The 48,114-nt window shown below is 70.7% G+C and carries 39 protein-coding genes, 1 tRNA gene, 2 pseudogenes and 1 riboswitch; of the genes and pseudogenes, 24 read left to right on the top strand and 18 right to left on the bottom strand.

Annotation, left to right across the window (positions count from 1 at the left end):
* Positions 1-109 (bottom strand): annotated as a pseudogene (locus FPZ41_RS14825) (sugar ABC transporter ATP-binding protein); the annotation flags it as partial.
* 339 nt (positions 110-448) lie between these two features.
* A complete protein-coding gene (locus tag FPZ41_RS14820) occupies positions 449-1,855 on the bottom strand; it encodes an RNA-guided endonuclease InsQ/TnpB family protein (RefSeq protein ID WP_152862793.1) in 1,407 nt (468 codons plus the stop codon).
* A gap of 174 nt (positions 1,856-2,029) precedes the next feature.
* Here FPZ41_RS14820 and FPZ41_RS14815 point away from each other — a divergent pair.
* Both FPZ41_RS14815 and FPZ41_RS14810 read left to right on the top strand, forming a co-directional pair.
* Positions 2,030-2,108, top strand: a tRNA-Thr gene (locus tag FPZ41_RS14815).
* Positions 2,109-2,543: 435 nt separating this feature from the next.
* Complete coding sequence (locus FPZ41_RS14810; protein WP_322620241.1) at positions 2,544-3,923, top strand: BTAD domain-containing putative transcriptional regulator; 1,380 nt, start codon at positions 2,544-2,546, stop codon at positions 3,921-3,923.
* A gap of 48 nt (positions 3,924-3,971) precedes the next feature.
* Here FPZ41_RS14810 and FPZ41_RS48255 read toward each other — a convergent pair.
* Positions 3,972-4,121: pseudogene (locus FPZ41_RS48255) on the bottom strand (hypothetical protein); the annotation flags it as partial.
* Positions 4,122-4,519: 398 nt separating this feature from the next.
* Between FPZ41_RS48255 and FPZ41_RS14805 the strand changes: the two are divergent.
* Positions 4,520-5,173: a LuxR C-terminal-related transcriptional regulator gene (locus FPZ41_RS14805; protein WP_152862789.1), complete on the top strand. Its 654-nt coding sequence runs from the start codon at positions 4,520-4,522 to the stop codon at positions 5,171-5,173.
* A 29-nt stretch (positions 5,174-5,202) separates the two neighbouring features.
* Here the strand turns inward: FPZ41_RS14805 and FPZ41_RS49885 are convergent, their stop codons facing one another.
* Complete coding sequence (locus tag FPZ41_RS49885; protein WP_322620240.1) at positions 5,203-8,190, bottom strand: helix-turn-helix transcriptional regulator; 2,988 nt, start codon at positions 8,188-8,190, stop codon at positions 5,203-5,205.
* Between the two features lie 246 nt (positions 8,191-8,436).
* Between FPZ41_RS49885 and FPZ41_RS14795 the strand changes: the two genes are divergently transcribed.
* From FPZ41_RS14795 to FPZ41_RS14785, 3 genes are all read left to right on the top strand, one after another.
* Positions 8,437-11,472: an AAA family ATPase gene (locus tag FPZ41_RS14795; RefSeq protein WP_322620239.1), complete on the top strand. Its 3,036-nt coding sequence runs from the start codon at positions 8,437-8,439 to the stop codon at positions 11,470-11,472.
* A 325-nt stretch (positions 11,473-11,797) separates the two neighbouring features.
* The gene (locus FPZ41_RS14790; protein ID WP_152862785.1) at positions 11,798-12,505 is read left to right on the top strand and encodes an AAA family ATPase; all 708 of its coding nucleotides are present in this window, start codon (positions 11,798-11,800) and stop codon (positions 12,503-12,505) included.
* 203 nt (positions 12,506-12,708) lie between these two features.
* Positions 12,709-14,325 (top strand): FAD-binding oxidoreductase, encoded by a 1,617-nt coding sequence (locus tag FPZ41_RS14785; protein WP_152862783.1) that lies wholly within the window; start codon positions 12,709-12,711, stop codon positions 14,323-14,325.
* 15 nt (positions 14,326-14,340) lie between these two features.
* Here the strand turns inward: FPZ41_RS14785 and FPZ41_RS14780 are convergent, their stop codons facing one another.
* Complete coding sequence (locus tag FPZ41_RS14780; RefSeq protein ID WP_152862781.1) at positions 14,341-15,222, bottom strand: aminoglycoside phosphotransferase family protein; 882 nt, start codon at positions 15,220-15,222, stop codon at positions 14,341-14,343.
* A gap of 257 nt (positions 15,223-15,479) precedes the next feature.
* Here FPZ41_RS14780 and FPZ41_RS14775 point away from each other — a divergent pair, with 257 nt between their 5' ends.
* The 4 genes from FPZ41_RS14775 (at position 15,480) to FPZ41_RS14760 (ending at position 21,605) form a co-directional block, all read left to right on the top strand.
* The gene (locus FPZ41_RS14775; protein WP_152862779.1) at positions 15,480-16,022 is read left to right on the top strand and encodes a carbonic anhydrase; all 543 of its coding nucleotides are present in this window, start codon (positions 15,480-15,482) and stop codon (positions 16,020-16,022) included.
* A gap of 130 nt (positions 16,023-16,152) precedes the next feature.
* On the top strand, positions 16,153-17,583 hold the full coding sequence (locus tag FPZ41_RS14770; protein WP_152862777.1) for an NAD(P)/FAD-dependent oxidoreductase: 1,431 nt from the start codon (positions 16,153-16,155) through the stop codon (positions 17,581-17,583).
* Between the two features lie 199 nt (positions 17,584-17,782).
* Entirely contained in the window at positions 17,783-20,998 is a 3,216-nt protein-coding gene (locus FPZ41_RS14765) for an IPT/TIG domain-containing protein (RefSeq protein ID WP_322620238.1), read from the top strand.
* A 127-nt stretch (positions 20,999-21,125) separates the two neighbouring features.
* Positions 21,126-21,605 (top strand): GNAT family N-acetyltransferase, encoded by a 480-nt coding sequence (locus tag FPZ41_RS14760; RefSeq protein WP_152862773.1) that lies wholly within the window; start codon positions 21,126-21,128, stop codon positions 21,603-21,605.
* 97 nt (positions 21,606-21,702) lie between these two features.
* Here FPZ41_RS14760 and FPZ41_RS14755 read toward each other — a convergent pair whose 3' ends face one another.
* Both FPZ41_RS14755 and FPZ41_RS14750 read right to left on the bottom strand, forming a co-directional pair.
* Positions 21,703-22,125 (bottom strand): SgcJ/EcaC family oxidoreductase, encoded by a 423-nt coding sequence (locus FPZ41_RS14755; RefSeq protein ID WP_152862771.1) that lies wholly within the window; start codon positions 22,123-22,125, stop codon positions 21,703-21,705.
* Positions 22,126-22,143: 18 nt separating this feature from the next.
* Positions 22,144-23,325 (bottom strand): FAD-dependent oxidoreductase, encoded by a 1,182-nt coding sequence (locus tag FPZ41_RS14750; protein ID WP_152862769.1) that lies wholly within the window; start codon positions 23,323-23,325, stop codon positions 22,144-22,146.
* Between the two features lie 236 nt (positions 23,326-23,561).
* On the opposite strand from FPZ41_RS14750, the gene FPZ41_RS14745 reads away from it, so the two are divergent.
* Complete coding sequence (locus tag FPZ41_RS14745; RefSeq protein ID WP_407698785.1) at positions 23,562-24,227, top strand: pentapeptide repeat-containing protein; 666 nt, start codon at positions 23,562-23,564, stop codon at positions 24,225-24,227.
* 44 nt (positions 24,228-24,271) lie between these two features.
* Here the strand turns inward: FPZ41_RS14745 and FPZ41_RS14740 are convergent, their stop codons facing one another.
* The gene (locus FPZ41_RS14740) at positions 24,272-24,772 is read right to left on the bottom strand and encodes a hypothetical protein (RefSeq protein WP_322620237.1); all 501 of its coding nucleotides are present in this window, start codon (positions 24,770-24,772) and stop codon (positions 24,272-24,274) included.
* 36 nt (positions 24,773-24,808) lie between these two features.
* Here FPZ41_RS14740 and FPZ41_RS14735 point away from each other — a divergent pair, with 36 nt between their 5' ends.
* A complete protein-coding gene (locus FPZ41_RS14735; RefSeq protein ID WP_152862765.1) occupies positions 24,809-26,227 on the top strand; it encodes a M1 family metallopeptidase in 1,419 nt (472 codons plus the stop codon).
* 163 nt (positions 26,228-26,390) lie between these two features.
* Here FPZ41_RS14735 and FPZ41_RS14730 read toward each other — a convergent pair whose 3' ends face one another.
* On the bottom strand, positions 26,391-26,903 hold the full coding sequence (locus FPZ41_RS14730; RefSeq protein ID WP_152862763.1) for a GNAT family N-acetyltransferase: 513 nt from the start codon (positions 26,901-26,903) through the stop codon (positions 26,391-26,393).
* 25 nt (positions 26,904-26,928) lie between these two features.
* The gene (locus FPZ41_RS14725; protein ID WP_322620236.1) at positions 26,929-27,402 is read right to left on the bottom strand and encodes an ATP-binding protein; all 474 of its coding nucleotides are present in this window, start codon (positions 27,400-27,402) and stop codon (positions 26,929-26,931) included.
* A 187-nt stretch (positions 27,403-27,589) separates the two neighbouring features.
* Between FPZ41_RS14725 and FPZ41_RS14720 the strand changes: the two genes are divergently transcribed.
* Positions 27,590-28,441: a helix-turn-helix domain-containing protein gene (locus tag FPZ41_RS14720; RefSeq protein ID WP_152862761.1), complete on the top strand. Its 852-nt coding sequence runs from the start codon at positions 27,590-27,592 to the stop codon at positions 28,439-28,441.
* 16 nt (positions 28,442-28,457) lie between these two features.
* Positions 28,458-28,682: a DUF397 domain-containing protein gene (locus FPZ41_RS14715; RefSeq protein ID WP_322620235.1), complete on the top strand. Its 225-nt coding sequence runs from the start codon at positions 28,458-28,460 to the stop codon at positions 28,680-28,682.
* A gap of 79 nt (positions 28,683-28,761) precedes the next feature.
* Here the strand turns inward: FPZ41_RS14715 and FPZ41_RS14710 are convergent, their stop codons facing one another.
* The gene (locus FPZ41_RS14710) at positions 28,762-29,337 is read right to left on the bottom strand and encodes a TerD family protein (RefSeq protein WP_152862759.1); all 576 of its coding nucleotides are present in this window, start codon (positions 29,335-29,337) and stop codon (positions 28,762-28,764) included.
* A 211-nt stretch (positions 29,338-29,548) separates the two neighbouring features.
* Between FPZ41_RS14710 and arfB the strand changes: the two genes are divergently transcribed.
* Complete coding sequence (gene arfB, locus FPZ41_RS14705; RefSeq protein WP_152862757.1) at positions 29,549-29,986, top strand: alternative ribosome rescue aminoacyl-tRNA hydrolase ArfB; 438 nt, start codon at positions 29,549-29,551, stop codon at positions 29,984-29,986.
* A gap of 45 nt (positions 29,987-30,031) precedes the next feature.
* On the opposite strand, the gene FPZ41_RS14700 is transcribed toward arfB, so the two are convergent.
* The gene (locus FPZ41_RS14700; RefSeq protein ID WP_152862755.1) at positions 30,032-30,505 is read right to left on the bottom strand and encodes a GNAT family N-acetyltransferase; all 474 of its coding nucleotides are present in this window, start codon (positions 30,503-30,505) and stop codon (positions 30,032-30,034) included.
* Positions 30,506-30,597: 92 nt separating this feature from the next.
* Positions 30,598-31,164 (bottom strand): flavin reductase family protein, encoded by a 567-nt coding sequence (locus FPZ41_RS14695; RefSeq protein ID WP_322620234.1) that lies wholly within the window; start codon positions 31,162-31,164, stop codon positions 30,598-30,600.
* Positions 31,165-31,519: 355 nt separating this feature from the next.
* Here FPZ41_RS14695 and cdgB point away from each other — a divergent pair, with 355 nt between their 5' ends.
* Complete coding sequence (cdgB, locus tag FPZ41_RS14690) at positions 31,520-33,217, top strand: diguanylate cyclase CdgB (RefSeq protein WP_152862753.1); 1,698 nt, start codon at positions 31,520-31,522, stop codon at positions 33,215-33,217.
* A 196-nt stretch (positions 33,218-33,413) separates the two neighbouring features.
* Entirely contained in the window at positions 33,414-34,373 is a 960-nt protein-coding gene (locus FPZ41_RS14685; protein ID WP_152862751.1) for a CBM35 domain-containing protein, read from the top strand.
* Positions 34,374-34,444: 71 nt separating this feature from the next.
* Here the strand turns inward: FPZ41_RS14685 and FPZ41_RS14680 are convergent, their stop codons facing one another.
* The 3 genes from FPZ41_RS14680 to FPZ41_RS14670 all read right to left on the bottom strand — a co-directional run bounded on the left by FPZ41_RS14680 (position 34,445) and on the right by FPZ41_RS14670 (position 37,773).
* A complete protein-coding gene (locus FPZ41_RS14680; RefSeq protein ID WP_322620233.1) occupies positions 34,445-35,371 on the bottom strand; it encodes a 1-phosphofructokinase in 927 nt (308 codons plus the stop codon).
* Between the two features lie 129 nt (positions 35,372-35,500).
* Positions 35,501-36,796 (bottom strand): N-acetylglucosamine-6-phosphate deacetylase, encoded by a 1,296-nt coding sequence (nagA, locus tag FPZ41_RS14675; protein ID WP_152862747.1) that lies wholly within the window; start codon positions 36,794-36,796, stop codon positions 35,501-35,503.
* Positions 36,796-37,773, bottom strand: a complete 978-nt coding sequence (locus FPZ41_RS14670) for an ROK family protein (RefSeq protein WP_322620232.1) — start codon at positions 37,771-37,773, stop codon at positions 36,796-36,798. Before FPZ41_RS14670 ends, nagA begins: the two co-directional genes overlap by 1 nt.
* A 215-nt stretch (positions 37,774-37,988) precedes the next feature.
* Here FPZ41_RS14670 and FPZ41_RS14665 point away from each other — a divergent pair, with 215 nt between their 5' ends.
* From FPZ41_RS14665 to otsB, 3 genes are all read left to right on the top strand, one after another.
* On the top strand, positions 37,989-39,212 hold the full coding sequence (locus FPZ41_RS14665; RefSeq protein WP_152862743.1) for an extracellular solute-binding protein: 1,224 nt from the start codon (positions 37,989-37,991) through the stop codon (positions 39,210-39,212).
* A 55-nt stretch (positions 39,213-39,267) separates the two neighbouring features.
* The gene (locus tag FPZ41_RS14660) at positions 39,268-39,495 is read left to right on the top strand and encodes a DUF3263 domain-containing protein (protein ID WP_152862741.1); all 228 of its coding nucleotides are present in this window, start codon (positions 39,268-39,270) and stop codon (positions 39,493-39,495) included.
* Positions 39,496-39,557: 62 nt separating this feature from the next.
* Complete coding sequence (gene otsB / locus FPZ41_RS14655; protein WP_152862739.1) at positions 39,558-40,526, top strand: trehalose-phosphatase; 969 nt, start codon at positions 39,558-39,560, stop codon at positions 40,524-40,526.
* Positions 40,527-40,646: 120 nt separating this feature from the next.
* Here otsB and FPZ41_RS14650 read toward each other — a convergent pair whose 3' ends face one another.
* On the bottom strand, positions 40,647-42,059 hold the full coding sequence (locus tag FPZ41_RS14650; RefSeq protein ID WP_152862738.1) for an alpha,alpha-trehalose-phosphate synthase (UDP-forming): 1,413 nt from the start codon (positions 42,057-42,059) through the stop codon (positions 40,647-40,649).
* Between the two features lie 91 nt (positions 42,060-42,150).
* Positions 42,151-43,095 (bottom strand): glucosyl-3-phosphoglycerate synthase, encoded by a 945-nt coding sequence (locus tag FPZ41_RS14645; RefSeq protein WP_322620231.1) that lies wholly within the window; start codon positions 43,093-43,095, stop codon positions 42,151-42,153.
* Positions 43,096-43,309: 214 nt separating this feature from the next.
* Positions 43,310-43,490, top strand: a riboswitch (SAM riboswitch).
* Between the two features lie 18 nt (positions 43,491-43,508).
* Here FPZ41_RS14645 and thrC point away from each other — a divergent pair.
* The 4 genes from thrC (at position 43,509) to groL (ending at position 47,923) form a co-directional block, all read left to right on the top strand.
* On the top strand, positions 43,509-44,810 hold the full coding sequence (thrC, locus tag FPZ41_RS14640; RefSeq protein WP_152862736.1) for a threonine synthase: 1,302 nt from the start codon (positions 43,509-43,511) through the stop codon (positions 44,808-44,810).
* Between the two features lie 123 nt (positions 44,811-44,933).
* Entirely contained in the window at positions 44,934-45,209 is a 276-nt protein-coding gene (locus FPZ41_RS14635) for a MoaD/ThiS family protein (protein WP_152862734.1), read from the top strand.
* Positions 45,210-45,670: 461 nt separating this feature from the next.
* On the top strand, positions 45,671-45,874 hold the full coding sequence (locus FPZ41_RS14630; protein ID WP_009339379.1) for a cold-shock protein: 204 nt from the start codon (positions 45,671-45,673) through the stop codon (positions 45,872-45,874).
* A 426-nt stretch (positions 45,875-46,300) separates the two neighbouring features.
* Entirely contained in the window at positions 46,301-47,923 is a 1,623-nt protein-coding gene (gene groL / locus FPZ41_RS14625) for a chaperonin GroEL (protein WP_131571650.1), read from the top strand.
* The last annotated feature ends 191 nt before the right edge of the window (positions 47,924-48,114 follow it).

The following is a 48,114-nucleotide window of genomic DNA, read 5'->3' as shown; positions in this document are numbered from 1 at the left end:
CCAGGACGAGGAACTCTCCGTCCTCGATGTGGATGTCGAGCGCGTCTACGGCGGGCTTCTCGGTGCCCGGGTAGATCCGGGTCGCCTTGTCGAACGAGACAGTGGCCATGGGTCGCAGGCCCCCTTCTACCGGCAGGAACGTGCCGGACGATCCGTTGTGGAAGGTGGTGCCACTACGGGTGATTCCGTCGTGGTTGGTCCACGTGGGTGGACTGGATCAGGACGGTACCTGGCGTTCACCTGGTCTGTCAGTAGTCCGGTGGCTGTGAACTTCGGGGGAATTTTCGACGGGGCAGAGCCACGCACTTTTGGCCTTGACTGAGGCTTCCCGCTTCAGCGCCCACTGCCGACCACGCACAACCCTGAAGAGCTGTGCCTGACCGGTCTCACACGGACTCCACAGGCATTCCGGCCGACGGCCCGTCGGTCCGTACCGCACCGGCCGCTCCTACGCGGCCAGCAGACACTCCTCCAGCTCCGACGCCTTGATCACCGTCGGCGCCTTCTTCTCCGGCGGCAGTCCGGCCGCCACCAGCCAGTACAGCCGCATCCCCTCGTCGCGGAGATTCACGGCGGCGTTCACGTCGCGATCATGGACCACACCGCACTCGGCGCACGTCCACTCCCGAACCGAGACGTCCATCTTCGGCCCCTTGGCGTGACAGGCCGAGCACCGCCGGGTCGAGGGGAAGAAACGGTCGACGATCACCAGCGTCCGGCCGTACCAGTCGCACTTGTACCGAAGCTGCCGTAGCAACTCGCCCCACGCGGCATCGAAGATCGCCTCGTTCAGCTTCGCCTTCCGGCGCCTCCCCTTGCCGCGCGCCGCACGGAGCAGGGTCACGATGGACAGGTCCTCCACCACAAGCACTTGGTTCTCGCGCACCAGGCGGGTCGTGAACTGGTCCAGCATGTCCCTGCGTACGTCGCTGATGAGCGCGTAGAGGCGTGCGATCTTCTGTCTGACCTTCTGCCGGTTCTTCGATCCCCTCACCTTCTTGTGCAGCTCCCGCTGCAACCGCGCCAGCTTCTCCGCGTACCGCTTCAACAACCGCGGATGATCAAGCTTCGTCCCGTCGTCCAGCGTCACGAGCGACGCCAGACCCAGATCCAGCCCCACCGCCTTCGGCGCCCGCGAATCCGGCTCGAACGCGGCAGGCAACAGCGCTATGCGCTCCTCCACCAGCGTCGATACGAAGTACCGGCCGGCTCGATCCCGCGTCACCGACAACCGAACCGGGACCGTCCCGGCAGGCAGCGCCCTCGACCAGCGGACGTCCAGCGGACGCGCCTGCTTGGCCAGCGTGATCAGCCCCGTACCCGGCCGCTCCAGATCCTCGACCCACTTGAAACCCGTACGCACATACGTCGCCGTGTCCCGGGACCGCCCCTTCTTCTTCCGCTTCGGATACCTCGCCTCCCCCTTGAAGAACCGACCGTACGCCTGGTCGAGATGCCGCAACGACTGCTGCAGAACCGTCGACGACACCTCTCCCAGCCACGCCGTCTCCTCTGCCCGCTTCCAACCGGTCAGCGATCGGCATGTCTCCGCGAAGCCCACCTTCACGTGGTGCTGCTCCCAGGCCTTGGAACGCAGAGTCAGCCCTTCGTTGTAGACCCACCGACAGGCACCGAACGTCCGCCCCAGCTGCTCGGCCTGCTCCTCCGTCGGGTAGAAGCGGAACCGGTACAGACGGTGGAGGGTGTCGGGTTCCTTGACGTGCCCCTTCAGTGGAGTCGCCTTGCGTGTGTGGTGCTTGCGGCGGTTGCCGATGCCGAGCGCCTCGCGCTTGATGCGCTCGGCCTCCTCGCCCTTCACCGCTTTCGGCTTCGCCTTCTCCGCAGACTCCCCCATGATCCCTCCCCGACGATCCGATCTTCGGAACAGCACGTCAGACCGATCAACGAACGGGTGCACGGATGGTTACGCACAGTTTTTGGATCTCTTGAGCGGCGAACTTCGTGGCTTGGGGAAACGGGCTCTGTGTACAGTAGAGCCGCCTTCGCGTGCGGCGTTGTGGCGCGCGGTGCCTCCTTAGCTCAGTCCGGCCCAGAGCGGATCACTTGTAATGATCAGGTCGTCGGTTCGAATCCGACAGGGGGCTCCAACAGAGGGACAACCCGCCGTGAGCGGCGTGATCTCGTGGTTTCGGCCATGGTCGAGGTTCCGTGGCGGGCTGGTGCTGGTCGAGGGCAGATTCCGGCCCGGCTCGTCACAACGCGCACAGCACCGTCAGGCCGACGTTCCGGGTGCCGCTGCGAACAACAGGCGGACAACAATTGAGCAATCCGCCGTTGGTTGGCTGCTTTCGGGAGGGCTCGTAACGCCGGGCCGTCCGCCAGGACGATGCCTGGCTGCACGACATCCGCAGCCTCAGGCGGCCGGGCGAGTGCCTCGTCCCGCGTAGCGGCGGGTGCCGGTGTCCGCGTCTGCCTGGCGGCAGTTCCGGTGGTTCTGTGACCGTCCACTCGCGTATCTCGCATGCCCCCATGCGTGTGGTGAGGCCCTGCTTATGCGGTGCCGCCCAGGAGGGGCCCACCAGGTGAACTCACGTCTCGGACACGCGATGCGCTTCGGCGTGCTCGGCCCTGTCGAGGTGCTGCGCGGCGACACCTCGCTCGATCTGGGGCCCCGGCAGCGCCGGGTGCTGCTCGTGCGCCTGCTCATCGAGGACGGCCGCCCCGTCTCACTGGACAGTCTCTGTCGCGATCTGTGGCCGTCGGACCAGCCGGCGAGCGCGGTCTCCTCGGTGCGTGCCCACATCAGCCGACTGCGCGCGGTCCTCGATCCGGTACGGCAGGGCCGGTCCACCCTGCTGGCCAACGGCCCGGCCGGCCAAACCCTGAAGGTGCCTCGCGAAGCACGGGACACGGCACTCTTCGAGGACTCAGTGGGCAGGGCGCGTGCGGCGCTGAGGGCGGGTCAGCTTTCCGTTGCCCGGCAGGAGATCGACGTGGCGCTGGGGCTGTGGCGCGGCGAGCCTCTGGCCGAGGTTGCCGAGCACGCCTTCACGATGCGCGAGAGCGTGCGGCTCGGCGCCGCCCACCAGGACGCCAAGGAGTTGCAGACTGCGATCCTGATCCAGCTCGGAGAGGCGGAGCAGGCGATCGACGTCGCCGAGAGCCTTATCCTCACGGCCCCGCTCCGTGAGACGTGCTGGGCGCTGCTGATGCGTGCGCTGTACGCGACGGGACGGTCGGCCGAGGCCCTCCGGCAGTACGAGCGGTTTCGCGAGATGCTGGCCACGGAGCTCGGTCTGGACCCCAGCCCCGGGTTGAGGGACCTTCAGACCGCGATCCTGCGGCACGACGCTGTTGTGCTCGGCACGCCTCGCCCCTCCGACCCGGCTGTGTTTGGGTCCGTCGCGTCTGTGTCCGTTGCGTCTGTGTCCCTCGCTTCTCCTGCCGCGGTCCCCGGCCCTGCCTCTTCCCGCAGTCTTGCCGTCACGCCCTTCGTGGGCCGGGGCGGGGAGATGGCGCAGCTCACCGCTTTGCTGTCGGACGCGGCGGTGGGGTGCTCCCCGTGGGCCGTGGTCACTGGGGAGCGGGGTTCCGGGAAGACCCGGCTGCTGGAGGAGCTGTCCGTCCGCGCCGCGGCGGCCGGGTTCACCGTGGCCCGGACCAGGGCCGGCCAGGCGCTCGGCGGGAACCGCGGGATCTCCCGGACCGGCCCGGTCTTCCAGCTCCTGGACGCGCTGCGGCAGGACGGGTCCGACTCCAGTCGGGACGACGTCGCGCAGAAGGAGCCGCTCGGCACGCTGGTCCGTGAGCTCACGCAGGAACCGACGCTGTGCGTCATCGACGACCTGGACCAGGCCCGGCCGGGCTTCCACAGCCTGCTGCGGCAGCTCCTTGAACTCGTACCCGCCGGCGCCGGCGCCGTCTTCCCAGTCGTCCCGTGTGCCGTCGGGTTCGCCCCGTAGCTCCACCACATCGCCGCCGGCTGTGCGGCGATGGCCGTAACAGTTCGCCATGTCCGGCGAGAAGCCGAGCGCGGGCTGCGCGCCGTCCGCCGTGCCCCAGGACAGGTGCTCCGGCGTCACGCCCGCGCTGTCGGACACGTGCACCAGCAACCGTGATCCCGGCAACCACTCCGAGGAGTCCCACGCGCGCCACCACATACGAAACGCGAACACGGACGCATCGTCCGACACCTGCCGCACCTGTCCTCCTCAGCGACCACGGCGCGGGAGACGTATGCCCGACGCCGTCCAATGGAGCGGCCGTAGCCGCCTGTTCACCCCCCGCCTCTCCACTCGCGCCGCGCCACATCCAGGGACAACTGCCGCGGCAGGCACCTGGCGGACGCCTGGGAGGGCCGTCGATTCCGCAGGTCAGGGCGCGCTTCTCAGGTGTGGCGGCCAGGGGTTGAGCCCGGTGCGGGGAGCGCGGCGTACTGCTCGTGCCAGGTTTCCCTGTGCTTAAGGGAGGGAGGGCCGCACGACGGCTGCGTACCAGCCGTGCATGGCAGCATCAGGGCATCGAGCTTGTGGACGACCGTATTCGCGATGGGGTGCGTATGCCTCAGCAAACACTTCAGCAGGCACCTACCGGCACCGTACGTGTGGCGATCAACGCACCCGACTACCTCACCCGCGCCGGACTGGTCAGCTGTCTCCAGCACGACCGTCGTCTCAGCGAAGTGCGGCCGGGGGAGCACCAGAAGGCCGACACCGTCGTGGTGGCCGTGGACGTCGCCGACGGGTCCACGCTGGATCTGCTGGCCGGCCTCCGCGAGGGGTCCCGCGGTCGCTTCGTGATGGTGGTCGGGAGGCAGTGGCGGGCCGATGTCTCCGCGGCGGTCGGCCGGGGGGTCCGTGCGGTGCTGTGGCGCAACTCCTTGACACCGGAGGCCTTCGTGGGCGCCCTGCTCACCGTCGCGGCCGGCGGTACGAGCCTTCCGCCCGCCCTCCGGTCCACACTGGTGGAACATGTCCGGTCCACCCGGAGGGACGTCCTCCCCGCGCGACCTCCGAGTGCGTCCGGAGTGAGCCCTCGTGAGCTGGACGTGCTCCGCCTGATCGCCGAGGGCGAGGAACTCTCGGCGATCGCGGTGAAGCTCTCGTACTCCGAACGCACCATCAAGTACATCCTCTACGGCGTGATGAACCGCTTACAGCTGCGCAATCGTCCGCATGCCGTCTCCTATGCGATACGCGCCGGTCTCATCTGATGCCGTCCCGGGCCAATGGGGCGAGGGGATCAGCCGCCGGACCTGGTGTCCGTGCCCGCCGGGTCCCCGGGCAGCAGCCCGAGCCGTGCCAGGTTCCCGTCCAGCCAGGCCGCGGCAAGCTCCGCCCGCGAGCGGCAGCCGGTGCGCTGGAACAGCCGCGTCAGGCGTTGCTCCACGGTCTTCTCGCTGCAGGCGAGTCCCACGGCGATCTGCCGGTTGGTCGCGCCGTCGCTCACCATGCGTACCAGCCTGACGTCCTGTTCGTTCAGGTCCTCCCTGGCGGGACGGAGCCTCGGCATGGCGATGTCTCTCCGCTGTGCGGCACGCATGAGCTCGGTGCGGAAGGGGCGCCCGATTCCGAGCCTGTGCATCTCGCGTGCCGCCTCGTTCAGCCACGGCCGGGGATCGTCGGCGGTGTCCGTCAGGCACTGGCAGCAGTACACGCTCAGGTGAACGTCGCCCCGGCGCTTCAGCAACAGGTAGGCGGTCAGTGCGCTGTCCGCGTCGCGGTGCGCCGTGCCCCGTCCGATGAGCACCGCCTCATGGGTCATGGGGGAGGCCACCTCGTCGTGCAGCGCCTCCAGTTCCTCCAGAGCCTGACGCACCGTCTGTGGTGCGTTCTCCTGGGCGGCGAACCACAGGATCCGCAGCAGCACCCGCTCCACACCGGCGAGCAGGCCGGCCTTCCGCGCCTGTCGTACGTCGTGCCACGCCCCCTCCAGCGCCTCCTCCGTCCGGCCCGACCAGTAGCGGGCGCCCAGCCGTGCCCGTGCCACCAGAGGATGGGTGACGGTGTCGGGTATCCGCTCCAGCCAGGCGCGGGCGCGTACGACGTCCCCGCGCATGCAGTGGATTTCCGCGGCCAGCGCCCGCGCCGGCTGGGCGGCGCCCGCCGTACCGTCGGACCGGCTCCGCACCTCGATGTGACGGGCGGCTGCCAGTGCGGCGTCCCAGTCCCCCGTCAGATAGTCACGCACCATGGCCCGGTACCGGGTGGCGACACTGTCCCCGGCCGCGCCCCTGGCCGTGACGTACCGGTCACCGAGGACGGCGGCGAGAGCGCCGGCCAGGTCTCCGTAGGCGGCGGCGTCGCGCAGCCGGTCCAGGGCGGGTTCGTTCGTCGCGTCGGGTGGCAGGTTCCGCCGTGCCGCCTGCAGTTCGGCATGGCTGCCCACCGCGGCGGTCACCAGGCGTAACTCGGCGGGTGAGGGCAAGGGGCCGGAGCGGTGCCCTGGAGCGGTCGCGTCGGCCCACTCGTCGACGGCGACCGACTCCGGGGCGGGGTGCGCGGCCGATCCCGGTGGGTGTGCGGCCGATTCTGGCGGGTGTGCGGCCGATTCCGGTGGGGACGTGACCGGTCCGATGCCGTAGAGACCGGCTACTGCCGCCAGTCCGGCCGCCGCGGGCAGCCGTTCCAGTGCCTCGCGGTAGCGGGGGTCGGCGTCGTCGGCGTACGGGGAACGGTGTTCGTGAAGTGCCGCCAGAACCCATGCGCCGGCGACGGTTTCCAGGCCGTCGGTGTTCTGGGCCTTCCGGGTGTTCTCGGCGTCCGGCACGTCCGCCGCGTCCAGCGCGTCCACCGCATCCAGGCAGGCGAGCAGCGGCTCTCCGATCGCCAGGAGGCCGGAGTGGTCGCCGTGCCGCAGGCTCAGGCTGCTCGCCTCGTGGAGCACGCCCGGCGTCCGCTCGTCCTGCGGCGCCAGCCGGCGAAGCGCCGAGGAGTAGGCGCGGACCGACAGGGGCCAGTCGGCCCGGGCGTCCTCGCGGGCCGCGGCCAGCAGCAGCGGCACCGCGAGCCCGTCGTCCAGCCGCCGGCCGGCGGCGGCGACCTGATCGGCCAGCCAGGGGTAACCGCTGCCCGCGGCCTTGGCACCCAGCCGGTCCGTCACCGGGGTGACGAGCCGCGCGTACACCCCCCGCACGTCGCGCCGGGTGGGCAGTGTCCGCAGGGCCGCCCCGAGCGCCGGGACGGCGAACGACAGGCGTCCGTCGTGGTCCGCGGCCGTCAGTACCCGGTCCGCGACCAGCCGGTCCAGCTTGCGCTCGGCGGCCCGGACGTCGGCCGGCGGCTGCAGCCTGAGCACGTCTTCGAACCGTATGTCGGCCTGGTCGGTCACATGGGCGAAGACGATCGCCGCCTCGACGATCTCCGGGTCCGGAGGGGCGTCGGGCCAGGCGATCCGGACCAGTTCGGCCGGCTCCGTGGTCAACCGCAGCCGCCTCTCCGGAACCGTCAGGCACAACTGGCCGTCGAGTTCCAGCAGGTCGTGCTCATCGAGGGAGTCGAGCACCGACAGCACTGCCCGGGGATTGCCCTCCAGTGGGCCCAGCCCACGCGACACGGCGTCCGCCAGGCCGGGTTCGGCGGGGTGGCCGAACCGTCCGGCGATGTGCGTGGTGACGAGCGCGGCGATGTCGGCCGGCTGCAAGGGCGGGAGTACGAGCACTTGGTCGGCCGCGGCCGTCAGTTGCGAGCGGGCGGCGTCCGCCGCGTACCCCGGCCGGCCGGTCATCACCACCGGTACGCCCCGTGGGCGGAACATACGCAGCAGCAGCCCGACATCCTCGGCGATGCGCCGCGGCATGCGCTCGACGCCGTCGACGAGCAGCGCGAAGGGGGACTGGCGGGCCGCCTCCGTCAGTGCCTCGCCGATGGTGGCCGGTCCGGACAGCGGGGCCTCCGCGCCGTCCCGTTCGGTGGCACGCAGCTGTGCTCGGCGGGCAGCGGTGAGACGCAGCGGGCCGCTGTCGGGGTTCTTGACGGCCAGGCCGCGGCCCGCCCCGGCGGCGAGAATCACGTCAGCGGTGTCCTCGGCGCCTTCCCAGCCGAGCCGCAGAACCCTGGTGCCCTCCTGGACCGCCCTACGCCGCGCCTGCTCCACTACAGCGGTCTTGCCCGTCCCGGCGCCGGCGGTGACCAGCAGGACACGCGCCGAGGCACCGGTGGCGGACAGGGTCTCCACCACTGTGCGGACTTCGCCGTCCCTGCCGATGACAGGTCCATGGGGCTGCTGCACGACGACTCCTTGCTCGCCTCGTTCCCTCCTCCGGCTGTGAGACGGCTCTCCGCGCGTCCCCGTTCACCCTGGATGCGAACGGCCTTCCCACAACAGGGAGTTCGCGTCCGAACGCGTCGGCGTTCACCTCATGGCGACGGCGGTCATAATGTCAGCGCACCAAGGGAGTCCCAGGTGCGGGGGCAGCCGGAGACGGCCGTGCTCACCGCCCGCCGGGGCACGTCATCGAAAAGGACGCACTGCACAGTGGCTGCGCGGTCGGGCAACACCGAACTGGTCCGCGGTGGTACGGCCGCACGTGTGGACCGGACCAACGACTCCCTGCTCGGCCGCGGGCGCGAGTCGGACGAGATCCGTGGCTTACTGAGCGACCCCGACGGCCCGCGTCTGGTGCTCGTGCGGGGCGAACGGGGAGTGGGGCGCAGTACGTTCGTCCAGTCCGTCGGTGAGCGGCTGCGCGAGCAGGGGACCACCGTGCTTGCCGTGGCGTGTGTTCCGGCCGACGGTGAACGGCCGCTGCTGCTGGCGCTGCGGCTGGTCATGGCGCTGGAGGAGCACCGGGCCGCCGCGGAACGGCAACGGTCGGCGGGACAACAGGCCGCGCGGGCGCTGGCCGCCGCCGACAAGCGCGATCAGGTGGCGATGGACGAGTTGCTGCGCGCGGCGCTCGACTGGTCCGGGCCCGCTGACCGGTCCGGGCCTGTTGACCGGTCCGGGCCCGTGGTCGTGCTGGTCGACGACGCCCAGCACGCCGATCCCGCATCCCTGTCCGTGCTCCGTGGGATCGACTTCCCGCGGCTCGCGCCCGACGTCCGGCTGGTGGTGTCGTCGGCGCGGCATGTCGTGGAGGACGGGGCGCCGGGCCGCGACGGTCCGGACGGGGCCGTGGAACGGCTGGCCGGCGTCGAAGGGTCCCGTACGGTGGTGCTGCGCCGCCTGGGACCGGAGGACACCACCGCGCTGGTGGCGCGGCGGTTGCAGGCGACGCCCGACGCCGCCCTGGCCCGGCTGGTGCACGAGCTCACCCGTGGGGTCCCGGGGGCGGTCGACGCTCTGCTCACCGGCTGGACACGGCGGGGCGAGATCCGGGTCGCCGACGGCCATGCCTTCGTGGGCGCGCGGACGCCGATCCCGGTGCTGCCGGACGGCGACCGGTTCGTCACGGCTCTGGACGCGCTGGGCGAGCCGTGCCGCGCGGTGGCCGCGGCGCTGAGCATTCTGTGGCCGCTGGGCCGACCGGCCCTGGAACTGATCGCGGAGTGGACCGAGTTGGGCGCCGACGCTGTCGGCGACGGCGTCCGCGGTCTGGTCGAGGTGGGGATCGTCGACGAACTGCCAGGGCCTGTTGCGGGAGTTTCGCAACTGCCCCTGGGCCCGGACGGCTCCGCCGTACGGGGCTGGACGTTCCGCCTTCCGCTGACGGCACACACCGTCCGGGAACGGCTGACGCCGATGGAACGCAGACGGCTGTCCGCCATCGCGGTCGAGGTGCTCTGGGCGCATACGGACGCGGAGCATACGGACGCGGAGCATACGGACGCCGAGCATACGGACGCCGAGCACGCCGGGCAGACGACGGGTCCGGCGGCGGCCGTGCTCGACGAGGCGGACGCGCGGACGTACCTCGCGGACCGGATCGTGGACATGGGCACCCTGGTCGACCGTGAACGCGCGGTGGCCGAGTTGATGGCGGCCGCCGAGCGGGTGCGGCCCGGTACGGAGGGCCGGGGCACGCTCCGGTGGTTCCGGGCCGCCACCCGCCTCATTGAGCAGCCCGCCGCCCGCGATGCGGCCCTGCAGCGGTACGCGACCGCCGCCTACATGGCGGCCGACTACCAGACCGTGCGGACCATAACGGAAACGTTGCTGCGCAACCCGGGGCAAGGGCTGACCACGTCCGCCCTGCAGGAGGCCGCCCTCCAGTTCGTGGCGGTGACGACCAACCAGCTGGACTGGCCGATGGTGTCCAGGCTGGCGACGGCGCGCTGGTGGGACGAGCTGCCGGTGCCCGCCCTGGCCAAGGTGAGCGGCCAGGCCCTGGCCCTCTGCCAGCTGACGAGGTGGCAGGAAGCACGGGAGCTGCTCTCACGGACGGAAGCGGTGTGGAACGTCGGCCCGCGCGTCGGTGGGACGCCCCGGACCTTCAGCGCCGTGGCGGAACTGGTGCTGGGCCGACCGGAGCCGTTCCGGCGCGAACTGGCCACGCCGCCCGTGCCGGAACTGCCTCCCGGCAAGGTGTACGCGCTTGCCCTGGCCCTGTTCGACGAGCTGGCCGCCGGCTATGACGTGCACGCGGCGGAAACCCTGCTGGGGTCCCGTGGGCTGACCGTGGAGATGCTGCCCCCACTCAGTCAGTTCCTCTGGTGCCACCTCACCGGCCGGTGGGACGAGGCGCTGGAGTCGGCCCGCCGATTGCTGGCGAACGACCAGATCCAGACCCCCGCGTCGGACAGTTTTCTCCTTCCCGCGCGGACCGCGGCCATCCTCCTTGCCCGGGGCCGTACCACCAGTGCCCTGCGCGTGATGGAGAGCATGCGCGGCCCGGAAGAGGCTCCGCCGTCGTACTCCATGAGGGCCGCCGAGGCAGAGGTGTTCAGGACCCTCGGCGACCTGGACCGCGCCGAGAGGACGCTGCGCCGCGGGCTGGACAGGGCTCACGAGCACGCCCACGTCTACGGCACGGAAGAGCTGTGGGCGCTGCTCGCCGAGGTGACGGCCGAGGCGGGACGCACCGCCGAGGCGGTGACCTGCCTGGAACACCTGGGCCGGATCGCCGACCGGATGGGGAGCGACAGGACACGGCTGCGGCACCTGCTGGCCTCGGCCAGGGTCCTGTGGCAGGACGACCCCGACACCGCCCGCGCGAACCTGCGCGAGGCGGTGGACCTGGCCCGCTCCCGCGGCCTGCCGTGGGAGACCGCGACCACCCTGATGGCGGCCGCCGACGCGGGCGCGGGCCCGGCCACGCTGCTGCACGAGGCGTACGAACTGTTCGGCGAGACCGGCGCGACGCTGTGGCGCTTTCACACCAGGACCGCGATGCGCGAAGCCGGACTCACCGTTCCCGGCCGCAAGCAGGCCACCGCCGAGAACGAGCACCTGCTGGCCACCCTGATCGCCGAAGGGCTCTCCAACCGCCGGATCGCCACCGTGCTGCGGCTCAGTGAGGACGCCGTCGCCAACCGTCTGACCAGGCTGTTCGCCCGCACCGGAATGCGGTCCCGCACCGAAGTCGTCACCGCGGTGCTCACCGGCTCGGGCCGAGCCGGCGGGGCCCGCTGACGCACTTGACGGTTCGCGCCAGGTTTCCTTGACGGGCGAACGGCCGATGAAAGAACCGCAGCACGTACGCAGGGGCGAACCGGGTGTGGCGATCCACGTACCGGGCCCGTACGCGGTGCGTCACGGACTGGCCGGCGACGGGCCCGCGTTATGCCACGGGGCCGGTGACAGACGAGCGACGACACGTCGCTTCCCCGGCACCCGGGTCGTCTGATCCGCCGCAGGACCGGAACGGGGCTCGGTGCCTGCGAGCGGCCACATAGGGCGCCGTTGAATGACACGAGGAACTCCCCGTCCTCGATCTCGGCCATGGAAGACTCACCACATGATCGTCGAACGCGCGTACGCACATGTGGACTCGTACGACGAAGGGACGTGGCCGTGGTCCCTGCCCTGTGTGCGCGGGCTCCTCAAGGACGGGCTGCGCTTCACCGCGCCGGTGACGTTTCTCGTCGGTGAGAACGGCTCGGGCAAGTCGACGCTGGTCGAGGCTCTGGCGGAGGGCTTCGGGCTGGACCCCTGGGGCGGTTCGCACGACTGGCGCTACGCCAGCCGCCGCCGTAAGTCGATGCTGGGCGAACGCATCCGCTTCGACGCCGCACCCCGCGGACGGCGCATGCTCAGCAGCTGGTCGGCCCGCAAGGGGTTCTTCCTGCGCGCGGAGACGGCGATGGACGCGCTGGACCGGGAGGGGTACGAGCCCGACTCGGTCAGCCACGGTGAGGGATTTCTCGCCGCGTTCCGGGGGGCCTTCCTGGAGCCCGGCCTGTACGTGATGGACGAGCCGGAGGCGGCGCTGTCCTTCTCCTCCTGCCTGGAACTCCTCGGGCACGTCCACCACTTGGCCGAGAACGGCGGCCAGGTCGTCTGCGCCACCCACTCCCCGCTGCTGACCGCGCTGCCGGGCGCCGACATCGTCGAGGTCGGGGAGCACGGCCTGCGCCGGGTGGAGTGGCAGGAGCTCGCCCTCGTCGACCACTGGCGCCGCTACCTCGACAACCCACAGGCCTATCTGCGGCACATCCTCGGCTGAGGGCCGGGACATGCGAGAGGGAATGCGAGAGGGAATGCGAGAGGACATACAAGGGGGCTGAGTGCACCCTCGTGCCACCGGCCAGCCGGATTCCCGGCACGCCCGGAGCTTCCTAGCGTCGGTGCTGTCAGTGCAGTGCTGTCAGAACTGTCGGCATCCGCGGCACACCGCACGGCCGCGCACCGCAGGAGGGAAGCGAGACCATGCCCGAACACACCCGACGACGTACCGTCCTGCGCGCCGCAGCCGTCGGCGCCGCCGCCGCGGCCGGGACCTCGGCAGGCGCTCTGCCCGCCCAGGCCGCCGCCCAGCCCTTACCGTCCGAGCAGTCCGAGCAGTCCGAGGCCGTCGCCGAGACGGGCGCCGGGCCCGACATCGTCCTCGACCCGAGCGACCCCCGTTACCCCGCCCTCGCCGCCCGCGGCTACAACCGGCGGTTCACCGGCCGCCCCCGGCGCATCCACCTCCCCACCACGACCGGCCAGGTGGTGCACGCCGTCCAGGAGGCCGTACGCCGGCGCGAGCACGTCGTGGCGCGCAGCGGCGGACACGGCTTCGAGGACTTCGTCGAAAACGAAGGCGTCCGTGTCGTCGTGGACCTGTCCCGGATGACGGCCGTCCGCTACGACGACGCTCGCGAGGCGTTCATGGTCGAGGCGGGCAGCAGCCTCGGCGCGGCGTACCGGGCGCTGTTCGTCGGCTGGGGCGTGACGCTGCCCGCCGGCTGGTGCCCCGAGGTGGGCCTGGGCGGCCATGTCCCGGGCGGCGGGTACGGCACGCTGTGCCGGCTGCACGGGTTGTCCGTGGACAAGCTGTACGCCGTCGAGGTGGTCGTCGTGGACCGGGCGGGCCGCGCCCGTGCGGTGGTGGCCACACGGGAGGAGGACGATCCGAACCGGGACCTGTGGTGGGCCCACACCGGCGGTGGGGCCGGCAGCTTCGGCATCGTCACCCGCTTCTGGTTCCGTGACCTGCCCGAGCCGCCCGCCTCCGTACTGTCCTTCCGCGTCGAGTGGCCCTGGAAGGGCCTCGGCCGCGACGAGTTCACCCGCTTCGTCGGCAACTACGGCACCTGGGTCGAGCACAACTCGGCCGCCGGGGCGCACGGCACCCGTCTGTACAGCGAATTGGTCCTGTTCCGGGAGATCGCCGGCAACCACCTCCTCATCGGGCAGGTCGCGGACACCGGTCGGGCCGCCCGCCGCCTCCTCGACGACCTGCTCACCGCGCTCGGCCGGGGCGTCAAGGCGCAGCCCTTCGTCCAGACGCACACACTGTCGTGGCTGACCGCGGCGTCCGTCATCGGCAGCCCGGACGACCCGGGCCCGGTCTACCGGCTGGCGGTGAAGTCGGCCTACGCGAAACGGGGGCTGACGGAGTCCCAGATCCACGCGGTGCACCACCACCTCACCCGGACCGACTACGACCACCCCGCCGGAATCGTCAGCCTCAACACCTACGGCGGCCAGGTCAACGCCGTGCCCACGGACGCGACAGCGGTCGCCCACCGCGACTCCGTGCTCAAGCTCATGTTCCTCAACGGCTGGGAGGGGGCCGACGACGACGAGCGCCACCGCGGCTTCCTCCGCGAGCTCTACCGGGACGTGTACGCGGACACCGGCGGTGTCCCCGCCCGCACCGGCGCCTTCATCAACTACGCCGACGCCGATCTCGCCGACCCGCGCCACAACACCTCCGGCACGCCCTGGCACGTGCTCTACCACGGCGACCACTACCCGGCCCTCCAGCGGGCGAAGGACCGCTGGGACCCGCGGAACGTCTTCCACCACCGACTGTCCGTACGCCCCACCGGGCACTGAGGCCCGCTCGCCCGCTCAGGTGTCGCGCAGCCTCCGGCCGATCTCCAGCTGCTGGGGGTCCAGGCCCCGGCCGTCCTCGATGTCCCACAGGCAGTTCTGCAGGACGCGGCCCAGGGTCCAGGCGCGGGCGCGTGCGCGGTCCAGGGAGAGGACGTCGGTCATCGCGTCGAAGCGCCAGGCGAGCTCGTCGGGGTCGAAGCGGTTGTCGAGGGCGGGCCAGAGGTCGAAGCCCGGATCGCCGGCGAGGGGCTTGGGATCGATGGCGAGCCAGGGGGCGCGCTCGGAGGCGAGCACGTTCTCGTCGTGGAGGTCCCAGTGCAGGAGCCGGTCGCCGGGCTCGTCGAGGACCTCCCGTAGGGCGGCGGCGCAGTCGGCGAGGAGGCGGCGGGCGGCGGGGTCCGCGACCCGTTCCAGGGCCTTCGGCGTCTCGTCGACCATGGCCGCCGCGATGTCGGCGAGCCGGCGCATGCCCTCGGGCGCCGGGAAGGAGGTCAGGTGGGCCAGCAGCCGGGCGATGACCAGGACCGCCTCGCGGGTGTCCGGCACGTGGGAGAGCATCCGGGTCTGGTCGAGCCGTTCGAGGAGCATCGTGCCGGTGGCGTCGTCGTGGCCGAGGAGCCGTACGGCCCCGTCGCCGTCCCACACCCGCAGCGCGAGCGGCTCGCCCACGCTCTCCTCGTCCAGCAGCTGGAGCTTGAGGACGGCCGGGGTGCCGTCCCGGCGGACCACCGGCAGAACCAGGGCTGCCATGCCGTACATCGACGGGCCGTCGATCCGCAGCTCCCAGCGGTCGAGGAAGTCGGCCGCCAGCCGGGGCAGACCGGCGATGAACGCGCGCCCCGCCTCCCCGTTGAACTCGCTCTGGGACGCTGCCAGCTTCTCAGGGACCTCGATCATCCAGCCGACCCTACTGTCCTGAACCGCGTTCGCTCGCGGTGGACCTTCAGGCCGGCGACGCTCGGCTCGTCCTCGCCGGGCGGGCCCGCCTGGCGCGTGATCCCCTCGTGGGCGATGGTGGCACCCAGGACGGCTTGCTGCCGCCCGCCCGCGGTTCATGGCCGAACGGGGCCGGCTCGCGCATCGCGGACACCGACGCCGCACACGCGGTGCCGGTCTCACAGCCCCAGGCTGCCACGCCTCCTGAAGGAACCGCCATGTCGAACTTCACCCCGTACCTGGAGCGCAACCAGGCCTTCGCCGCCTCCGGTGCCCAGGCCGACGTCCCTCAGCTCCCGTTCATCCCCTTCAACCAGCTGTACCTGATCACCTGCATCGATCCGCGCGTGGAGCCGGCGGCTGTGCTGGGCGCCCGGCTCGGGGAAGCGATCGTGGCACGTAACGTCGGCGGCCGGGTGACGCCGGCGGTCATCAAGGACCTCGCCTGGATCGTGCACCTGCACGAGAACAAGGCCCCCGACGCGGACTGGTTCGAGATCGCCGTCATCCACCACACCGACTGCGGCTCGGCGCTGTTCGCCGACGACGATCTGCGCGCGGGCTACGCCGCCCGCGGCGGCTGGGACGAACAGACCTCCTTGGAGATGGCCGTGCTGGAGCCGTCCAGGACGGTCCAGAAGGACACCGCCAAGCTGCGCTCGGCACCCGAGCTCGTGCCGGGCATCGGCGGCATCAAGATCGGCGGCTACGTCTACGACCTCGGGACCGGGAGGATCACCACCGTCGTGCAGCCCGGCTGAGCAGCACACGGTCGGCCCCGGCAGCTCCGGCTCACCGCCCCCGTGACCCGTCCGAATGCCCTCCCGCCCACGCAGAACCACGAAATCCGTAGGAGACACCCGCCACCCGTACGGGTTAACGTCCCAGCTCATGAGCAGCAGATCAGGCACGGGTGTCCCCGGCGGCCCCGGTGGTGTCGTCAACGGTGGCGTCTCCTTCTGGTACGCGGACGACGGACTCCCCGAGCGCCGCGCGCCCCTGCCCGGGGACGCGACCGCCGACGTCGTGATCGTCGGCGGCGGCTTCACCGGGCTGTGGACGGCGTACTACCTCAAGAAGGCGGCCCCTTTCCTCCGTATCACCGTGCTGGAACGGAAGTTCTGCGGCTACGGTGCCTCCGGCCGCAACGGTGGCTGGCTCTACAACGGCATCGCGGGTCGCGACCGGTACGCGAAGCTGCACGGACATGAGGCCGCCGTACGGCTCCAGCGCGCGATGAACGACACGGTCGACGAGGTCGTCAGGGTCGCGGCGGAAGAGGACATCGACGCCGGCATCCACAAGGGCGGCGTCCTCGAAGTGGCGTGCACGCCCGCCCAGTTGGCCCGGCTGAAGGCCTTCCACGAGACGGAGCTGTCGTACGGCGAGACGGACCGCGAGCTGTACGGCGCCCGGGAGGCGGCGGAGCGGATACGCGTCGCGGACGCCGTCGGCGCGTCCTGGACGCCGCACGGCGCACGGCTGCAGCCGGTGCGACTGGTCAAGGGGCTGGTGGCCGCGGTGGAGGCCCTCGGGGTGACCGTCCACGAGTCGACCCCGGTCACCGAGATCCGCCCCAAGCACGCGGTCACCCCGTACGGCACGGTCCGCGCCCCCTACGTACTGCGCTGCACCGAGGGCTTCACGGCCGCGCTGAAGGGCGAGCGGCGCACCTGGCTGCCCATGAACTCCTCGATGATCGTGACCGAGCCGCTCACCGAGGCGCAGTGGGAGAGCGTCGGCTGGGCGGGCCGCGAGACGCTCGGCGACATGGCGCACGCCTACATGTACGCCCAGCGCACCGCCGACGACCGCATCGCCCTCGGCGGTCGCGGGGTGCCGTACCGTTTCGGCTCGCGCACCGACAACGACGGCCGGACGCAGGCGGAGACGATCGCGGAGCTGTACGAGATCCTGGTCCGCTTCTTCCCGTCACTCACCGGCGTGCGGGTGGACCACGCATGGTCGGGCGTGCTCGGTGTACCGCGCGACTGGTGCGCCACGGTGACCCTCGACCGCTCCACCGGCCTCGGCTGGGCGGGCGGTTACGTCGGCTCGGGCGTGGCGACCGCGAACCTGGCCGCACGCACCCTGCGCGACCTGGTCCAGCAGGACTCCGGTCAGGCGGGGGCGACGGATCTGACGTCGCTGCCGTGGGTCGGGCACCGGGTCCGCAAGTGGGAGCCGGAACCCTTCCGCTGGCTGGGCGTCCACGGCCTGTACGCCGCGTACCGCGCCGCCGACCACCGTGAACGGACCATGCCGGGCGCCGAGTCGTCCCGCCTGGCCCGACTGGCGGACCGGGTGACGGGACGCCACTGAGGTCCGCCGGCCTCCTTCGCGGCCGGGGCGACAGCCTCACCGTGACGTACGCGTGCATACGCCTTCAACGGCCCTTCCCCGCACATCCAAAAGCACCTGTGGCGTGTCATACCTGTGTGCGACCATCGCTCACCGACCATTGATCCGGGGGGACTTCATGTTTCATCCCTGTCCAGGTGCGAGACGCACGCGGCCCACGGTGCCGCTCCTGGCGTTCACCCTGCTCGCCGCACTGCTCACGTCGCTGCCGGCGACGGCGGGGATCGCACGCGCCGCGGCACCGTCCGCCGCACCCGCCGCCGATGCGGACGACTGCGCGCCGCTCGCCCTCGCGCCGTTCGGTGACCCCGGCGACGCCGTCGGCAAGGCCACCGTTCCGCCCGACGGCAGCGCCTGCTTCACCGTCACGGCCACCGAGCCCGGCCGCCATCTCGTGTCGCTGGACGACAGCAGCAACGAGGCGTACACGCAGATGCTCGCCGAGGACGGCACCCAGGTCGACTGCCACGACCAGGACTTCGCCGGCGGCGGCTGGTGCGACGTGCCCGCGGCCGGCACGTACACCGTCCAGGTCGTCAACAACGGCTGGGAGGACGCGAGCACGGCCGTGACCGTCGTTCCGCTCGGCTCCACGCGCGGCTGCGCCGAGCCCACGGGCACAAGCTGGGACCAGCCGACGGTGAGCCGGACCTCCGTGAGCCGCACCGAGGTGGACTGCCTGCCGTTCGAGGGCAGGCCGGGCGAGCGCGTCCATCTCACCCAGGGCACCAAGGTGTACGGCGACATGATCGCCTGGATCACCGACGAGACCGGCACGCGGATCTGCCCGCGCTTCCCCGAGGACGGCGAGGACAGCTGTGTGCTGCCCGGTGACGGCCCTTACCGGGTGCTGTCGCGGGTCTCGTCCGTGGAGAACGGCTTCCCCGCCGAGTACACGGTCAAGGTCCGCCGCCTGAACGCCCCGCAGGGCTGCCGCACCTCCTCCGTGCGGCCGTACGGGCCGCTGGAGAAGCAGGACTTCGCCACCAACCCCTGCTTCACGTTCCCCGTCACCGGAGCGGGGGAGTACGTCGCCCACGCTGTGTCCGAGAGCGACACCACGAGCCCGGTCCGCGTCTACGACTCCGCCGGTCTGACCGTCTGCCGGGGCTCCGGCCTCTGCCGGCTGCCCGAGACGGGCACGTACACCGCGGTCGTCGACGACGACTACGCCTTCCGTGACTCGCGCGACGACCTGGTCGTCCTCGACCGTGCCTCCGACGCGGGGTGCGTGCCGATCGGGACGGGTCTGTACCGAGGTGAGCTGCGCACGGCGGGACAGTACGACTGTCTGCGGCTGTCCGTCCCCAAGGACGCCACGATCGCCGGGCTGATCCCCCTCGGCACCCCTGGCGTCGACGCCGACGTGGAGGTCCTCGACAAGGACGGCACCACGCAGTGCGGCGAGGAGACCCTCGCCCAGGGGAACTGCGCCCTCACCGGGACGGCCCCCTACCGCACCCTCGTCCACGCCGACGACAACGACGACCCCACCGGGCCGTACAGCATCGCGTTCCACCGTACGGACGCGGCGAACGACTGCCCCGTCCTGCCCGCAGGCAGCTTCGCCGACGACGGGGCGAAGGCCACGCTGACCACCGGTGACGGTGTCTTCTCGCACTGCCTGAACATCCCGGCCGACGCCCACACGGAGAAGGAGATCCTCCAGCTGACCGCCACCTCCGGCGCCGTCGCGGCGAAGTTCTCCGTGGTCGACTCCACCGGCAAGCTGGTCTGCGACCGCTCCGCCGGCACCAACGTCTGGGTGCTGTGCGACCTCACCCCTGGCAAGGCGCACACCGTGCTCGTCACCGGCCGGGACCAGGCCGCCGCGTACACGCTGACCCGCAGGGACGTCACCGCGTCCGCCGCCTCGGCGGGCTGCACCAGGACCGCCGCGGCCAACGTCGGCGGCCCGTCCGTCCCGGGCACGTACGGCGCGGCGGGCACTCTCCGCTGCCACCAGATCACCACCGACGCCGCCACCGACGTCCTGCACGTCGACGTCCGCGACCCCCAGGGCACCGCCAACATCGCCGTCCTGGACGGTGACGGCGACACGGAGTGTTCCTTCCGCAACCGCTCCTGCGCGGTCACCGGATTCACCACCCACCAGGTTCTCGTGCAGGTCCCGGCCACGCTCAAGCCGGCCCCCGAGTACCACCTGGACGCCCTGCGCATCGCGACCGCCGACGGACCGGCCGCCGAGTGCGCCGAGGTGCCCTCGGTCGCCTACGGGTACGGGCCGATCACGGGCACCCTGAACGAGTCGCACACCGCGGTCTGCGCGGCCCTGCCCACGGCCGGCTTCGACCGCTTCGACACCGAGATCAAGGACACCACCGGCGCCACCACCACGGCGGTGCCCGCGCTCTACAACACGTCGTCGTGGGCCAACGGCTGCACGCGCTACCTCCCGGAGGAGTACGACTGCGCCGTACTCGGCTCGTCGTCCGCGAGCACCCCGACCGTGTTCGTGCTCGGCCTGCCGGAGAAGGCGTCCACCACCGCCTACAGCGCCAGGCTCGTCTGCGCGTCCGTGCCGTGCGGCACCGACGACGTCGGCGTCACCTCGGTCAGCCCCACAACGGGCGTCAGCGGCAGCAAGGTCACGCTCACCGTCACCGGCACCGCGCTGCCCGCCGACGCCCAGGTCCGGCTGGCCCGGAGCGGCACGACCCTCACCGCGAAGACGGAGTCGGTGTCCGAGGACCACCGGACGCTGAAGGCGACCCTCGACCTGGCCGGCGTACCCGCGGGCACCTGGAGCGTCAGCGTGATCGCCGGCGGCTGGGAGTACCAGCGCGGTACGTTCACCGTGACCCCGGCGCAGCTGAAGAACACCACAGCGCCCGAGGTGACGGGCACCACCGCCGTCGGGGACAAGGTCACGGCGGCGCCCGGCAGTTGGTCGGCGACCCCGTCGTCGTACACCTACCAGTGGAACGCCGACGGACTTGTGATCACGGACGCGACAGCCGCGACGTACCGGATCCCGGCGTCGCTGCTCGGCAAGAAGCTGACCGTGACCGTCGCCGCCGCCAAGGAGGGCTGGGACGGCGGCACGGCGACGTCGCCCCCGGTGACCGTGGCCAACGGCGCCGCGCCCAGGGCGACCGAGGTGCCCGCGATCAGCGGGACGGCGAAGGTCGGCAGGACACTGAAGGCGAGCAAGGGCACGTGGAGCCCCGCCCCGACCTCGTACTCCTACCAGTGGTACGCGGGCGGTACGGCGATCCGGGCCGCCACGACGTCCTCGCTGGTCCTGAAGGGTGCCCAGCTCGGCAAGAAGATCACTGTCAAGGTGACGGCCCACCGCACCGGCCACCACGACGGATCGGCGGTGAGCAGGCCGACGAGGGCGGTCACCCGCTGAGTCCCCGTTGACTCACCCGCCGATCGCGGACAGCACCCCGGTGGCCCCCGCCCACACACGGGCGGGGGCCACCGTGCGCCGTGCCCGGCCCCTCAGCCCCACGGCACCCGTGTGTGACACTGCGGCCATGATTCGCACCGCGACCCCCGCCGACATCCCCGTCATCCATGCCATGGTCCGTGAACTCGCCGCGTACGAGAAGGCGCTGGACGAGGCGCGGGCGAGCGAGGCGCAGCTCGCGGAGGCGTTGTTCGGGGAGCGGACCGCCGCGTTCGCGCACATCGCGGAGGACGACGCCACAGGAGAGCCGGTGGGCTTCGCGCTGTGGTTCCTGAACTTCTCGACCTGGCGGGGTGTCCACGGGATCCATCTGGAGGACCTGTACGTACGGCCGGGGGCCCGGGGCGGCGGGCACGGCAAGGCGCTGCTCACCGAGCTCGCGCGGATCTGCGTGGAGCGCGGCTACGAGCGGCTGGAGTGGTCCGTGCTGGACTGGAACGAGCCGTCCATCACCTTCTACCGTGCGCTCGGGGCGCGGCCACAGGACGAGTGGACCGTGTACCGGCTGACGGACGATGCCCTGCGCGCGCTCGGCTCACACGGCTGAGGCAACCGCCCGACCGCCGCGAACGGACCATGCCCGGCACCGGATCGTCACGCCTCGCACGGCTGGCGGACCGGGTGACGGGGCGCCATGCGCGACGTCACGGAGATCCATCAGAAGGGCCCTGGCCCTGTTCGACGTGCACTGCCGTGTTCTGTCCTGCGTGCAGCAGCCACCGCCCGTCATCGTGCTTGGTCATGACGTAGAGCGGAGCGCCTTCTGCGTCGCCCTCTGCGGAGTGGTAGACCTGCCGAACCTTGACGGCAGCCACGTCGGGCCTCAGGAACTGCGTGTGTACTGCCTCGTACGTGACCTCACCGTCCCAGCTCGCGGCGGGCAGCACGGCGCGCGTGAACTCGGCGATCGCGTCGAGGCCGAGGAGGACCTTGCCGTGGCCGGTGGTCCAGAGAGCATCGTGATGGAACAGCGCGAGGAAGCCCTCGACGTCTTTGGCGCGCTGTGTGCGCTCGACGGTGGCCACGACCTGTTCGATGGCTTTGATGTCTGAGGTTTCGGTGTTCATGCGGAACACTCTGGAACCTCAAGCATGCTTGAGGTCAACCCCCTGCAGTCCGGAGGACCGCCGGCCGAGGGCCAGGGACACGGCGGCCAGCGCGCTGTTGAACGACACCTCCGACAGCACACCGGGCGCCGCCACCTGGTCGCCCGCGAGGTAGACGCCGTCGCCGCGGTCGACGGCGGGCCGGTCGCGCCAGGTGGTGCCGGGCAGGTCGACCGCGCCCGTACGGCCGTTCGCGGTGGCCTCGCGCCGCCAGGTGACCCGCTCGCGCCAGCCCTCGAAGCCGAGGTCCAGCAGATGCTCGGCGCGGGCGACGCCGGCGGGGCGGGACTCGCGCGGCCCGATCGGGATCTGACCCTGGATCAACTGCTCTCCCGCCGGGGCGAGGGTGCGGTCCTGGGCGGTGAAACGCTCCAGCCAGCCCGGTGCGTCCAGATCGGACACGGCGAAGGCGTCACCGCGACGGCCGCGGACGGCAACGTCGACGAGCGCGGTACGACCGCTGGGCCAGGTCAGCGAGTCGTCCCCGAGGAGACGCCGGGCGGCGTCGAGGGAGGTGGCGACGACGACCGGCCCCCGGCCCTCGGGAACCGTCTCGACCCGTGCGAGGGTCTCCACTCGGACCCCCAGATTCCAGGCCCTCGCGGCCATCCGGTCCACGACGCTCGCCCAGCCGCCGCGCGGGTACTGCGCCTCCGGGGGCAGCTTCGTGGCCCGGCGGAGCCGCTCCTGCACGAAGGCGGCGGACAACGAGCCGGGATCGTGGTGGAAGATCGCGACGGCGGAGTAGTGGGCCGCGGCCCGTGCGGCCTCCTCGCCCGCCTGCTCGGTGGCCCAGCTCATGAAGTCCACGTCGACGGGCGCCGAGTGGGCCGTACGCCGCCGCAGGAGCTTGAGCATCGCGAACGGCGGCGTACGACGCAGCACACCCTTGTGGTGCAGCCTGAGCCGGGCGCCCTCCAGGGGCGGGATCGGGGCGAGGGGGCCGACGAGGTCGCGCTGCCTGAGCCAGGTCCAGTGCGGACCGCCGTTGTAGAGCGCGTGCGGACCCTCGTTCGTCCGGTACGGGCCCTCGGCGGTCCGCGCCCGGCCGCCGAGCGTGTGATGGGCCTCGTACACGGTGACCTTGGCGCCCGCCTCGGCGGCGGTGATGGCGGCGGTGAGTCCGGCGAAGCCGCCACCGACGACGGTGATGCGGTGCATGACTGGGGTCTCCCTACTGCTCCGGTTCCGGTTTCTCGGGTCACCCCTACGACACGTTGAGGGCGCCGGAATGTGACATCACGGCGGCGATTCCGGAGAAACCGCAGGTCAGACGGATTGTCAGTGGAGGGGTGCAGGATGGGGGCATGGCGAGGAAAGCGACGGGCGGGACCGGTAGGACCGGAGGGACGGGCAGGACCCGCGGGACAGGCGGGGCCGGTTCCGGCGGGACCGGGGTGAGAGGTGCACGGCGGCCGGAGGTGCGGTTGCCGCCGCTGGAGCCGTACGGCGGCGCGGGGCTCGAGCCGGACGGGGACTACGACGGGCTGGAGTTCACGGAGGAGGACTTCGTCGCCCAGGACGGCGCGGGAGCCCGCTTCATGGACTGCGCGCTGAGGGGCTGCGCCCTGGACGAGACGCGGCTGCACCACGCCCGCGTCCTGGACTCCGTCCTCACCGGCATACGCGGTGTGGGCACCGACCTCGCCGAGTCCACCCTGCGGGACGTGGAGCTGGTCGACGCACGGCTCGGCGGCGTGCAGTTGCACGGCTCCGTCCTGGAGCGGGTCGTCATCCGCGGCGGCAAGATCGACTACCTCAACCTGCGCAAGGCCCGCCTCAAGGACGTGGTCTTCGAGGACTGCGTCCTCGTGGAGCCGGACTTCGGGGGCGCCCGGCTGGAGCGGGTCGAGTTCGTGGACTGCGCGCTGAAGGGGGTGGACTTCAACGCGGCGGTCCTCACGGATGTGGATCTGAGGGCCGCGGCCCAGCTGGAGATCGCGCGGGGGGTGGACCGGTTGGCGGGGGCGGTGATCAGTCCGGGGCAGTTGCTGGATCTGGCGCCGGTGCTGGCGGCGGAGATGGGGATCAGGGTGGTACCCACCAGCCCGTCCGACGCTTGAGGGCGGGGACGTTCACAGCCCCTCACTCAGTGGACCTGGGGAAATCAGCGAACCCTGGGGAAACGGGCCTCCAACGTCCAGATCACCGAGTTCTCCCGAAGCCCTTCATGGAGATCCGTGAGGTCGGCGATCAGATCGTGCAGGAAATCCCTGGCCTCACGGCGCAGCTCGGCGTGGGAGAACGTGAGGGGCGGCTCGGCGGCCGGCAGCCAGTCCGCCTCGATGTCCACCCACCCGAAGCGGCGCTCGAAACGCATCCGGTCCGTGGACTCGGTGAAGTCGAGCTCGGCCCGCTGGGGCCGCGCGGCCCGGCTGCCGTGCGGGTCCTTGTCGATCCGCTCGACGATGTCGCACAGCGCCCACGCGAAGTCGAGCACCGGCACCCATCCCCAGGCTGTGGACAGCTCCCGGTCCTCCTTCGTGTCCGCCAGATAAACGTCCCCGCAGAACAGGTCGTGCCGCAGCGCGTACACATCCGCGCGCCGGTAGTCGGTCTGCGGCGGGTCGGGGAAGCGGGTGGAGAGGGCGTAGCCGATGTCGAGCACGAAGCGATGGTGTCATGTCCCCATAGGATCGGCGCCATGTCCCGATCCGCGCCGGTTGTTCCCGCCGCCCTGCTCGCCCTCGCGCTCACCCTGTCCGGGTGCACCGGAGGCGGCGACGGAGCGAAGGGCACCCCCGGTTCCTCCGGCCTGCGGGACCCGTACTTCCCGAAGATGGGCAACGGCGGGTACGACGTCACGCACTACGGCCTGACCCTCGACTACGACCCCGACGACAACCACCTGCGGGGCAGGGCCGTCATCACGGCACGGGCGAAGCAGGACCTCAGCGCGTTCGACCTCGACCTGAAAGGGCTGAGCGTCAAGGGCGTCACCGTCGAGGGCGAGAAGGCCCGCTGGAACCGGGCGGGGCAGGAACTGACCGTGCGTCCGAAGGGAGACCTCGACAAGGGCGAGACGTTCCGGACGACCGTGCGCTACGAGGGCTCCCCGGAGACGATCACCGATGCGGACGGCGCCGAGGAGGGCTGGCTGCGCACGGGCGACGGCGCGGTCGCGCTGGGCGAACCGACGGGCTCGATGGCCTGGTTCCCCGGCAACCACCACCCCTCCGACAAGGCGTCGTACGACCTCGCGGTCACCGTCCCCAAGGGCCTGCAGGCCGTCTCCAACGGGGAGTTGAAGGGCGCGCCGACCACGAAGGACGGCGCCACGACGTTCACCTGGCACACCGCCGAACCGATGGCGAGCTATCTGGCCACGGTCGCGATCGGCAGATACGACATCCGGCGCTCCACGACGCCCGACGACCTGCCCGTGTACGTCGCCGTCGACCCCTCCCAGACCAAGGCGAGCCGCAAGGTCCTCGCCCGCATCCCGGAGGTCATGACGTGGGCGCAGCGCACCTTCGGGCCGTACCCCTTCTCCTCCACCGGAGCGATCGTCGACCGCCCGGACGACGCCCAGTACGCGCTGGAGACCCAGAACCGCCCCTTCTTCCCCGGCGCCCCCGAGACCGAGCTCCTTGTCCACGAACTGGCCCACCAGTGGTACGGCGACTCCGTGACCCCCAGGACCTGGCGGGACATGTGGCTCAACGAGGGCTTCGCCACCTACGCCGAGTGGCTGTGGCAGGAGGAGCACGGCGGGGAGACGGCCCAGCAGATCTTCGACGCGCTGTACGACGGCGACTACTACCAGGACCGCACCGACGACGAGGCCATCTGGGCCTTCCCGCCCGCCAAGCCCTCCGGCGCGGCACACATCTCCGACAGCCCGGTCTACGAGCGCGGCGCCATGGTCCTCCACAAGATCCGCCAGAAGACCGGCGACAAAACGTTCCGCACCCTCCTCCGCGGCTGGGCCACCAAGCACCGCCACGGCAACGCGGACACCGGCGAGTTCACGGCGTACGTCGAGCAACAGGTCCCCGACAAGGACTTCAGCGGGATCTGGAAGGAGTGGCTGTACGGGGACGGGAAGCCGGGCAAGCCTTGAGGGGTGCCGCGGCTTCCCAGGGCTCCTGGAGTACGGAGCGCACGCTGCGGGCGAATCCACAGGTGACAGGGCACCTGCGCGTGGAGTGCGACAGTTTTCCGGAAAGTGTCGCACTCCACGCAGCACGTACCCGGTGGCGCGGGGCCGGGGGGCCGGCCCGCTCTCACAACTGTTTGCGCAACACGGTGCAGGGACGCCCTCGTTGCCGGTCCTTCCGATGCCCGATGACCTCGTAGCCGAGGGCCTGCCAGAAGGTGAGGGCGCGGGGGTTGTCGTCGAGTACGGCGAGGCGTAGGGCGGCGCGCCCCCGTACCCGGAAGCGCTCCTCGACGAGTCCGGCCACCTCCCGCCCGTACCCCTTGCGCTGCTCGCCCGCGTCGATGAGGAGGAGTCCGAGCCAGGGGTCCGGGTCGGCCGGGTCGGGGTGCCGGGCGAGGGCGATCGCCACGCCGACCAGCCGCCCCGCGCCGCGCGCCAGCAGCACCTCCGTGTCCGGGTTCGCCAATTCCTCGGCCAGGGCCCCCGCCACCTGCTCCGGACGGATGTCGTCCGGGTCCGGGAATTCGCCGCTGAGGGCGTGGAAGTCGCGGTTGGAGGCGTACAGGGCGGTGAGCTCGGTCAGGAGCGGGTCCGGGATGTCGTGGTCGGCGGTGAGGAGGAGGGGATCGAGGCGCATGGGCGGCAGGCTAGCCACCGGCGGTTCAGTGATCGCGGAGCTCGAACCAGACATGTTTGCCGACGCGGCCGGGTGCGTACGCCCCTCCGACTCCCCACCCCTGTGCCAAGGCGCGGACGAGAAGCAGCCCGCGCCCGCCTTCGTCGTCGTAGGTGCCGTAGGTCTCGCGCGCGACCTCGGGCGGCACCAGCAACCCTGCCGGGCTGTCGTCGTAGACAGCCACGCGGACGCCGTCGGCCGTAACCGCGGTCTCCAGTCGGACGGTTGGCGTTTTGGTGTGCCGTACGGCATTGGTCACCACCTCCGACACGAGCGTGCGGGCGGTGTCGGCGACGCGCGGGTCGTGGCCGTTCGTGCTGAGGAGCATTGCGACGGTTTCGCGGCAGATTCTCGGGCTGAGAGGCGAGTTGGGGGTGGTGAGGTGGTAGGTCTGCGGGGTGATCGGTGAGTTGGTCATGTCCTTCGGCTCCCGGAGTTCGTTGACGTTGCTGCGCGGCACGCCACCGTGGCTGGGCACTGGGGGTGACTGCACTGCGGGTTCACTGGCGGAGCCGCGCGCTGATGAGTACGACCCTAGGGCACATCTATGTGACGGCACATGGATGTGCCGCAAAGCTCACCCGTGTGAGTGGACCGGCTGTCCGTGTGCGCGGCAGACTTGGAGCGCCCGACCAGAAGAGGAATGGATGCCCCCCAGGAGCAATCCCACCGTGCGCCAGGCCCGGCTCGGCGCTGAGCTGCGCAAGCTGCGCGAGGCGGCGGGGATGGCGGCCCGCGAAGCGGGAGCGTTCCTCGGCGGCAACCAGGCGCAGATCAGCCATATCGAAGCGGGCCGTTGGGGCGTCAGCGCGGAGCGCGTGCGACGGCTGGCGACGCTGTACTCGGCCTCAGACGCGCGGCTCGTCGACGCGTTGTGCGCGATGGCCGATGAGCGGGTGAAGGGGTGGTGGGAGGATTACCAGGGGGTGCTTGCTCCTGGCTTCCTGCACCTCGCGGAACTGGAGCACCACGCAACGTACTTGCGGAGCCTCAACGTGGTGAACGTGCCGGGCATCCTCCAGACCGAGGAGTACATCCGTGCAATCCACCGCAGTTACAGACCGGTGCTTCCCGCTGAGGACGTGGATGCGCGGGTCGTGTTCCGGCTGAGGCGGCGAAGCATCTTCGAACGGGACGCTCCGCCGCGTTTCCGCGCCATCATCCATGAGGCGGCACTGCGTATGCGCTTCGGTGGCCGCAAGATCGCCAAGGAGCAACTGGACTATGTACTGGAAGCCTCGGAGCGGCCAACGGTGACGGTGCGGGTTCTGCCCTTCACCTGTGAGGAGTTCATCGAGGCGACAGATGCTCCGCTGTACGCCGGGGGCGTCGTGCCGCAACTCGACACCGTACAGTTGGACAGTCCCATGGGGAGCTTCTTCCTGGGAGACGAAGCCAAACTGAACCGGTACAGGCAACTGCTCGACATCGCTGAGCGGATGACCTTGAACGAGTCGGAATCCCGACGGCTCATCCATCACATCGCGCGCGAACTCTGAGAGGTTTCGAGTGCCCGTGCAGTGGCAGAAGTCGTCCTTCTCAGGTGTGGAGGGCGGGAACTGCGTCGAGGTCGCCCTCGCGCAGCCCCGCCTGCTCCTCCGTGAGGGCGACAGCCCGGGCAAGGTGCTCGCCATGGCCCCCAGGGGGCTGTTGGCCCTGATACGCCACATCAAGTCCGAGCGGCAGCGAGATGCGTGCGCGTGCACCCTCGACAATCCCACCTCGCGCGGAGAGGGCTGAGAACGCTGCGGGTCCCGGCCTGAGGTGTACCGGCCGGGACCCGTCAACCGTCAACTGGCGTGCAGACGGCAGGTGTTCGTCAGACGTTCACACCGAAGTCCTGGGCGATGCCCACCAGGCCCGAGGCGTAGCCCTGGCCGACCGCGCGGAACTTCCACTCCGCGCCGTTGCGGTACAGCTCGCCGAAGACCATCGCCGTCTCCGTGGCCGCGTCCTCCGACAGGTCGTAGCGGGCGATCTCGGCGCCGCCGGCCTGGTTGACGATGCGGATGTAGGCGTTGCGCACCTGGCCGAAGTTCTGCGAGCGGGTCTCGGCGTCGTAGATGGAGACCGGGAAGACGATCTTGTCGACGTCGGCCGGGAGGGCCGCCAGGTTGACGTTGATCGCCTCGTCGTCGCCCGCGCCTTCACCCGTGCGGTTGTCGCCCGTGTGGACGATGGACTGGTCCGGGGTCTGCTTGTTGTTGAAGAAGACGAAGTGGCCGTCCGAGTAGACCTTGCCCTGCTGGTTGACCGCGATCGCCGAGGCGTCGAGGTCGAAGTCGGTGCCCGTGGTGCTGCGGACGTCCCAGCCGAGGCCCACGGTGACGGCGGTCAGGCCCGGAGCCTCCTTGGTGAGCGAGACGTTGCCACCCTTGGACAGGCTTACAGCCATTGTTGGGAGTCCCTTCCCTTGTTGCGTACGGGCTTCGTACCGGCACGAAGCTACAGCTACCCCTATGAACGCGGTGAGGGGTGCCGAAGGTTCCGCCCCTCTTTACTTTCTTTACCTGCGGTCCGGGCAGCCGTAGCCCAGTCGGACGTACGGCCATACATCCCCGAACATCCCCGAAAAGCGCGTGACGTGGGCCGACACGCGCGGGACCATGGACCACATGTCCGGTCCCTATCTCATCCGCGGCTCCGTCTCGCTCCCCGAGGCCGAGCTCATGTGGCGTTTCTCGCGGTCGAGCGGGCCCGGTGGCCAGCATGTGAACACCAGTGACTCGCAGGTGGAGTTGCGGTTCGACCTCGCGAGGACCGAAGCCCTGCCCGAGGTGTGGAAGCAGCGGGCCCTCGCCAAGCTGGCAGGGCGGCTCGTGGACGGCGTGGTGACCGTCCGCGCCTCCGAGCACCGCTCGCAGTGGCGCAACCGGGAGGCGGCGGCCGTCCGGCTGGCCGCGCTCCTCGCCGAGGCCACGGCGCCCCCGCCGAAGCCACGCAGGCCGACCCGCATACCCCGCGGCATCAACGAGCGCCGCCTCCGCGAGAAGAAGCAGCGCTCCGACACCAAGCGGGGGAGGACCGGGCGCGACTGGGGGTGACGCCGCCCGTCGGGACCCCGATCGGCGCCTCGGGGAATCGGCGACCTACGACAGCTCCTGCAACCCGACCGTCTCGCCCTCGACCGTCTCCCCGTTGGGGCGGAAGCCGAGCCGCAGGTAGAAGTTCTCGGGGCCGTTCGGCCCGGGATGCCAGGTGACGTACAACTCGGTGCCGCCCCGGCGGCGGATCTCGTCGGCCACGGAGCGGACGGCGAACCGGCCGTAGCCCCGGCCCTGTTCCCCGGCCGCGATGTTCAGCCGCCACAGGCCGGAGCGGAAGAGGGTGCCGTCCGCCCCCCAGTCGATGTCGAAGAAGGCCATGAGGAATCCGACGGGCCGGTCACCGTCGACGATCAGACGTGGCCAGGCGACGCCGGCGGGGTGGACGTACGCCTCGGCCAGGGACTTCAGCACCGGGGAGACCGCGAATTCCTGTTCCGGGCGGACCCGTATGCCGGTCGCGGCCTCGAAATTCCCGGGGGTGATCTCTTCGAGGCGGAGTGCGGACGTCGTCGTCATGCGCGCACCCTAGGGCGGCGGATCACCGAGGGGCGAGCGAATTCCCTCCTCACACCGGCTTTCCGGTGCCCCCACGCCGCCGGCTTCCGGCCTCAGTCCAACTGCCGGTACCGCCCCCGGAAGTACGCCAGCGGCCCCCCGTCCGCGCCCCGGACCGACGCCGTCAGGACGCGGCCGATCACGAGGGTGTGGTCGCCGGCCGTGACGCGCTGTTCGGTGCGGCACTCCAGGGTCGCGAGGGCACCGTCCACGAGGAGTGCCCCGGAGGCCTCGCCGCGGACGTGTGGGATGTCCGCGAAGAGGAGGCGGTCGCTGACGCGGCCCTTCATGGCGAAGCGGCCCGCGATCTGGCGCTGGTTCTCGGCGAGTACGGAGACGGCCCACAGCGGCTGCTCGGCGAGCAGGTCGTCCATCCGGGAGCCCTCGCGGAGACTGACCATGACGAGGGGCGGGTCCAGGGACACGGACATGAACGAGGTCGCCGTCATGCCGACGTCCTCGCCGCGCGGCCCCTCGGGGTCCAGCGGAGGCTCGTGGGCGGTCACCAGGACCACTCCTGCGGCCAGCCGGGACAGGGCGGCACGGAACTCGTCATCGGTCACCCCCTCAGCATGCCCGGCGGGGGTGGATACGGTCGGGGCAGGAGAGGTGTTCAGCACACTTGGACGCTAGCTTCGGCCGGGTGCAAGCCGCATCCGACCAGAGTCCGGAGCGGGTCCTAGGACCTCGGGCGGAGAGCGCCGAGAGGCTTCGGTTCCCGTGCGAACACATCCGGTCACAGCCCCCACACAGAGCCCTGCGTTGTGTTCAGCCGGCGGATGGCGAAAATGCAGAACCTCCACTCAATTGTTCACGTTTTGCTGTGACTTGAGTCACAGGTGCCCTTTTTTGTTGACCCTGTGTACCGAGTGGGCAGCGCGCTGTGATTCAGTGGCTGAGAGCTTACGAGTAGTACGCCGACCAGCACGCCGATGACAACCCTGGAGTTGCTGCGAGACCTCGGGGGGAGGGCGAATGGAGACCGACACCGACTCGGAGCCGTACGTCCGGCTGAGGACTCTGCGGCAGTTGCATCAGGTCATGGCGGACATGAACACCGCACGCAGCCTGGCCGACACGCTGCAGACCGTCGCCGACGGCATCGTCAACGGACTCGGCTACGAGCTGTCGTGCGTCAACCTCGTGCGCCCCGACGGGGACCTCGTCGTCGCCGCGCTCGCGGGCAACTCCGCGGCGGAGGCCCTCATCACCGGCCGCGTCGGCTCCCGCGACTCCTGGGAGCGTCGGCTTGGCATGGGTGAGGCCTGGGGCGACCTGCGGTTCATACCGCACACGGAGGGCTGGGTACTCGACGACGACGATGTGCCCCAGTGGTTCACCGACGGCCCCGCGCCCCGCTTCGAGGACGAGTGGCACCCCGCCGACCGCCTCTTCGCGCCGATGTACACCCCGGGTGCCTCAGGCACCTCGGGCACATCGTGCGGCGAGCTGCTCGGTGTGATCTCCGTGGACCGGCCGCGCAACGGGCGCCGCCCTGGCGCCTGGGGGCGCGAGGCGCTCCAGATGTACGCCTTCCAGGCCGCCATCGCGATCGCCAACGCCCGGCTGCGGGCCAACATGCAGCGCGCGCTGGTCAGGCTCGAGCGGGAGCAGCAGGCCCTGCGCGCCAGTGAGGAATCGTTCCGGCAGGCCTTCGAGTACGCCCCGTCCGGCATGGCCATCGCCGAGATGGGCGGCGAGGAGCAGGGCCGGATCCTCAGGACCAACGACGCGCTGTGCCGGCTGCTCGGCCGCCGCGCCTCCGCGATGCGCCGCTACGCCTTCGCCGACCTCGTCCACCCCGAGGACATCGGCACGCTCCTGCGGACCTCCGCCGAGGGCGGACGCGCGGAGCTGCGGCTCGGGCGCCGTGACGGGACGTACGTCTGGGTGTCCCTGCGCAACTCCGTGGTCGCCGACGCCGCCGACGGGCCCCGCTTCCTGCTCACCCACGTCGAGGACATCGAGGAGCGCAAGCGCCGCGAGCTCCAGCTCGCCCACCGTGCCTCGCACGACTCGCTCACCGGCCTGCCGAACTCCGCCGAGCTGCGCTCCCGTCTGTCCGCCCGCCTCTGCCGGCGCTCGCAGTCGCTGCCCGCCGGCGCGGCCGACTCGATGGACGCGGCGTTCGAGCGGTACGACCAGTTCATCGAGGGACACCCGGCGTTCGACGCGAACGGTCACGGGTACGCGTTCGGTGCCGGGCCGGGGACGTACGACACCTTCGACCACCATGTGCACGTCGTCGCCCCCGAGGGCGAGCACGACGACGGCACCAAGGGGCTCGCGGTGCTCTTCTGCGACCTCGACGGGTTCAAGTCCATCAACGACCGCTTCGGGCACAACGCGGGCGACGCCGTCCTCATCGAGGTGGCCCGGCGCCTCGGCGGCGCCGTGCGCGACGGGGACACGGTCGCCCGCCTCGGCGGCGACGAGTTCGTGGTCCTCGCCGACGGACTCGGCCGGGCCGACGCCCAGGACCTCGCCGTACGGCTGCGCAACGAGATCATCCAGCCGATCCGCGTCGACGGCCGCGCCATGCGGGTCGGTGCCAGCTTCGGCATCGGCTGGGCCCACTGCGGCATGACGGCCGACGAGGTGCTGAAGTCGGCCGACGAGCGGATGTACATCGAGAAACGGTCTCGTCCCAGACAGCACCGGCGTGCGGGGTGAATCACCGGTGTACTCCACGTGCACTCCAGGTGCACGGCCCTCTTCCCGCAGGTCAGCACCGTGATTCGGGTGAAGACGGACGGTGTGATCGGCGTGATGATCCAACCGGAGTCACCCGTTTGGGCCACCTGGAGCGGGTAGGCTCGCCACTCACACACGTACCGAATCTGTACCGCACCGCTGAGGAGATCTTGGGATGACGCCCGGCAACAACGGCGCGAGCACGCCCGAGGACGACGACCCGTTCGGCTATCTGTACGCCGACGGTCAGGCCCGGGGCGCCCAGCCGCCGTCGGGGGGCTACGGCTACCCCAACGCCGTCAACAGGGTGCGGGCGGTCGGTGAGCGTCAGTACGGGCAGCAGGCCGCCCAGGCCCCGCAGCAGCCCGGCCAGACGGCCGCGTACGGCCAGGTGCCGCAACAGGCCGGCTACGGCCAGCCGAACGCGCACTACCAGGCACCCGAGACCACCCCGGGCGGCGCGCCCACGACCCGTCAGGCCGCGCACGGCGGTGGCGGTGGCGGCCGGGGCCGCGGACCCAACACCAAGGGCCTCCTCATCGGCGCGATCGCCGTGGTCGCCGCCGTCGTGATCGGCATCAGCGTGGCCATGCTGGGCGACGACAGCGAGAACACCGGTGGCGACACCGGAGCGTCCTCCGCCCCGTCGGCCGACGGGAGCGCCGAGCCCAGCCAGTCGTCCTCCCGGCAGGCCGACGACAACGCCGACGAGGCCGAGCTGCCGAAGATAGACGCGAAGGCGCTGCTGCTCGGCGGCGGCGCCACCACCGCGTCGGACATCTCCGGCGCGAAGGCGGACGGCGGCGTGTACGTGACCGGCTTCAACGTGCCCGGCGCGTCCGTGACGTGGAACGTGAACGGCATCCCGAAGAAGGCCCAGTACCGCCTGTACGTCAACTACGGCGTACCCGGCAAGGACGCCGACGCCACGCTCTCGGTCAACGGCACGGCCCAGACCCGCCCGCTGAACATGAAGAACTTCGCGAACGCCGCGGAGGGCGACTACGAGAAGGGCTGGACGGAGACCTGGGCGAACGTCCAGCTGAACAAGGGCACCAACACCATCAAGCTCTCCTGCGAGGCGGGCAACCAGTGTGACGTCAACCTGGACAAGCTGTACCTGGTGAAGGAGTGACCCGGTAAAGGGCCGTACCTGGTGACGGACTGAGCCGAACGGCCCGGTGACCGGTGGTTGGTGAGCGGTGCTCAGGCCGCGTCGGCCTCTCCGGTCACCCGCACCTGCTCCACCAGCTCCTCGTACGCCGCCCGGTCGAACTCGCCCGCCACGGGTGCCAGGACCGTCGCGGCCGACAGTGCCACCGCCCGGGTCAGCCGCTCGGGCCACGGCAGACGCTCCACGAGACCCGACAGCAGCCCCGCGACCGCCGAGTCGCCCGCGCCCGTCGGGTTGCCGCTGACGCGGCGGGGCGGCGTCGCCCGCCAGTGGCCCTCGGCGGTGTGGGCCAGCAGCCCGTCGGGACCCAGAGAGGCGACCACCGTATGGGCGCCGCGGCGGCGGGCGTCCCGGGTGGCCCGGGAGGGCTCGTGGGAACCGGTGAGCTCGGCGAGTTCCTCGGTGTTCGGCTTGACCAGGTCCGGGCGGGCGGCCACGCCCCGGCGCAGGGGCTCACCGCTCGTGTCGAGGAGCACCGGGACGTTCGCCGCTCGCGCGGCCCGGACCAGTCCCGCGTACGCGCCCACGGGCACTCCCTGCGGCAGGCTGCCGCACAGGGCGACCGCGGAGGCGGAGCCCAGCAGGTCCTCGTACACCTCCTGGAAGGCGTTCCACTCGGCGGGCGTTATGGCCGGGCCCGGCTCGTTGAGCTGAGTCGTGTCACCGGTCGCGTCGACCACGGCGACGGTGCGGCGGGTCGTGCCTTCCACGGGCACCAGTGCATCGACGACGCCGGTGGTGTGGGCGAGTTGCTCCTGCAGGGCGCGTCCCGTCGTGCCGCCCGCGAAGCCCGTGACGGTCGCCTCGTGGCCGAGGGCCGCGAGGACGCGCGCCACGTTCAGGCCCTTGCCGCCGGGGCGTTCGGTCACCTCGGTCACCCGGTGCGAGGTGTGGGGTGTCAGGTTCCGTACGCGATAGGTGATGTCGAGAGCGGTGTTCAGCGTGACCGTGAGGATCACCAGGGCCGGTCCTCCCCCCAGGTTCGATGGCGCACTTCGTCGGGCCGGGAAAGCTGTTGCTGGTCCTGATCATGCCAAAAGAGGTGGCGGTCGGCCCAGACCCGGAAGCCGGCCGCCCGCTTTCACCGGTCAGAGTGCGACCACCCACTCACCCCGCCGCATCACCCCCTTCAGCGCGAACTGAGCGTCCAGGACCACCAGATCGGCGTCCTTGCCGGGATCGAGGGAGCCCACACGGTCGTAGACGCCCAGCAGCCTGGCGGGATTGGCGGCGACGGCGGCGACCACGTCCTCCACCGGCAGCCGGTCGACGGTGACGGCACGCTGGAACGCGCGGTCCAGCGTGAGCGTCGAACCCGCGATCGAACCACCCTCCACCAGCCGCGCCACACCCGCGCTGACGTCGACCTCCAGCGGACCGAGCCGATACCGCCCGTCCCCGAAGCCCGCCGCGTCCATCGCGTCCGTGATGAACGCCACCCGGGAGCCACCCGCATGACGGAACGCCAGCTCCAGGGACGCCGGATGGAGATGGACACCGTCGTTGATCAGCTCGACGGTGACCCGCTCGTCCTCCAGCAGCGCCGCCACCGGACCGGGCTCGCGATGGCCGAGCTGGGGCATCGCGTTGAACAGATGCGTCGCCACGGTCGCTCCCGCGTCAATCGCCTCCGCGGTCTGCTCGTACGAGGCGTCCGTGTGCCCGATCGCCGCGATCACCCCGTGCTCCACCAGAAGCCGTACGGAGTCGATGCCGCCCGGGAGTTCGGTGGCGAGCGTGACCATCGTGGCGTGACCGCGCGCCGCGTCGATCACCTTGCGGACCTCGGCCGGGTCCGGGTGGCGCAGCAGCGCCTCGGAGTGCGCGCCCTTGCGGCAGGGCGAGATGAACGGGCCCTCGAAGTGGACGCCCGCGATCTCACCCTGCTCGGCCAGCTCGGACAGCAGGCCCGCCCGCTGTGCGAGGAAGTCCATGTCGACGGTGACGGTCGAGGCGACGAGGGTGGTGGAGCCGTGGAGGCGGTGGGTGTGGATGCCCTGGAGGATCTCGTCGGCCGTCCCGGAGGTGAAGGACGCGCCGCCGCCACCGTGGTTGTGCATGTCGACGAAGCCGGGGACCAGCCAGTGGCCGGTGAGGTCGATGACCTGGGCGCCCTCGGCGATCCCGGCGGCACCGTCCGCCCGTCCCGAACCGTCCACCCGTTCCGACGCGTCTGGCCCCTTCGACACATCCGCGATCCGCGAGCCCTCGACGACCACGCGGCCGCCTTCCACGATGCCGGTCGGCAGGACCACCCGGGCGCCGGAGAGCACCGTGCACGGCGCGCCGCGGGAATCGCGGGGAGCACGGCGAGCACGGTCGGAATGCTGCGGAGCGCGGTCCGGCACCGGACTCTGCCGGTCCCGTTCACTGGCCGTGGCCATCAGGTGGTTACCTCCGGAGTCGTAGGAGTGGTGGTCAGCAGATCCCAGGCCAGCAGCCCCGCGCCCAGACATCCGGCGGTGTCCCCGAGGGCCGCGGGGACGATGGGCGGCAGCTTCTGGAAGGTGACGCGGCGCTGTACGGCGGCCCGTAGCGGTGTGAACAAGGTTTCCCCGGCCTCGGCGAGCCCGCCACCGATGATCAGGATGCGTGGGTCCAGGAGGGTGAGCGCGGTGACGAGCCCGTCGGCGAGCGCGTCCACGGCGCCCTGCCAGACCTCCTGTGCGCGGGGGTCCCCGGACTCGACGGCCTTGGCGCAGTCCGCCGCGTCCGCCTCGGGGTCCCCGGACGCCGCGGCCCAGGCCTCGCTGACGGCGGACGCCGACGCGTACCGCTCCAGACAGCCGCGCTGCCGGCACGGACACGGCACGCCCCCGGGCCGTACGACGATGTGGCCGATCTCGCCCGCGAAGCCGTGCGCGCCCGCCTCGACGGTGCCGCCGATGCCGATCGCGCCCGCGATCCCGGTGCCGAGGGGCACGAACAGAAAGCGGTCCGCGCCCTGGCCCGCGCCGATCCGGCCCTCGGCGAGTCCACCCGTCCGTACGTCGTGACCGAGGGCGACCGGGACGCCGTCGAGCCGTTCGCCGATCAGCGCGCGCAGCGGGACGTCGCGCCAGCCGAGGTTGGCCGCGTACACGGCGGTGCCCCGCTCGGCGTCGACGATGCCGGGGACGGCGACGCCGACGGCCGCGGCGGGCTCGCCGAAGCGGCGCTCTCCGTAGGCGCGCAGCTCGGCGGCGAAGTCGAGGATCGACTCGACGACGGCGTCCGGGCCGCGCTCGCGGCTGGTCGCCCGGCGGACCTGGTGCAGCAAGGCGGGGGGCGGCCCGGCGGAGGGCGCGGAGCCGTGTGGTGCCCCCACCAGGGCGGCCTTCATCCCGGTGCCGCCCACGTCGAGCGCGATGACATGTCTCACGGGGAACAGTGTGGCCCGTGCACCTGGAAGAGGTCTAGTCCACTTACGTGGTGTAGACCTTGTGCCGAAGTGTGGGAAGTACAGGTTTGAACGTCTGTCTGCGATTCAGGCTGGACGCACGGGGCCTGGACCAAGAAGTTGGAGTACTGACAGTGCATCTGCCTGCGCATCGCCGGCGTACGACGGGTTGGCTCGCGGTGGTTACCGCGCTGGGCATGACGGCGGCGGTCGCCGGCTGCGCGGGCCCTGCCACAGCGCAGGAGGTCACGCTGAGACTGGTCGCCGCCGAGTACGGCGACTCCGCGGGGAACAGCTCGAAGAAATACTGGGACGAGCTCGTCGAGAAGTACGAGGCCGATCACCCGGACGTGCGGGTGCAGGTCAGCGTTTACTCGTGGAACGACGTCGACCGCAAGGTCAAGGAGATGGTCGCGGCGGGCAAGGCGCCCGACATGGCGCAGATCGGCTCGTACGCCGAATACGCCGCACGGAACCAGCTCTACGAAACCGGTCAGCTGCTCTCCATCCCCGTACAGGCCGATTTCCTGCCGCAGCTCGGCGACTCGGGCAAGGTGAGGCGGATCGCGTACGGGATGCCGTTCGCCGCGTCCACGCGGGTGCTCTTCTACAACAAGAAGCTGTTCGCCGACGCGGGGATCACCGACACGCCTCAGACGTGGAACGACCTCGCGGAGGACGCTGCCGCGCTGAAGGCCAACGGCGTCAAGACTCCCTTCGCGCTGCCGCTGGGCCCGGAGGAGGCCCAGGCCGAGACCATGCAGTGGCTGCTGAGCGGCGGTGCCGGCTACACCGACGGCGTCGGCTCCTACAAGCTCGACTCCGACGCGAACATCGAGACGTTCACCTGGCTCAAGGACGAACTGGTCGCCAAGGGCCTGACCGGCTCGACGGAACCCGCGAAGCTGAACCGCGCCGACGCGTTCGCCGCGTTCTCGCGCGGCGAGGTCGGCATGCTCAACGGCCACCCGACCCTCATGGAGGCCGCCGCCAAGCAGGGCGTGGAGTTCGGCATGGTGCCCTTGCCCGGCCGCGACGGCGCGGCCCGCGCCAACCTCGGTGTCGCCGACTGGATGATGGCCTTCAAACAGAACGGCAACCGCCAGGCGATCGGCGAGTTCCTCGACTTCGTCTACAGCGAGAAGAACGTGCTGGCCTTCTCCCGCGAGTACGACCTGCTCCCGGTCACGACGTCCGCGTCGGAGGCCATGTCCGCCGGCAAGTCGGACGCCGACCTCACGCCTTTCCTCGACGAACTCCCGCAGGCCGAGCTGCCCCCCGTCGGCAAGAAGTCCTGGGCCGAGGTCAGCGCCGCCGTCAAGGAACGCATAGGCAAGGCCGTCTCCGAGAACGGGAACCCCGAGGCGGTGCTGGAGGGACTGCAGCAGATGGCGGTGTCGGCGGAGAGCGCGGACCAGTAGGTGGCACGTGTGAGTGGTCTCAGCGGTGTCAGTGGCGAGGGCTACGGTTCTGGTCATGGACGAGCTGAGCCCGCGCGAACTGGCCATCCTCGCCCTGGAGCGCCGCGGCTTCGCGGGGCCCGGGGCGAAGGAGCGGGCCATACGGGAGCAGCTGGGACTGGCGCCGGTGCGCTACTTCCAGCTGCTCAACGCGCTGCTCGACGACCGGCGAGCCCTGGAGCACGACCCGGTGACGGTGAACCGGCTGCGGAGGGTGCGGGAAGCGCGGCGGAAGGAGAGGTGAGGTCTGGAGGGCGAGGCCCGGAGGGTGGCATCTGCTGGACGGTGCCTGGATAGGGTCACCGTATGGGCACCCACTCGGAACCGACGGACCCCAACGACGACCTCAACGCCTCCAGTGATCCCAGCGCCTCCACGGCCTCTGCGGCCTCTGCGGCCTCTGCGGCCCCGAAAAACTCGTCGGGCTTCTCCGACGCACTGCCCGCGCCCGTGACCGCGGCCGGGCGTGACGCACTCGACGCGATCCTCGCCCGTCCCGGCCGCGTGGTGGTCGGGCTGGACTTCGACGGGACGCTCGCGCCGATCGTGCCCGACCCGGAACAGTCCCGCGCCCACCCCGAGGCGGTCCCCGCGCTCGCGGCCCTCGCCCCGAAGGTCGCCTCCGTGGCCGTGATCACGGGCCGCCCGGCCGGTGTGGCGGTCCACCACGGGGGCTTCGCGGGCGTGGCCGGCCTGGAGCACCTGGTCGTCCTCGGTCACTACGGGGTGGAACGGTGGGACGCGGTCACCGGCACCGTCACGGCGCCACCGCCCCACCCCGGCGTCGCCGCCGTGCGAGCCGAACTTCCCGGTGTCCTCGAACGGGCCGGGGCCCAGGAGGGCACGTGGATCGAGGAGAAGGGCCGCGCGGTCGCGGTCCACACCCGTCGGGCCGCCGACCCCCAGGCGGCCTTCGAGGCCCTGCGCGAGCCGCTCTCCGAACTCGCCACGCGGCACGGTCTCGTGGTCGAGCCCGGCCGTATGGTCCTGGAGATCCGGCCGCCGGGTATGGACAAGGGGGTGGCGTTGCGGGAGTACGTACGGGAGGTCGGCGCCGAAGCGGTGCTGTACGCCGGCGACGACCTCGGCGACTTGCCGGCCTTCACCGCCGTCGAGGACCTCCGTGCCGAGGGGGTGCCCGGACTTCTGGTGTGCAGCGGCAGCAACGAGGTCACCGCGTTGGCGAAGCGGGCGGATCTGGTGGTGGACGGCCCGGCGGGTGTCGTACGGCTACTGGGGGGAATGGCAGCGGCGATGGACTCACCGACGGCCTGAGACCTTTGCAGCCCGTCCGGCGTTTGAGGACGAGGCCGTCCAGGCCGACAGCGGGGGTCCGGGGGCGGCAGCCCCCAGGTAAGGGATGGGACGGGTAGGGGCGGCGGGGGCGAAGGAAAGCTAGGCGTCCAGCGCGCGCAGCTGCGCCAGGAACCACTGCGTCGGCGGCAACGCCGTCGCCCCCGCCGCGAGCCGCTTCGTGCGTTCGGCACGCTCACCCGGCGACATCGACAGCGCTTCGTGAAGAGCCCGCGCCGTACCCCCGATGTCGTACGGATTCACCACCACCGCGTCGTCACCCAGCTCCTCGTACGCCCCGGCCTCCCGGGACAGCACCAGCACGCACCCCTCGTCGGAGACGACCGGCACCTCCTTGGCGACCAGGTTCATACCGTCCCGGATGGGATTCACCAGGGCCACGTCCCCCAGCCGGTACGCGGCCAGCGAGCGCGCGAAGTCGTCCTTCAGATGCAGCACGACCGGCGTCCAGTCCGCCGTGCCGTAACGGGAGTTGATCGCGGACGCGACCCGCCGCACCTCGTCCATGTAGTCCCGGTACACCTTGAGGTCCTGCCGGGACGGGTATGCCAGCGCCACGTGGACGACCCGCTCCCGCCACGACGGCCGGTCCTCCAGCAGCTGCCCGTACGCCAGCAGCCCCCGCACGATGTTCTTGGACAGCTCGGTGCGGTCCACGCGCACGATCGACCGCCGCGGGCTCCCGTCCGGCGCCGTACCGATCTGCTCCCGCAGCGCGCCCATCCGCTCGTCCACGTCGGCCTCGTGCGCCCGCCGGCGGAGGAAGTCCGCGTCGGCTCCGAGGCCGTGCACCCCGATCCGTGTCCCCGACGGGATGCCGGGGCCCAGCACCGCGTGACAGCAGTCCGTGAAGGCGTCCGCCCAGCGCTGCGTCAGGAACGCCGCCCGGTCCGCGCCGAGGATGCCGCTCAGCACCTTCGCCGCGATGTCGTCCGGCAGCATCCGGAAGTACTCCGGCGGTGCCCACGGCGTGTGCGAGAAGTGGCCGATCCGCAGGTCGGGGCGGAGTTCGCGGAGCATCCGCGGGACCAGGACCAGGTGGTAGTCCTGGATCAGCACGGCCGCGCCCTGCGCCGCCTCCTCGGCCAGCGCCTCGGCGAACGCCCGGTTGTACGCCTCGTACGACGCCCACTGCCGCCGGAACTCCGCGTCGAAGACCGGCTCCAGGGGCGTCTGGTACAGCATGTGGTGCACGAACCACAGCACCGAGTTCGCGATGCCGTTGTACGCGTCCGCGTGCGTCGCGGCGTCGATGTCGAGCATCCGGACGCCGGGCTCTCCCACACCCCGCCGTACGGCCTCGCGGTCACCGTCGCTCAGCGCGGAGCACACCCATACCGCGCCGGCCTCCGGCCCGATCGCCGACAGCCCCGAGACCAGACCGCCTCCGCCGCGCCGGGCCGTGAGTTCGCCGCTCTCGTCCAGGGCGTACGAGACAGGGCCGCGGTTGGACGCGACGAGGACGCGGGCGCCGTCGGCGGAAGCGGAAGCCATGCTCGTCAACCTAGCCCTTGTCGCATCCGCTCAAACGTACGGTTCCGCTGGGTGGCCAACACCGGCCACCGCAGCAGCCCTCGAGCTCCGCTCACGCCGCCTTGCGTTCCACGTACTCCTCGATCTCCGCCATCGGAGGCCGTTCCTCGGTGTCCACCGAGTACGTGCGCGGCTCGAAGCCCTCCTCGCCCCGCTCGAACTGGGTCAGGGAGGGGCGAATCATATGGCCCCGCGCCAGGCGGAGCTGGGCCGTGCGGTAGATCGCGGCGGACATCCGGCCGAGGGCCTGGCCGTCCTGGTGGCGGTGCTTGCGGACGCCGACGTCGACCTGGGCGAGGGCATCCAGGCCCACCAAGTGCAGGGCGTCGACCAGCATGCCCAGCTCCACCCCGTATCCGACCGGGAAGGGCAGCTGTTCCAGGAGCGAGCGGCGGGCCGCGTACTCGCCGCCCAGGGGCTGCACGAAGCCCGCGAGCTGCGGCCAGTGCATGTTCAGCAGGGGGCGGGCCATGAGTTCCGTGACCCGGCCGCCCTGGCCGGCCGCGGAGCCCAGCGGGCGGTCGTACATCGCTTTGACCAGGTCGACGCCCGGGTCGGTGAGCAGCGGTCCCACGATTCCGGAGACGAAGTCCGACGAGAACTCCTTCAGGTCCGCGTCGATGAAGCAGACGATGTCCCCGCTGGTCACGAGCAGGGAACGCCACAGCACCTCGCCCTTGCCGGGCACGGCCGGGATGCGGGGGAGGATCTCGTCCCGGTGCACCACCGTCGCGCCCGCGGCGGCGGCCACCTCCGACGTACGGTCCGTCGATCCCGAGTCGACGACGACGATCTCGTCGACGAGCGGGACCTGCTGCATCAGGTCACGACGGATCGCGGCGACGATCTCGCCGACCGTCTCCTCCTCGTTGAGCGCGGGCAGTACGACACTGACCGACTGGCCCGAGGAACGTTTGGCGGCCAGGATGCGGTGGAGCGGGCGATCGGTCACGGACCAGGAGCGTGTGCTCAGCCAGCGCTCGACTTCGTTCAGCACGGTCTGCGGCTCCTCACTTTTCGATCACTGCGGATCGGTCTTCTCGATCACGCGGATCGATCACACGAGCTGATGTGTGATCCATCTCGCGGTTCGGACGTCTATCTCAACTGTCCTGGCCTTCGGTTACAGTCTTGAACAACGCGGATGACCATCGCATTGCGGGGTCACCTTTGCGTTTCAATGATCAACAACGGCATACACAACCGCATACCGCTCATCCAGAGGGGCAGAGGGACACGGCCCGATGAAGCCCCGGCAACCCTCCAGCCGGTTCTCGTACCCGATCAGCGTCGATCGTTCACAGATCACCGTAGATCGGCTTCGCGAGGCTCGCGGCTAGGGAAGGTGCCAAATCCGTCTCACGGCGAGATGCGTCGTGAGGAAGATGAGGAGAAAGGGCCTCGCCTCACATGGCTGTGCAGACTGCTGGAAACACGACGAACCCCGGCACCACGAACGCCACCACCGTCGACCTCGGCCCCGCCGCCGCTCTGTCCTGTCGCGAGTGCGGCCACCGGGTGCCGCTCGGCCCGCTCTTCGCCTGCCAGGAGTGTTTCGGCCCGCTGGAGATCGCATACGACTTCTCCGCGTACGAGACCGAAGAGCTGCGCAAGCTGATCGAGTCCGGCCCGGCGAACATCTGGCGCTACGCGCCCCTGCTGCCCGTCCCGGCCGACGTGGCCGGCAAGCCGAACCTCAACCCCGGCTGGACCGCCCTCGTCAAGGCCGACAACCTGGCCCGGGAGCTGGGCGTCACCGGCGGTCTGTACGTGAAGGACGACTCCGGCAACCCGACGCACTCCTTCAAGGACCGGGTCGTCGCCCAGGCCCTGGAAGCCGCGCGGGCATTCGGCTTCACCACCCTCTCCTGCTCCTCGACCGGCAACCTCGCCGGTGCCGTGGGGGCCGCCGCCGCCCGCGCCGGCTTCCGCTCCTGCGTCTTCATCCCGCACGACCTGGAGCAGGGCAAGGTCGTCATGGCCGCCGTCTACGGTGGTGAACTCGTCGGCATCGAGGGCAACTACGACGACGTCAACCGCTTCTGCTCCGAGCTCATCGGCGACCCGGCCGGCGAGGGCTGGGGCTTCGTCAACGTCAACCTGCGGCCGTACTACGCGGAGGGCTCGAAGACGCTGGCGTACGAGATCTGCGAGCAGCTGGGGTGGAAGCTCCCCGACCAGATCGTCGTCCCGATCGCCTCCGGCTCCCAGCTCACGAAGATCGACAAGGGTCTGCAGGAGCTGATCAAGCTCGGGCTCGTCGAGGACAAGCCGTACAAGATCTTCGGTGCGCAGGCCGAGGGATGCTCGCCGGTGTCCGTCGCCTACAAGGCCGGCCACGACGTCGTCCGGCCGCAGAAGCCGGACACCATCGCCAAGTCGCTCGCCATCGGCAACCCCGCGGACGGCCCCTACGTCCTCGACATCGCCCGGCGGACGGGCGGTGCCGTGGAGGACGTGACCGACGAGCAGATCGTGGAAGCGATCAAGCTGCTGGCGCGCACGGAGGGCATCTTCGCCGAGACGGCGGGTGGCGTGACCGTGGGTGTCACGCGCAAGCTGATCGAGAACGGTGCGCTGGACCCGACCCTGACCACGGTCGTCCTCAACACCGGCGACGGCCTCAAGACGCTGGACGCGGTGGCGGGTACGGGACTGACGGCGACGATTCGTCCCAGCCTCGACTCGTTCCGCGAGGCCGGCCTCGTGTAGGTCCGGCTCGTCATTCGTCTGCGGGCCGGTGAGGGCTGGTCGTGCTCGCGCGGCGGAGCCGCATATTGACACAGTCCCGTGCCCCCTCGGGGCGCCCCCGCACCCCTGACCGGAGGTCAACCCATGAGCGTCACCGTCCGCATCCCCACCATCCTGCGTACCTACACCGGCGGTCAGGCCGAGGTCAGTGCCGAGGGTGCGAACCTCGGCGAGGTCATCGCCGACCTGGAGAAGAACCACACCGGCATCGCGGCCCGGGTCCTGGACGACCAGGGCAAGCTGCGCCGGTTCGTGAACGTGTACGTGAACGACGACGACGTCCGCTTCGAGCAGGGGCTGGAGACGGCGACCCCGGAGGGGGCGGGCGTGTCCATCATTCCGGCCGTCGCCGGAGGCTGAGCGGCACCCATAATTACCTTCGGTAACTTCGGTTACCGAGAGTTCATCGAATGGCCCCCTCCGTGAGAGAAGCGGAGGGGGCCATTCTCTATGGTTGAGCACGGTACAGTTGGGGAACGCGGTTCGCTTCAGGCTCCGGTTTCACGCCGCGCGCATATGGGTTCTTGCCGCGCGCCCGATATGAAGTAGCCAAAGTGGGCGAGGGTCGGCGAGATATTCGCGCCTTATGTTCCTTTTGTGGAGCCCGACTTGCCCTGAAGTCAGGTGAATTCTCCGTACATTCCCGACCGGGCCTGTCCAGATTTCTCGTCCGATTGACCTGTTGCAGACGGCAGTTGGACAGATACATTCAGCCGCGGTCGACGCGTTCCGGCGCACGCCCCCAACCGTTGGGGGGTGAGGTCTGACCCGGATCCGCGAAGTGTGGATCTGTGCAAGGGCCAGTAATAGGGGAGTTAGGCATGGCTCAGGGCACCGTCAAGTGGTTCAACGCGGAGAAGGGGTACGGCTTCATCGCGGTCGACGGTGGTGCGGATGTATTCGTCCACTACAGCGCGATTCAGATGGACGGCTACCGCACCCTGGAGGAGGGCCAGCGGGTCGAGTTCGAGATCTCGCAGGGTCAGAAGGGGCCGCAGGCGGACATGGTCCGTCTGGCCGGCTGAAGCACGCGCCGACTGAACAGCAGCGACGCACTTCGTTTCACTTTCGAAGGGCTCGTGCCCCACGGGTAGTTGTCCCGCGGGGTACGAGCCCTTCGTTCTGTCCAGGTTCAGGTCAGGGTGCTGGACCGGGACCCTGACCGCGTCCTGTATCCGGGCGGGGGCGCACGGGCGCGTTCACCTGCGGATCATCCCCAGGCGCTTGCACTCGCAGGGGTCGAGTGCTAATCATTGGGCGTTAGCACTCTGAAGGTGAGAGTGACAACGAGGACCGGGTCGGTGAGGCCCGCCGGCCGCGTGGGGCAGGGACCCACAGGCAGGTGAGCCGTCCGTCGCGGGCGCCAGCACGGTCCGGAGCAATCCTCCCCCGAGCTCTCGGCTTCGCTTCGAGCACGGGGGGACCCCATCCGTCCGGGAGGACCACTTCACATGGCCAAGATCATCGCGTTCGACGAGGAGGCCCGGCGCGGCCTTGAGCGCGGGATGAACCAGCTCGCCGACGCCGTCAAGGTGACCCTCGGCCCCAAGGGCCGCAACGTCGTCCTTGAGAAGAAGTGGGGCGCCCCCACGATCACCAACGACGGTGTCTCCATCGCCAAGGAAATCGAGCTGGAGGACCCGTACGAGAAGATCGGCGCCGAGCTGGTCAAGGAGGTCGCGAAAAAGACGGACGACGTCGCCGGTGACGGCACGACGACCGCGACCGTCCTCGCCCAGGCGCTGGTCAAGGAGGGCCTGCGCAACGTGGCCGCGGGTGCCAACCCGATGGCCCTGAAGCGCGGTATCGAGAAGGCCGTCGAGGCCGTGTCCGCCGCCATCCTCGACCAGGCGAAGGAGGTCGAGACGAAGGAGCAGATCGCCTCCACCGCCTCCATCTCCGCCGCCGACACCCAGATCGGCGAGCTCATCGCCGAGGCGATGGACAAGGTCGGCAAGGAAGGCGTCATCACCGTCGAGGAGTCCCAGACCTTCGGTCTGGAGCTGGAGCTCACCGAGGGTATGCGCTTCGACAAGGGCTACATCTCGGCGTACTTCGCGACCGACATGGAGCGCATGGAGGCCGCCCTCGAGGACCCCTACATCCTCATCGCCAACTCCAAGATCTCCAACGTCAAGGACCTGCTCCCGCTCCTGGAGAAGGTCATGCAGTCGGGCAAGCCGCTGCTGATCATCGCCGAGGACGTCGAGGGCGAGGCCCTGTCGACCCTGGTCGTCAACAAGATCCGCGGCACCTTCAAGTCCGTCGCCGTCAAGGCCCCGGGCTTCGGTGACCGCCGCAAGGCCATGCTCGGCGACATCGCCATCCTCACGGGCGGCGAGGTCATCTCCGAGGAGGTCGGCCTCAAGCTGGAGAACGCGACCCTGGACCTCCTGGGCCGCGCCCGCAAGGTCGTCATCACCAAGGACGAGACCACCATCGTCGACGGCGCCGGCTCCACCGACCAGGTCGCGGGCCGCGTGAACCAGATCCGCGCCGAGATCGAGAACAGCGACTCCGACTACGACCGCGAGAAGCTCCAGGAGCGCCTGGCCAAGCTCGCGGGCGGCGTGGCCGTCATCAAGGCCGGTGCCGCCACCGAGGTCGAGCTCAAGGAGCGCAAGCACCGCATCGAGGACGCCGTGCGCAACGCGAAGGCGGCCGTCGAGGAGGGCATCGTCGCCGGTGGTGGCGTGGCCCTGCTCCAGGCCTCCACGGCTCTGGAGAAGCTGGAGCTGGAGGGCGACGAGGCCACCGGTGCCGCCGCCGTCAAGCTCGCGCTCGAGGCCCCGCTGAAGCAGATCGCGGTCAACGCCGGCCTCGAGGGCGGCGTCATCGTCGAGAAGGTGCGCAACCTCCCCGTCGGTGAGGGCCTGAACGCCGCGACCGGTGAGTACGTCGACATGCTCGAAGCGGGCATCCCCGACCCGGCCAAGGTGACGCGCTCCGCGCTGCAGAACGCCGCGTCGATCGCCGCGCTGTTCCTCACCACCGAGGCCGTCATCGCCGACAAGCCGGAGAAGGCCGCCGCGCCCGCCGGTGGCGGCATGCCGGGCGGTGACATGGACTTCTGATCCGGTTCTCCGGATCGGCCCGTCCGAGGTACCGAGGGCGGCACCCCTACTCCAGGGGTGCCGCCCTCGGGCGTGTCCGGGGTCACAGCGCGGGAGGGCGAGCCGACGGAATGTGGTGCGGGCCGGGGCAGTTGATGAGCACGGGCGGTAGATGCGCATGCATGTACCGCCCGAAACCCCCTGCCCCTGCC

Source organism: Streptomyces acidicola, from assembly GCF_009377235.1.
In the GTDB taxonomy this organism is placed as follows: domain Bacteria; phylum Actinomycetota; class Actinomycetes; order Streptomycetales; family Streptomycetaceae; genus Streptomyces; species Streptomyces acidicola.
The sequence above is the reverse complement of the archived record's forward strand: the minus strand, read 5'-3'. Positions and strand labels throughout refer to the sequence as shown.

Coding starts and splice junctions, on each gene's coding strand:
- FPZ41_RS14820 (WP_152862793.1), bottom strand. CDS start 1,855: ATGGGGGAGTCTGCGGAGAAGGCGAAGCCGAAAGCGGTGAAGGGCGAG.
- FPZ41_RS14805 (WP_152862789.1), top strand. CDS start 4,520: ATGCCTCAGCAAACACTTCAGCAGGCACCTACCGGCACCGTACGTGTG.
- FPZ41_RS14790 (WP_152862785.1), top strand. CDS start 11,798: ATGATCGTCGAACGCGCGTACGCACATGTGGACTCGTACGACGAAGGG.
- FPZ41_RS14785 (WP_152862783.1), top strand. CDS start 12,709: ATGCCCGAACACACCCGACGACGTACCGTCCTGCGCGCCGCAGCCGTC.
- FPZ41_RS14780 (WP_152862781.1), bottom strand. CDS start 15,222: ATGATCGAGGTCCCTGAGAAGCTGGCAGCGTCCCAGAGCGAGTTCAAC.
- FPZ41_RS14775 (WP_152862779.1), top strand. CDS start 15,480: ATGTCGAACTTCACCCCGTACCTGGAGCGCAACCAGGCCTTCGCCGCC.
- FPZ41_RS14770 (WP_152862777.1), top strand. CDS start 16,153: ATGAGCAGCAGATCAGGCACGGGTGTCCCCGGCGGCCCCGGTGGTGTC.
- FPZ41_RS14760 (WP_152862773.1), top strand. CDS start 21,126: ATGATTCGCACCGCGACCCCCGCCGACATCCCCGTCATCCATGCCATG.
- FPZ41_RS14755 (WP_152862771.1), bottom strand. CDS start 22,125: ATGAACACCGAAACCTCAGACATCAAAGCCATCGAACAGGTCGTGGCC.
- FPZ41_RS14750 (WP_152862769.1), bottom strand. CDS start 23,325: ATGCACCGCATCACCGTCGTCGGTGGCGGCTTCGCCGGACTCACCGCC.
- FPZ41_RS14735 (WP_152862765.1), top strand. CDS start 24,809: ATGTCCCGATCCGCGCCGGTTGTTCCCGCCGCCCTGCTCGCCCTCGCG.
- FPZ41_RS14730 (WP_152862763.1), bottom strand. CDS start 26,903: ATGCGCCTCGATCCCCTCCTCCTCACCGCCGACCACGACATCCCGGAC.
- FPZ41_RS14720 (WP_152862761.1), top strand. CDS start 27,590: ATGCCCCCCAGGAGCAATCCCACCGTGCGCCAGGCCCGGCTCGGCGCT.
- FPZ41_RS14710 (WP_152862759.1), bottom strand. CDS start 29,337: ATGGCTGTAAGCCTGTCCAAGGGTGGCAACGTCTCGCTCACCAAGGAG.
- arfB (WP_152862757.1), top strand. CDS start 29,549: ATGGACCACATGTCCGGTCCCTATCTCATCCGCGGCTCCGTCTCGCTC.
- FPZ41_RS14700 (WP_152862755.1), bottom strand. CDS start 30,505: ATGACGACGACGTCCGCACTCCGCCTCGAAGAGATCACCCCCGGGAAT.
- cdgB (WP_152862753.1), top strand. CDS start 31,520: ATGGAGACCGACACCGACTCGGAGCCGTACGTCCGGCTGAGGACTCTG.
- FPZ41_RS14685 (WP_152862751.1), top strand. CDS start 33,414: ATGACGCCCGGCAACAACGGCGCGAGCACGCCCGAGGACGACGACCCG.
- nagA (WP_152862747.1), bottom strand. CDS start 36,796: ATGGCCACGGCCAGTGAACGGGACCGGCAGAGTCCGGTGCCGGACCGC.
- FPZ41_RS14665 (WP_152862743.1), top strand. CDS start 37,989: ATGACGGCGGCGGTCGCCGGCTGCGCGGGCCCTGCCACAGCGCAGGAG.
- FPZ41_RS14660 (WP_152862741.1), top strand. CDS start 39,268: ATGGACGAGCTGAGCCCGCGCGAACTGGCCATCCTCGCCCTGGAGCGC.
- otsB (WP_152862739.1), top strand. CDS start 39,558: ATGGGCACCCACTCGGAACCGACGGACCCCAACGACGACCTCAACGCC.
- FPZ41_RS14650 (WP_152862738.1), bottom strand. CDS start 42,059: ATGGCTTCCGCTTCCGCCGACGGCGCCCGCGTCCTCGTCGCGTCCAAC.
- thrC (WP_152862736.1), top strand. CDS start 43,509: ATGGCTGTGCAGACTGCTGGAAACACGACGAACCCCGGCACCACGAAC.
- FPZ41_RS14635 (WP_152862734.1), top strand. CDS start 44,934: ATGAGCGTCACCGTCCGCATCCCCACCATCCTGCGTACCTACACCGGC.
- FPZ41_RS14630 (WP_009339379.1), top strand. CDS start 45,671: ATGGCTCAGGGCACCGTCAAGTGGTTCAACGCGGAGAAGGGGTACGGC.
- groL (WP_131571650.1), top strand. CDS start 46,301: ATGGCCAAGATCATCGCGTTCGACGAGGAGGCCCGGCGCGGCCTTGAG.